Annotated in this window: 50 protein-coding genes (2 of these 50 running past the window's edge); 20 read left to right on the forward strand and 30 right to left on the reverse strand. The window is 68.3% G+C overall.

Annotated features, from left to right (window positions below; all coding sequences use genetic code 11):
• A protein-coding gene (locus OM960_RS14610; protein WP_263337198.1) for a GNAT family N-acetyltransferase crosses the window boundary here: on the forward strand, positions 1 to 633 show its 3' portion. 96 nt of this gene lie to the left of the window's left edge; only the last 633 of its 729 coding nucleotides appear in the window; the start codon falls outside the window, past its left edge; the stop codon is at positions 631 to 633.
• Positions 634 to 657: 24 nt separating this feature from the next.
• Here OM960_RS14610 and OM960_RS14615 read toward each other — a convergent pair whose 3' ends face one another.
• Positions 658 to 1,377 (reverse strand): response regulator, encoded by a 720-nt coding sequence (locus tag OM960_RS14615; protein ID WP_264772455.1) that lies wholly within the window; start codon positions 1,375 to 1,377, stop codon positions 658 to 660.
• Positions 1,378 to 1,527: 150 nt separating this feature from the next.
• Here OM960_RS14615 and mce point away from each other — a divergent pair, with 150 nt between their 5' ends.
• Positions 1,528 to 1,932, forward strand: coding sequence for a methylmalonyl-CoA epimerase (gene mce / locus OM960_RS14620; RefSeq protein WP_264772456.1), 405 nt, complete (start codon positions 1,528 to 1,530; stop codon positions 1,930 to 1,932).
• Positions 1,932 to 2,219 carry a DUF1467 family protein gene (locus OM960_RS14625; RefSeq protein ID WP_263337191.1) on the forward strand — a complete coding sequence of 96 codons (288 nt, stop codon included), beginning with the start codon at positions 1,932 to 1,934 and terminating at the stop codon, positions 2,217 to 2,219. Before mce ends, OM960_RS14625 begins: the two co-directional genes overlap by 1 nt.
• Positions 2,220 to 2,237: 18 nt before the next feature.
• On the opposite strand, the gene OM960_RS14630 is transcribed toward OM960_RS14625, so the two are convergent.
• Positions 2,238 to 3,785 (reverse strand): winged helix-turn-helix domain-containing tetratricopeptide repeat protein, encoded by a 1,548-nt coding sequence (locus tag OM960_RS14630; protein WP_264772457.1) that lies wholly within the window; start codon positions 3,783 to 3,785, stop codon positions 2,238 to 2,240.
• A gap of 215 nt (positions 3,786 to 4,000) precedes the next feature.
• Between OM960_RS14630 and OM960_RS14635 the strand changes: the two genes are divergently transcribed.
• Positions 4,001 to 4,345: a hypothetical protein gene (locus OM960_RS14635; protein WP_264772458.1), complete on the forward strand. Its 345-nt coding sequence runs from the start codon at positions 4,001 to 4,003 to the stop codon at positions 4,343 to 4,345.
• 55 nt (positions 4,346 to 4,400) lie between these two features.
• Here the strand turns inward: OM960_RS14635 and OM960_RS14640 are convergent, their stop codons facing one another.
• Complete coding sequence (locus tag OM960_RS14640; protein ID WP_264772459.1) at positions 4,401 to 6,281, reverse strand: monovalent cation:proton antiporter-2 (CPA2) family protein; 1,881 nt, start codon at positions 6,279 to 6,281, stop codon at positions 4,401 to 4,403.
• Positions 6,282 to 6,289: 8 nt separating this feature from the next.
• On the reverse strand, positions 6,290 to 6,745 hold the full coding sequence (locus OM960_RS14645; RefSeq protein ID WP_263337383.1) for an Lrp/AsnC family transcriptional regulator: 456 nt from the start codon (positions 6,743 to 6,745) through the stop codon (positions 6,290 to 6,292).
• Positions 6,746 to 6,881: 136 nt separating this feature from the next.
• Between OM960_RS14645 and hppD the strand changes: the two genes are divergently transcribed.
• Positions 6,882 to 7,976 (forward strand): 4-hydroxyphenylpyruvate dioxygenase, encoded by a 1,095-nt coding sequence (gene hppD / locus OM960_RS14650; protein WP_264772460.1) that lies wholly within the window; start codon positions 6,882 to 6,884, stop codon positions 7,974 to 7,976.
• A gap of 58 nt (positions 7,977 to 8,034) precedes the next feature.
• On the opposite strand, the gene OM960_RS14655 is transcribed toward hppD, so the two are convergent.
• The gene (locus tag OM960_RS14655) at positions 8,035 to 10,950 is read right to left on the reverse strand and encodes a hypothetical protein (protein ID WP_264772461.1); all 2,916 of its coding nucleotides are present in this window, start codon (positions 10,948 to 10,950) and stop codon (positions 8,035 to 8,037) included.
• Positions 10,951 to 11,109: 159 nt separating this feature from the next.
• Between OM960_RS14655 and OM960_RS14660 the strand changes: the two genes are divergently transcribed.
• On the forward strand, positions 11,110 to 11,805 hold the full coding sequence (locus OM960_RS14660) for an SIMPL domain-containing protein (RefSeq protein ID WP_264772462.1): 696 nt from the start codon (positions 11,110 to 11,112) through the stop codon (positions 11,803 to 11,805).
• A 47-nt stretch (positions 11,806 to 11,852) separates the two neighbouring features.
• Here OM960_RS14660 and OM960_RS14665 read toward each other — a convergent pair whose 3' ends face one another.
• The 13 genes from OM960_RS14665 to OM960_RS14725 form a co-directional block, all read right to left on the reverse strand.
• Positions 11,853 to 13,139 (reverse strand): O-acetylhomoserine aminocarboxypropyltransferase/cysteine synthase family protein, encoded by a 1,287-nt coding sequence (locus tag OM960_RS14665; RefSeq protein ID WP_290428669.1) that lies wholly within the window; start codon positions 13,137 to 13,139, stop codon positions 11,853 to 11,855.
• 99 nt (positions 13,140 to 13,238) lie between these two features.
• Positions 13,239 to 13,379 (reverse strand): hypothetical protein, encoded by a 141-nt coding sequence (locus OM960_RS14670; RefSeq protein ID WP_264772464.1) that lies wholly within the window; start codon positions 13,377 to 13,379, stop codon positions 13,239 to 13,241.
• Between the two features lie 122 nt (positions 13,380 to 13,501).
• Positions 13,502 to 13,642 carry a hypothetical protein gene (locus OM960_RS14675; protein ID WP_264772465.1) on the reverse strand — a complete coding sequence of 47 codons (141 nt, stop codon included), beginning with the start codon at positions 13,640 to 13,642 and terminating at the stop codon, positions 13,502 to 13,504.
• A 101-nt stretch (positions 13,643 to 13,743) separates the two neighbouring features.
• Complete coding sequence (locus OM960_RS14680) at positions 13,744 to 15,129, reverse strand: trypsin-like peptidase domain-containing protein (protein WP_264772466.1); 1,386 nt, start codon at positions 15,127 to 15,129, stop codon at positions 13,744 to 13,746.
• A gap of 5 nt (positions 15,130 to 15,134) precedes the next feature.
• Complete coding sequence (locus tag OM960_RS14685; RefSeq protein WP_264772467.1) at positions 15,135 to 15,404, reverse strand: hypothetical protein; 270 nt, start codon at positions 15,402 to 15,404, stop codon at positions 15,135 to 15,137.
• A gap of 26 nt (positions 15,405 to 15,430) precedes the next feature.
• Entirely contained in the window at positions 15,431 to 16,432 is a 1,002-nt protein-coding gene (locus OM960_RS14690) for a GT-B fold glycosyltransferase domain-containing protein (RefSeq protein ID WP_264772468.1), read from the reverse strand.
• Positions 16,433 to 16,521: 89 nt separating this feature from the next.
• Positions 16,522 to 18,534: a putative 2-aminoethylphosphonate ABC transporter permease subunit gene (locus OM960_RS14695; protein WP_264772469.1), complete on the reverse strand. Its 2,013-nt coding sequence runs from the start codon at positions 18,532 to 18,534 to the stop codon at positions 16,522 to 16,524.
• Between the two features lie 2 nt (positions 18,535 to 18,536).
• Positions 18,537 to 19,673, reverse strand: a complete 1,137-nt coding sequence (locus tag OM960_RS14700; RefSeq protein ID WP_263337153.1) for a putative 2-aminoethylphosphonate ABC transporter ATP-binding protein — start codon at positions 19,671 to 19,673, stop codon at positions 18,537 to 18,539.
• Positions 19,674 to 19,758: 85 nt separating this feature from the next.
• A complete protein-coding gene (locus OM960_RS14705) occupies positions 19,759 to 20,781 on the reverse strand; it encodes a putative 2-aminoethylphosphonate ABC transporter substrate-binding protein (RefSeq protein WP_264772470.1) in 1,023 nt (340 codons plus the stop codon).
• A gap of 312 nt (positions 20,782 to 21,093) precedes the next feature.
• Positions 21,094 to 22,443 (reverse strand): (R)-1-hydroxy-2-aminoethylphosphonate ammonia-lyase, encoded by a 1,350-nt coding sequence (pbfA, locus tag OM960_RS14710; RefSeq protein ID WP_263337149.1) that lies wholly within the window; start codon positions 22,441 to 22,443, stop codon positions 21,094 to 21,096.
• A gap of 61 nt (positions 22,444 to 22,504) precedes the next feature.
• Positions 22,505 to 23,950: a phosphonoacetaldehyde dehydrogenase gene (gene phnY, locus OM960_RS14715; RefSeq protein ID WP_264772471.1), complete on the reverse strand. Its 1,446-nt coding sequence runs from the start codon at positions 23,948 to 23,950 to the stop codon at positions 22,505 to 22,507.
• 17 nt (positions 23,951 to 23,967) lie between these two features.
• Positions 23,968 to 25,218 carry a phosphonoacetate hydrolase gene (gene phnA, locus OM960_RS14720; protein WP_264772472.1) on the reverse strand — a complete coding sequence of 417 codons (1,251 nt, stop codon included), beginning with the start codon at positions 25,216 to 25,218 and terminating at the stop codon, positions 23,968 to 23,970.
• A 32-nt stretch (positions 25,219 to 25,250) separates the two neighbouring features.
• Positions 25,251 to 26,438, reverse strand: a complete 1,188-nt coding sequence (locus OM960_RS14725; protein ID WP_264772473.1) for a 2-aminoethylphosphonate--pyruvate transaminase — start codon at positions 26,436 to 26,438, stop codon at positions 25,251 to 25,253.
• 213 nt (positions 26,439 to 26,651) lie between these two features.
• Here OM960_RS14725 and OM960_RS14730 point away from each other — a divergent pair, with 213 nt between their 5' ends.
• The 3 genes from OM960_RS14730 (at position 26,652) to msrA (ending at position 28,572) form a co-directional block, all read left to right on the forward strand.
• A complete protein-coding gene (locus OM960_RS14730; protein ID WP_263337135.1) occupies positions 26,652 to 27,524 on the forward strand; it encodes a LysR substrate-binding domain-containing protein in 873 nt (290 codons plus the stop codon).
• Between the two features lie 98 nt (positions 27,525 to 27,622).
• Complete coding sequence (gene msrB / locus OM960_RS14735; protein WP_263337133.1) at positions 27,623 to 28,069, forward strand: peptide-methionine (R)-S-oxide reductase MsrB; 447 nt, start codon at positions 27,623 to 27,625, stop codon at positions 28,067 to 28,069.
• Positions 28,066 to 28,572: a peptide-methionine (S)-S-oxide reductase MsrA gene (msrA, locus tag OM960_RS14740; RefSeq protein WP_264772474.1), complete on the forward strand. Its 507-nt coding sequence runs from the start codon at positions 28,066 to 28,068 to the stop codon at positions 28,570 to 28,572. The genes msrB and msrA overlap by 4 nt, the downstream gene beginning before the upstream one ends.
• 76 nt (positions 28,573 to 28,648) lie before the next feature.
• Here the strand turns inward: msrA and OM960_RS14745 are convergent, their stop codons facing one another.
• From OM960_RS14745 to xdhA, 7 genes are all read right to left on the reverse strand, one after another.
• Positions 28,649 to 29,734 (reverse strand): BMP family ABC transporter substrate-binding protein, encoded by a 1,086-nt coding sequence (locus OM960_RS14745; RefSeq protein ID WP_263337130.1) that lies wholly within the window; start codon positions 29,732 to 29,734, stop codon positions 28,649 to 28,651.
• A 47-nt stretch (positions 29,735 to 29,781) separates the two neighbouring features.
• Positions 29,782 to 30,714, reverse strand: a complete 933-nt coding sequence (locus tag OM960_RS14750; protein WP_264772475.1) for an ABC transporter permease — start codon at positions 30,712 to 30,714, stop codon at positions 29,782 to 29,784.
• Positions 30,714 to 31,790 (reverse strand): ABC transporter permease, encoded by a 1,077-nt coding sequence (locus tag OM960_RS14755; protein ID WP_263337126.1) that lies wholly within the window; start codon positions 31,788 to 31,790, stop codon positions 30,714 to 30,716. Before OM960_RS14755 ends, OM960_RS14750 begins: the two co-directional genes overlap by 1 nt.
• Positions 31,777 to 33,312, reverse strand: a complete 1,536-nt coding sequence (locus OM960_RS14760) for an ABC transporter ATP-binding protein (protein ID WP_264772476.1) — start codon at positions 33,310 to 33,312, stop codon at positions 31,777 to 31,779. Before OM960_RS14760 ends, OM960_RS14755 begins: the two co-directional genes overlap by 14 nt.
• Positions 33,313 to 33,374: 62 nt before the next feature.
• On the reverse strand, positions 33,375 to 34,325 hold the full coding sequence (gene xdhC / locus OM960_RS14765; protein WP_264772477.1) for a xanthine dehydrogenase accessory protein XdhC: 951 nt from the start codon (positions 34,323 to 34,325) through the stop codon (positions 33,375 to 33,377).
• Positions 34,322 to 36,730, reverse strand: coding sequence for a xanthine dehydrogenase molybdopterin binding subunit (gene xdhB / locus OM960_RS14770; RefSeq protein WP_264772478.1), 2,409 nt, complete (start codon positions 36,728 to 36,730; stop codon positions 34,322 to 34,324). Before xdhB ends, xdhC begins: the two co-directional genes overlap by 4 nt.
• The gene (gene xdhA, locus OM960_RS14775) at positions 36,727 to 38,091 is read right to left on the reverse strand and encodes a xanthine dehydrogenase small subunit (protein WP_264772479.1); all 1,365 of its coding nucleotides are present in this window, start codon (positions 38,089 to 38,091) and stop codon (positions 36,727 to 36,729) included. Before xdhA ends, xdhB begins: the two co-directional genes overlap by 4 nt.
• A gap of 273 nt (positions 38,092 to 38,364) precedes the next feature.
• Here xdhA and OM960_RS14780 point away from each other — a divergent pair, with 273 nt between their 5' ends.
• The 4 genes from OM960_RS14780 (at position 38,365) to OM960_RS14795 (ending at position 45,318) form a co-directional block, all read left to right on the forward strand.
• Positions 38,365 to 39,186, forward strand: a complete 822-nt coding sequence (locus tag OM960_RS14780; protein ID WP_263337116.1) for a DUF6544 family protein — start codon at positions 38,365 to 38,367, stop codon at positions 39,184 to 39,186.
• A gap of 56 nt (positions 39,187 to 39,242) precedes the next feature.
• A complete protein-coding gene (gene dnaE, locus OM960_RS14785) occupies positions 39,243 to 42,752 on the forward strand; it encodes a DNA polymerase III subunit alpha (protein ID WP_264772480.1) in 3,510 nt (1,169 codons plus the stop codon).
• A gap of 33 nt (positions 42,753 to 42,785) precedes the next feature.
• On the forward strand, positions 42,786 to 44,342 hold the full coding sequence (locus OM960_RS14790) for a phospholipase D family protein (protein ID WP_264772481.1): 1,557 nt from the start codon (positions 42,786 to 42,788) through the stop codon (positions 44,340 to 44,342).
• 214 nt (positions 44,343 to 44,556) lie between these two features.
• Entirely contained in the window at positions 44,557 to 45,318 is a 762-nt protein-coding gene (locus OM960_RS14795; RefSeq protein ID WP_264772482.1) for a sulfite exporter TauE/SafE family protein, read from the forward strand.
• Positions 45,319 to 45,355: 37 nt separating this feature from the next.
• Here the strand turns inward: OM960_RS14795 and OM960_RS14800 are convergent, their stop codons facing one another.
• The 4 genes from OM960_RS14800 to OM960_RS14815 all read right to left on the reverse strand — a co-directional run bounded on the left by OM960_RS14800 (position 45,356) and on the right by OM960_RS14815 (position 47,763).
• Positions 45,356 to 46,429, reverse strand: a complete 1,074-nt coding sequence (locus OM960_RS14800) for an AbrB family transcriptional regulator (protein ID WP_264772483.1) — start codon at positions 46,427 to 46,429, stop codon at positions 45,356 to 45,358.
• 87 nt (positions 46,430 to 46,516) lie between these two features.
• Positions 46,517 to 46,924, reverse strand: a complete 408-nt coding sequence (locus OM960_RS14805; RefSeq protein ID WP_264772484.1) for a DUF6636 domain-containing protein — start codon at positions 46,922 to 46,924, stop codon at positions 46,517 to 46,519.
• Positions 46,925 to 47,014: 90 nt separating this feature from the next.
• The gene (locus tag OM960_RS14810; protein ID WP_264772485.1) at positions 47,015 to 47,554 is read right to left on the reverse strand and encodes a GNAT family N-acetyltransferase; all 540 of its coding nucleotides are present in this window, start codon (positions 47,552 to 47,554) and stop codon (positions 47,015 to 47,017) included.
• Positions 47,555 to 47,556: 2 nt separating this feature from the next.
• Entirely contained in the window at positions 47,557 to 47,763 is a 207-nt protein-coding gene (locus OM960_RS14815; RefSeq protein WP_263337100.1) for a SlyX family protein, read from the reverse strand.
• Between the two features lie 149 nt (positions 47,764 to 47,912).
• Between OM960_RS14815 and hisS the strand changes: the two genes are divergently transcribed.
• From hisS to hisG, 3 genes are read left to right on the forward strand one after another with little or no spacing between them, the layout of a single operon-like run.
• Positions 47,913 to 49,403 carry a histidine--tRNA ligase gene (hisS, locus tag OM960_RS14820; RefSeq protein WP_264772486.1) on the forward strand — a complete coding sequence of 497 codons (1,491 nt, stop codon included), beginning with the start codon at positions 47,913 to 47,915 and terminating at the stop codon, positions 49,401 to 49,403.
• The gene (locus OM960_RS14825) at positions 49,404 to 50,498 is read left to right on the forward strand and encodes an ATP phosphoribosyltransferase regulatory subunit (RefSeq protein ID WP_264772487.1); all 1,095 of its coding nucleotides are present in this window, start codon (positions 49,404 to 49,406) and stop codon (positions 50,496 to 50,498) included.
• The gene (hisG, locus tag OM960_RS14830) at positions 50,492 to 51,196 is read left to right on the forward strand and encodes an ATP phosphoribosyltransferase (RefSeq protein WP_263337092.1); all 705 of its coding nucleotides are present in this window, start codon (positions 50,492 to 50,494) and stop codon (positions 51,194 to 51,196) included. The genes OM960_RS14825 and hisG overlap by 7 nt, the downstream gene beginning before the upstream one ends.
• A 58-nt stretch (positions 51,197 to 51,254) precedes the next feature.
• Here the strand turns inward: hisG and OM960_RS14835 are convergent, their stop codons facing one another.
• A complete protein-coding gene (locus OM960_RS14835) occupies positions 51,255 to 51,686 on the reverse strand; it encodes a DUF1489 family protein (protein ID WP_263337090.1) in 432 nt (143 codons plus the stop codon).
• Between the two features lie 113 nt (positions 51,687 to 51,799).
• Between OM960_RS14835 and OM960_RS14840 the strand changes: the two genes are divergently transcribed.
• The 4 genes from OM960_RS14840 to OM960_RS14855 all read left to right on the forward strand — a co-directional run.
• Complete coding sequence (locus OM960_RS14840) at positions 51,800 to 54,310, forward strand: adenosylcobalamin-dependent ribonucleoside-diphosphate reductase (protein WP_264772488.1); 2,511 nt, start codon at positions 51,800 to 51,802, stop codon at positions 54,308 to 54,310.
• 337 nt (positions 54,311 to 54,647) lie between these two features.
• A complete protein-coding gene (locus tag OM960_RS14845) occupies positions 54,648 to 55,742 on the forward strand; it encodes an AAA family ATPase (RefSeq protein WP_264772489.1) in 1,095 nt (364 codons plus the stop codon).
• Positions 55,743 to 55,770: 28 nt separating this feature from the next.
• Positions 55,771 to 56,559, forward strand: coding sequence for a metallophosphoesterase (locus tag OM960_RS14850; RefSeq protein WP_264772490.1), 789 nt, complete (start codon positions 55,771 to 55,773; stop codon positions 56,557 to 56,559).
• A gap of 332 nt (positions 56,560 to 56,891) precedes the next feature.
• Positions 56,892 to 56,939 carry the start of a hypothetical protein gene (locus OM960_RS14855; RefSeq protein ID WP_264772491.1) on the forward strand. The gene runs 351 nt beyond the window's last position, so the window shows 48 of its 399 coding nt (coding positions 1–48); the start codon lies at positions 56,892 to 56,894; the stop codon falls past the right edge of the window.

The following is a 56,939-nucleotide window of genomic DNA, read 5'->3' on the forward strand; positions in this document are numbered from 1 at the left end:
GAGCGGCTCGACCCGGATCGCCACGCGGCGGCGCTTTTCGCCGCGAATCGAGCGGACGACCGGATCTGGGACTTTCTGCCCTACGGTCCCTTCGCCGAGGAGGCGGCCTATCGCGACTGGGCCGCCGGGATGGCGGGGCGCGAGGATCCCTGCTTCTACACGCTTCTCGACCGTGAGACGGGACGCGCGGGCGGCGTCGCGAGCTATCTCAGGATCGACCCGGCGGCGGGATCGATCGAGGTCGGGCACATCAACCTCGCCCCCGTTTTGCAGGGCAGCCGGGCGGCGACCGAGGCGATGTACCTGATGATGGGCTGGGCCTTCGACGCCGGCTATCGCCGCTACGAATGGAAATGCGACGCGCTGAACCGGCCGTCGCGGCGGGCGGCGGAGCGGCTGGGGCTGAGCTTCGAGGGCGTGTTCCGGCAGGCCACCGTGGTCAAGGGCCGCAACCGCGACACCGCGTGGTTCGCGGCGATCGACAAGGACTGGCCGGCGCTGAGGGCGGCCTTCGAGCACTGGCTCCGGCCGGAGAATTTCGACGCCGACGGCCGCCAGCGCGAAAGCCTCTCGGCGCTGACCCGGCCGCTTCTGGTCGCGGACGATCCCGATCGCGCGGGCGCGGTGGGTTGAGCGCGGCCACCGCCGGCGCGGGGCTCAGAACCGGGCGCTTGCCGTGAGCCGGTCGCGGACGAGGGTGCTGACGCGGTTCACCGGGGCACGGCTCCGCAATCCGGTGAGCCCGTCGCGCGCCAGCGCCTCGGCCGCGGCCTGCAGGGGCGCGTCACGGGCCGAGCGCGCGAGGCCGGAAAGGAACTGTGCGACATAGTCGAGCGTGGCGGCGTCGCTGGCCCGGCCCAGAAGCTCGGCGGCCCGCGCGAGGTCGTCGCGCAAGGCGAGCGGATCGGGGGCGATGCGGTCCTCCGGCTCCCGCGACGCCCGGGCGATGCCGGCACTGGCAGGCAACGCTGCGAGGACCGTCCGCTGGAAGGCCGCGAGGCTCTCGACCGGCTTGGCGAGGAACCCGTCCGCCCCGGCAGCGCGGGCCGCGCCCTCGGCGCCGCATTCGCCGCTGGTGCCGAGCAGCGCCGGAACCCGCGGGCACATCGCCGCAATGTCGCGGATGAGTTCCAGTCCCGAGCCGTCCGGCAGCCCGAGATCGACGATCGCCACCGTCGGCCGGTAGGCCTGCAGGTGGCGCCGGGCCGAGCGCAGGCAGTCTGCGCGCCGGAGCCGGGCGCCGGACCGCTGGCACATGAGCCGCATCGCCTCGCAGGCAAAGCGGCTGTCTTCAACCAGAAGCACGGTCAGCCCCTGAAGCGGGCGCCCGGCCGGGGCTCCGCTCGCGGCGATGAAATCGGACAGGTCGTCGGCCATCTGCACTTTCCTTTCCGCGCGGGCGCGAATCCCCTCCGAGTAAGGCAGCGATTGCCTAACGGACGGTAAAGCCCGCACCGAAGCTGGTGCTTGCGTGCCGCGCCGCAGCGCCGCATAAAGCACGGGACGCTCATCCCTGGAGGACAGCCCATGATCGGACGCCTGAACCATGTCGCCATCGCCGTGCCCGACCTCGAGGCGGCATCGGCGCAGTACCGAGACACGCTCGGCGCCAGGGTCGGCGCACCGCAGGACGAGCCCGATCACGGCGTGACTGTGGTCTTCATCGAGCTGCCGAACACCAAGATCGAGCTGCTCTATCCCTTGGGCGAGAACTCCCCGATCGCCGGTTTCCTCGAGAAGAACCCCTCGGGCGGCATCCATCACATCTGCTACGAGGTCGAGGACATCCTCGCCGCCCGCGACCGGCTCAAGGCGCAGGGCGCGCGGGTGCTCGGCACGGGCGAGCCGAAGATCGGCGCCCATGGCAAGCCGGTGCTGTTCCTGCATCCGAAGGATTTCAACGGCTGCCTCGTCGAGCTGGAGCAGGTCTGATGAACCTCACCGGCGGCATCGTGCTGTTCGCCGTCATCTGGTTCATGGTGTTCTTCATCGCGCTCCAGATCCGGCCGAACAGCCAGGCCGATGCCGGCAGGGTCGTGCCCGGCACGCCGCCGGGCGCACCGGTTGAGGTGAACCTCAAGCGCAAGGCCCTCGTGACGACGCTGGTCGCCGCCGTGCTCTGGTCAGTGATCGCCTCGGTGATCCTGTCGGGGATGGTGACGCTGCGCGATCTCGACTGGTTCGGCCGCCTCGAGCCGAAGGAACAGCCCGCGGAGTAAGCGGGACCGCCCCGGCGCCTAGTCGCGCATGCCTGCAATGCGCATGTGCTCGAGCCAGCGGTCGAGACTACCCGGCGCGGTCCAGACATCCTGCCATTCGGCGCGCTGCTCGGCGATCGTCGGTTCGGCGGAATCGGCATAGAACACCCGGTAGGCGGCCTGCGCCTTCTCGTCCTCGCCGAGGCAGGCATGGATGCCCGCGAGCATCCGGTGCGCGCCCTTGAAGATCTTCCGCATCTTCCGCATGGCCGCGAGCGCGCCGTCGCAATCGCCCTTTTCCCAAAGCGCCCAGCCCATCTGCCAGTGGAACCAGTCCTTGTGGAACGGGTCGATGCCCTTCGCCCGCTCGATCCGCGCGATGGCCTCGTCGGTCCGACCCACATAGAGCAGCGCATCGGTGCTGCCGACGAGGACATCCGAGTCGCTGGGATTGAGCTCGATGGCCTTGTCGAAGCTGGCCATCGCCTCGTCGTGCCGCATGAGCTCGCTCAGGATCCGGGCGCGGGCGTAGTGGGTCTCGGCGTTGTCGGGGGCAAGGTCGATGGCCCGTTCCGCGTGGCGCAGGCCGCGCTCCAGCGCCGCGTGCCGGTCCGCGCCGTTCCAGCCGAAGACGGCGTCGTGCCGCTCCGCCCAGGCGAGGCCGATATGGCCGTAGGGCGCATCGGGATCGACCTCGACGGCTCGCGTCGCCAGCCGCCGAAGGGTCGCGTTCGACTCCGCCGAGAAGTCGCTGCGCACCGTCTGGATGCCCTGGAGCAGGTAGTGCAACGCGCTGACCCCGGCCGGGTCGCGGCCCGGAACCGGGCGTTCGATCCGTTGCCCGACGCGGTCGGCGAGGGTTCGGATGATCTCGTCCTGCACGGTGAAGAGGTCGCCGATCTCGCGGTTGTAGCTGTTCGACCAGATGTGACGGCCGTTCGCCGCGTCGATCAGCTGCGCGGTGACCTTCAGCCGGTCGCCGTCCTTCTGCTGGCTCCCCTCCAGCACATAGTCGACGCCGAGTTCGTTGGCGATCCGGCGGATGTCGGCGGGGGCTTCGCGGTACCGGAAGCTCGAGTTGCGCGCGATCACGCCGTAGGTGTGGCTGCGGGCGAGTTCGGTGATGATGCCCTCGGCGATGGCGTCGCTCAGGAAGCCCCTGTCCGCGCCCGCGCTGAAATCGTCGAAGGCCAGCACCGCGATGGTCGGCGCGTCCCCGGCGACGGCGACTTTCGTGCTCGCCCGCCCGGTGACCTGCCACGCGATCACCGCGAGAAGGACCAGGGTCATGACTGCGACCGCGCGCCACGGCGGCGCCGGCAAGACGCGCGGGATGCGCAGGTCGGCGGCCGCCGCTGCGGCCGGTTCGGCGATCAGCCGGTAGCCTTTCTTCGGCAGCGTCTGCACCAGCCGGTGGTCGGAATCATCTAGCGCGCGGCGGATGTCGGCGATGCATTGCACGAGGCTGTCATCGGTGACGAAGGTGTCGGGCCAGACGGCCGCGATCAGCGCCTCCTTCGAGATGACCTCGCCGGGCTGGCCGGCCAGAAACGCCAGCACCTCGGCGCTCTGGCTGCGCAGAGGCACCGGCGCGCCGTCAACATCCTGTAATTCCTTTAACTTCAGACCAAATCTGAAGCTTCCGATGCGAACGGTTTCGTGCGATTTCGCCGGAATTTCATCGCGCGTTCGGGACATTTCGTCGCTCTCCCTGCCTTTCTAGCTTAGCGCATCGGCCGCCGCGGGCCAATGAAGCGGTAGCGGGAGGCGACGCGCGCAAGACGATGAAAGCGGAGGGAAAGATGAGACTGACAGCAGCAACGACCATCCTGATCGTCACGTCCGCCGTCGCCGCAGCCGCGGAGTCGCGCATCGATGAGCTGTGCGGACCGAACCACGAGAACGAGATCGCAGGTGCAGGCGATGTCCGCGAGAATCCCGCCGGCTTCTATGTCGAGAGCCTTGGCGTGCAGCTCGACCACGGCGATCTCAGGATCGTGCGGGCGGTGGGGAGCGAGTATCACCTCTGCACCCGCCCGGCGGCGACACCGGACATGAACGCGGGCCGCGCGCGTCTGCTGATGGAGGAGCGCGAGGTGAAGTATCTGTTCGTCCCGGCCTTCGCGGGCGAAGCCACGCACGGGTGACCCGGTGCCAGCAAGGCGCGATGCCGTCGAAAGCCGGCGCGCGCCCTGCCTGCGCCTATTCGGCGGCGGTGTCGGTGCGGGTCTCGGTCTTTTCGCTGCGGGTCTGCGAATAGCGGGCGAGCAGCGCCGCCTCCAGTTCGCGGTTGAGCTGCTTGGCGCGGGCGATATAGGCCGCGTTCTTCTCGGTCGGCAGGTCCGGCTTCCAGAGGTCGGCGAGATCGCGCACCGCGGCGCGGTCGAGCTTGAAGAAGGTCTTCTCGAGCTCGCGCGCCTCGTAATCCGACAGGCCGGCGTTCTCCAGCACATAGCGTCCGACGCGGAGCGCGCCGTCGAAATACTCGCGCACGATGTCGTCGGCGCCGGCGCGGTAGAGCTCGAACACATGCTCGCGGTCGCGGGCGCGGGCGATGATGTGGATATCCTCGCGCAGGCGGCGGACATAGGCGACGAGCCGCGTCGCGGCGGCCCGGTCGTCGAGGCAGACGACCAGGACCCGTGCCTGTCCGATCCCGGCCGCGCGCAGAAGCTCGGGCCGGGTCGGGTCGCCGACATAGCCCTTGAAGCCAAACTGGCGCAGAAGCTGGATCACCTTGAGGTCATGGTCGAGCACCGTGGTGCGGAAGCCCGACATCGTCACCATCCGGTTCACCACCTGGCCGAAGCGGCCGACGCCGGCGATGATGATGGGTTGCTGTTCGTCGATCTCGTCGGCCTCATGCGCCGCGCCCTCGTCCTTCATCCGCTTCGCGATGACGTCGTGGAGGATGAAGAACAGCGGTGTAAGGAACATCGAGAGCGCGATCACCAGAAGCAGCGACTGCGCCAGCGAGTCAGGCAGGATGCGCTGCTTGACCGAGAAGGCGGTGAGCACGAAGCCGAATTCGCCGGCCTGGGCGAGGCCGAGCGTGAAGAGCCACTGGTTGCGGCTCTTGAGCTTGAAGAGCCGGCCGAGGACATAGAGCACCGCCCCCTTGGCGACCATCAGCGCGAGCGCGAGCCCGAGCAGCGTGACGGGCTGGCTGAAGAACAGGTCGAAGTCCATCCCGGCTCCGACGGTGATGAAGAAGAGGCCGAGCAGCAGGCCCTTGAACGGCGCGATGTCGGATTCGAGCTCGTGCTTGAACTCGGAGTTGGCGAGGACCACGCCCGCAAGGAAGGCGCCGAGCGCCGGCGAAAGGCCGACCAGCAGCATCAGCGTCGCGATCGAGACGACGATCATCAGCGCGAGCGCGGTATTGACCTCTCTCAGCCGGGCGCGGTGGACATAGGCGTAGAGCGGGCGGACGAGGTAATGCCCCGCAAGCACGGTGGCTGCGACCGCGCCGAGCGTGACGAGCGTCACGCCCCAGGGCGGCAGCTGCTGCAGGAAGTGCAGGGTGACGTGGGTCTCGGCCGCCTGCGCCTTGGCGAGCGCGCGGGCGCCGGGCAGCGCCAGGAGCGGCAGGAAGGCGAGGATCGGGATCACCGCGATGTCCTGCATCAGCAGGACCGAAAAGGCGCTGCGCCCCCCCGCCGTCGGCATCAGCTGCTTTTCCGACAGCGTCTGAAGCACTATCGCGGTCGAGGAAAGCGACAGGATCACCCCGAGCGTCAACGCGATCCGCCACGAATAGCCGAGCGCCAGCACCCCGAGCGTGACGACAAGCGCGGTGACCACGATCTGCAGCCCGCCAAGCCCGACGAGTCGGTCGCGCATCGCCCAGAGCGCCCGCGGCTCCAGTTCGAGCCCGATCAGGAACAGCATCATCACCACGCCGAACTCGGCGAAATGCTGGAGATCCTTGGTGTCGGTTCCGGTCATGTTCAGAACCGGCCCGATGATGATCCCCGCGACGAGATAGCCAAGCACCGACCCGAGGCCCAGCCGCGAGGCGATCGGCACCGCGAGCACAACGGCGATCAGGTAGATCGAGGCGTGAAACAGAAAGGCTTCCATCTAATCTTTCAGGTCGGCAAAGGGGCGTCGGGTTTGAACTGGTCCATCACGATCTGGCTTTGCACGCGTGCGACCACGGGGTGGGCGAGCAGAACCTGGTGGATCAGTCTGTTCAGGCTCGCGAGGTCTTCGCAATAGACCCTGAGAAGATAATCCGCTTCCCCGGTCAAGGTCCACGCACTTGTGATCTCGGGCTGTGTCGCGACGAGCCGCGAGAAGGCCGCCGTGGTCTCCGCGCCGTGCCGCACCATCTGGACCTGGACGAAGGCCTGCACCGAAAGGCCGACCTTCAACGGATCGAGACGCGCCGCGTAGCCCTGGATCAGCCCCTCGGCCTCGAGCCGCTGGCGGCGGCGTCCGGCCTGACTCGGCGACAGGTTCAAGGCCTCGCCCAGTTCCTGCGAGGTCAGGTGCGCGTCGCGTTGCAGCGCGGCAAGGAGCCGGGAATCGACCTCGTCGAGAATGATGCGGGATTCGTGCATGATTTTGGACTATCGCACGAAGTTCGCGCATTTACACGCGATAATGCGGCAAAACTCGCGCAAATTGCGCGTTTCCTGTGCGGTATTCTCAGGGTAACGCGCACAGGAGGCATGTCTCATGGGTCCCTTTCCCCATTCCGCCCCGAAATCGGTGATTTCGGACCAGAACCCCGCCGGCACCGACGGGTTTGAATTCGTCGAGTTCGCCCACCCCGAACCGGAGGAGCTGCGGCAGCTTTTCGCCCGCATGGGCTATGAGCTGGTGGCCCGGCACCGGGCGAAGGATATCGAGCTCTGGCAGCAGGGCGACATCACCTACATCCTGAACGCCGAGCCGGGCAGCTTCGCCGCGCGCTTCGTCGAGGAACACGGACCCTGCGCGCCCGCGATGGGCTGGCGCGTCGTCGATGCGCAGAACGCCTTCGACCACGCCGTGGCGAAAGGCGCCGAGCCCTACGAAGGCGACGACAAGACGATGGACGTGCCGGCGATCAAGGGCATCGGCGGCTCGCTCATCTACTTCATCGACAAGTACTACGAGACCTCGCCCTACAACGAGGAGTTCGACTGGCTGCAGAAGTCGAAGCCCGAAGGCGTCGGCTTTTACTATCTCGACCACCTCACCCACAACGTCCACCGCGGCAACATGGACAAGTGGTTCAAGTTCTACGGCGATCTCTTCAACTTCCGCGAGATCCGCTTCTTCGACATCCAGGGCAAGTTCACCGGGCTCTACTCGCGGGCGCTGACCTCGCCCTGCGGCCGCATCCGCATCCCGATCAACGAGGACCGGAGCGACAAGGGCCAGATCGTCGAATACCTGCGCCGCTACAAGGGCGAGGGCATCCAGCACATCGCGGTCGGCACCGAGGACATCTACGACGCGACCGACGCGATCCACGCGCGCGGCCTGCGCTTCATGCCGAAGCCGCCGATGTCCTACTACGAGATGAGCCGCGATCGCGTGACCGACCACGAGGAGCCGCTCGACCGGATGGAGAAGCACGGCATCCTGATCGACGGCGAGGGCGTGGTCGATGGCGGCGAGACGCGGATCTTGTTGCAGATCTTCTCGAAGACGGTGATCGGGCCGATCTTCTTCGAATTCATCCAGCGCAAGGGCGATGACGGCTTCGGCGAGGGCAACTTCAAGGCGCTCTTCGAATCGATCGAGGCCGACCAGATCGCGCGCGGGGTGTTGAAGGCCGGGTAAACCGGCAGTCCCGCAGGGGGGAGGGGGGGCGCGGCCGCGAGGTTCGCGCCCTTTTCCGTCAGCCGCCCTTGAGGATCTTCAGGACGTGGGTCTTGCCCTTCTTGACATAGGCCAGCTCGCTGTCGCCGATCGCCGCGACCTGGCCGCCGTCGAGCCGGTCACCGACCTTGACCTTGATGTAGCGCCCGTTCGGCATCCGGACCAGCGCGCGGCGACTGGCCGAGGAGCCGTAGACCCCGATCAGGTTCATGTCTTTCAGGTTGATGGCGTTCTTCACCGTGGCCTGACGGGCGACCGTCACCGATGTCGGCATGTTCGGCACCGCCTCGACCGGCTCGGGCTCGTCGATTTCCTCGGTGCTCGCGGTGGCGGCGGGTTCGGGCGCGGCCGGCGCAGGCGCGGCTACGGGTTCGGGGGCCGCAACCGGCTCGGGCGCGGGCGGCGGGGCGGTGGCGACGCTCTCGGCGACGGCGCTGGCGATCGCGGCATCGACCGCCTTGGCGAAGCCCGAGGGCTTTTCGGCCGGGCGTTGCGACGAGGCGACCGCGAGGCGGCTCGCGCTCGCCAGAGCCTTGGCTTCCGCCTGGGCCGCAGCCTCGGTCTCCGCCGCGCGAGCGATCACCGCCTCGGGAACGGCGCGCGGCTTGCGCGCGGCATGGGCCGGGTCGACGGGCGCGGGCAGCGGCGCGTCGATCGCGCCCGTTGCCGCCTCCGCTTCCGGAGCGGCGGCCGCGGCGTCGGCGTCGCGCGCGGCGAAGGCGGCGGCGACCGCTTCGGGCCGGGACGCCGGGGTTTGCGGCGGCTTGCCGGCGACGAGCGTGAAGCCGCCGGGCGTCACCACACCGTCCTCGGTGGGCCGGATCGAGCCGTCGGGCATGAGGTCGTACTCGGTCCCGAAGGGCGGCGGCAGCGGCTGCAATGCCGGGGCGGTGTCGGCGGTGGTGGTGTCGGGCGCGGCCAGCGGGGTCGCCGGCGCGACGTCCGGGCCGGGTGCTGCCTCGGCGATCGCCGGTGCGCCTGGCGCGTCGGCGGCAGGTTCCGGAACCGCTTTCGGTTCCGCCGTGCCGTCGGCTACGGGAGAGGGGGCCGCGATCCCGGCCGGCTCGGTGGTTTCCGCCGGGTCTTCGGTCGGGGCGGTCGCGGCAAGTTCCGGCGCCAGGTCCGCTTCGGCGGTTCCAGCGTCGATCGAAGGCGTCGGCGCGTCCGCCTCGGCCGGAACCTGCGGCGGGGGCACTTCCGCAAGGCCCGCGGTCTCCGTCGTGGTGGCGGGGGCGGGCGCGGCGCCCAGGGTCTCACCGCCGGAGCCGAACCACAGCGACCAGAGCGCGATCGCGGTGATCAGGATCAGCGCGGCGGCGGCGAGGATAATGCCGATCCGAAGCCGGGCTGTCGACGGTGCACGATCCCCGCTCCAGACACCGAAGGCGCGCTCTTCGTCCGCTGCGGCGCCGGGCGCGGGTTTCGCCGGACCCAGCGCCTTCCGGGCGCGGCGAGCGGCGGGCGCGGCCGTTGCGGCGGGGGCGCTGCCGCTCCGCGCTGCATGGTTTTGCGGAACCGCGAGCCCCGGCGCGGTCACGCCATGCCCGTCGGCCGCCGCTTCGGAGCGCCGCGCGATAAGGCGAGGATCGGGATCGGAGGCCTCGGCGAGATGGAACCGGATACGCGACAGCTGCGCAGCGGGGCCGGCCGGAGCGGCGTCGGCACCCTCGAGGTCGGGCAGGTCCTCGACGGCGATGAAGGGCGCCTCGGCGGCATCGGGCTCAGGGCCGAGCGACGCGGCGAAGTCGCCCGGCAGATCCTCCTCGGGTTTCGCGGCACGGTCCGCGGCGGCCTCCGGCAGATCGCCGTCGTCGGGAAGGGCGCCGGCGGTGATGTTCGGGGCGGCCACGGCGAGGGCCACTTCCTCCTCCTCGCCACCCGCGTCGTCGATGATTTCGGCGGCGAGAACGCCCGCGTCCTCCACCTCGTCCTGTGCGTCGGCGGCGGGCGCCTCCGCCTCGGTCTCGTCGTCGTCCGTCTCATCGGCGGCAAGGACGTCTTCGTCCTCCACCCCGTCCGACGTGTCGTCGGCGGGCGTCTCCGCCTCGGTCTCGTCGCGGTTCGCGTCCTCGGCCGCGAGGACGTCTTCGACCTCAACCTCGTCCGGCGCATCGTCGGCGGGCGCGTCAGGTTCGGTCCCGTCGTGGTCGGCGTCGGCGGCAAGGACGTCATCCGCCTCCACCGCGTCCGACGCGTCGTCGGCGGGCGCCTCCTCTTCCGTCTCGGCGCGATCCGCGTCACCAGCGGCATCGGCCGCGCCTTTCTCCGCGTCCGCTTCGGCGGGCGGCTCTCCGGCCTCCGCGTCATCGAGGACCTCGTCGCCCTCGGGCGCCGGCGCGTCGGACTTTCCGGCTTCGGCTTCTTGAGCGGGTTCCGCTGTGATCTCGGGAAGCGGGATGATCCGCACCGGCTTGCCGTCGCGCGCGGGCCGGTCGCCATCGGGCAGCAGCTCGGCGGCGGCGCGGGTCGTGCCGAAGAACGGCTCGCCCGCGAACTGGCCAGGTTCGGGGACCGTCACGAAGGAGACCGGGTTGAACCCGTGCGTCGCGGCAAAATCCTCGGCTTCGTCGAGCGTCAGCCGCGCCACCACGGCGACCTGAACTTCGGGGCCGTCGCCGGACCAGTCGAACACGAGTTCCGCGACCGGGTAGGGCGTTTGGCCCTCTAGCGCGGCGGCGATCCGCTCCCGGCAGTTCGCCGTATCGGAGCCCTGGGTCTCCACCTCGGTGTAGAGGATCTGGGAAGCCGGCAGGATGAGCTTGGTCGTGAACCCCTCCGGCGCCATCGCCTCGGCCTGCGCGCGCAGGTCCGCGAGCGTCCGCTCAAGATCGGGATCGTCGAACCCGGCACGGCCGAGTTCGGACCAGCCGTCCGGCACACGGCCGAGAAGGCTGACGCTGTCGTGACCGAGGTTGAGCGCGAAACGTGGAGTCATTACGGGGCAGGTAGCATGTTCGCGGTCTTCACCAAAGCCGCCAGTGGGTTGGTCCCCCTCCTAAAGCAGATTTTCGCGCATGGAAAGGCGAACCGCCAAGGATCGACTTGCGAGCGGCGTCAAAGCTCCGATGATCGAACGCACCACATGGAGGGTTTTATGCGTTTTCTCAGTGTTTTCGTCACCGTTCTCGCGCTGGCACTGCCGGCGGCGGCGGACGAGGTCACGCCGGCCACGATCTCGGTGACCGGCGAGGGTCGGGTCGAGGCGGCGCCGGACATGGCGACGGTCTCGCTCGGCGTCACCAGCGAGGCGGCGACGGCGGCCGAGGCGATGGCGGCCAATTCCGAAGCCGTCGCGGCGGTGATCGGCAAGCTGCGGGGGGCGGGAACCGAAGACCGCGACCTGCAGACCACCGGCCTCTCGCTCGGGCCGCGCTACGATTACGACGGTTCCGGCGGGGCGCCGAAGCTCGCGGGCTATGTCGCCTCGAACATGGTGACGGTGCGGGTCCGGGCGCTCGACACGCTCGGCGGCGTGCTCGACGCGGTGGTGTCGGAAGGCGCCAACACGCTCAACGGGCTGAGCTTCGGGTTGCAGGACGATCAGGCGGCGCTCGACGAGGCGCGGCGGCTTGCGGTGGCGGACGCGGCCCGCAAGGCGGCGCTTTATGCCGAGGCGGCCGGCGTGAAGCTCGGCCGGGTGGTGCGGATCGGCGAACAGGGCGGCCAGATGCCGCCGATGCCGATGGCGATGGGGGCCGAGGCCTTCGCGAAATCCGCCGACGTGCCGGTCGCGCCGGGCGAATTGAACCTGTCGAGCTCGGTTCTCGTCGTCTACGAGATCGACGACTGAAAATAACGGCCGGCGCCCGGGTGAGGGCGCCGGCCGCGAAGTCCTGATCAGGCCGTGGCCTTTGCCAGCGCCTGGTCGAGATCGGCGATGATGTCGTCGGCATCCTCGATCCCGATCGACACCCGGACCACGTTCGGCGCCGCGCCCGCCGCCTTCTGCTGCTCGGGCGAGAGCTGGCGGTGGGTGGTCGAGGCCGAGTGGATGATCAGCGAGCGCGTGTCGCCGAGGTTGGCGACATGGGAGAAGAGATCGAGCGAATTGACGAGCTTCACGCAGGCCTCGTAGCCGCCCTTCACCGCGAAGGTGAAGAGTGCCCCCGCGCCCCTCGGATAAAGCGTCTGGGCGCGCTCGTAATAGGGCGAGGAGGGCAGGCCGGCATAGGTGACGTAGTCGACGCGCGGGTCGTTCTCGAGCCACTCGGCGACCTTCTTCGCGTTGGCCACGTGGCGCTCCATCCGCAAGCTGAGCGTTTCGATGCCGAGAAGCGTGTAATGCGCGCCTTGCGGGTTCATCGTCATGCCGAGGTCGCGCAGGCCGATGGCGATCGAGTGGAAGGTGTAAGCGAGGGGCCCGAAGGTCTCGTGGAACTTCAGCCCGTGATAGGCGGGCTCGGGTTCGGAGAGCGAGGGGAACTTGCCCGATTTCGACCAGTCGAACTTGCCTGAATCGACGATCGCGCCGCCGGTGACGGTGCCGTTGCCGGTGAGGTACTTGGTGGTCGAGTGGACGACGAGCGTCGCGCCCATTTCGATCGGCCGGCAAAGCCAGGGCGTGGCCGAGGTGTTGTCGACGATCAAGGGCACCCCGACCTTGTCGGCGACTGCGGCGAGGGCAGGGATGTCGGTGACATAGCCGCCGGGATTGGCGATCGATTCACAGAAGATCGCGCGGGTCTTGTCGTCGACGGCGGCCTCGACCGCGGCAAGGTCGTCGGTGTCGACGAAAGTTGCCGACCAGCCGAACCGCTTGATGGTCTGGGAGAACTGGGTGACGGTGCCGCCGTAGAGCCGCGTCGAGACGACGATGTTGCAGCCCGGCCCCATCAGCGGGAAGAGCGCCATGATCTGCGCCGCGTGGCCCGACGAGCAGCAGACCGCGCCCTGGCCGCCCTCGAGCGTGGCGATGCGTTCGGCCAGCGCGGCGACGGTCGGGTTGGTCAGCCGCGAATAGATGTAGCCCACTTCCTGCAGGTTGAAGAGCGCGGCGGCGTGGTCGCTGTCGCGAAAGACATAGGCGGTGGTCTGGTAGATCGGCACCTGACGCGCGCCGGTGGCGGGGTCGGGGCGGGCGCCGGCATGGATCTGCAGCGTGTCGAAACCGTAGGACTTGGCCATCATCGTCTCCGTGACTTGGGTTCGGCGGCGACGTTAGGGCAAGGCCGCGCGGCGCACAACCGGCCCGTTGTCGGCCGGCGCCGCGCCGGGCGGGCGGCGTTAGCGGTCCGATCCGGCGCCATGCGCCTTGGCGATGCCGACGTGAGGAGCGGCGTAGCCGGCCGTCCCGCTGGTGACGGCGTTCGGCGTGCAGCCGGCAAGGAGTAGGGCCAGGATCGCGGTGGTCGTCAGCAATGACATGGGGTTCATAGTGTACCTCCGGTGGTAGTGGCGGCGTTTCCGGCAGGGCCGACGGGGAGTGAACTCGATTGCCGGAAACTCGGGAGCCGGGCAGCCGGACGCGAGCGCGCCCGGCCGCCGACCTAGCGGGGGCGGTCGTCCCGATGGCGATCGGAGCGGCCCTCGACTGCCGCGTTGCCGGCGCCGAAGGGCTGATGCGGCACGCACGCCGCCAGCAGGCTGGCCGTGAGTGTGGCAATGGCAAGGCTGGCGAGGATGCGCATCGGCTGCTCCCGGTCTCGGGGGGTCGTCCCTCGCCCTGATGATACGTCGCCGCCCCGATCACCGGGAAATCACATACCGGACAGGGCCGCGTGATCGCGCCTCAGCCGCCCGACAGGCGGACCATTGCGCGGCGGCCGCCGCGCAGGAACTCGATCTGCCAGAGCCGCGCCGGTTGGGCGGTCGCGGCGGCAAGATCCTCCGGCACCCGGATCGGCAGCCCGTTGACCGCGATCAGGATGTCGCCGGGCCGGAGCCGGGTACGCCGCGACGGCCCTGCGACTTCGGTCACCACCACGCCCTCGGCAGAGAGCGGCAGGCCCAGCCGCTCGATCAGTGCCGGGCCGAGCGCTGCGACCGCGAGCCCGTTCAGCGGCGAGCCCGAACCAAGCCGCAGGCTCTGCTCCGCGTCAGGGTCGGGCGCCGGCGACAGCACGATCTCGGTCTCCGCTTCGTCCCCGTCGCTCCAGTAGCGCAGGTCCGCCGTGCCGCCGGGGCCGAGTATCGCGAGCCGGTAGTCGAGTTCCTGCGGCCCGTCCACCGGATGCCCGGCGATCCCCGTCACCACGTCGCCGGCGTCGAGCCCGGCCTTCGCGAAGGGGCTCTCGGGGTGGATCTGCCGGATCACCACGCCGCCGGGCGCCGCGAGCCCCAGCGCCTCGGCCATGCCGGCATCAACGGGCTGGACCTCGATCCCCGACCAGGGCCGCGCGAAATCGGCCGCACCCGCCTCGGCCTGCGCGACATATTGCGCGACGAGGTTCGACGGGATCGCGAATCCGATCCCGTGTGAGCCGCCAGAACGGGTCAGGATCGAGGTGTTGATGCCGAGAAGCCGGCCCGCCGTGTCCACCAGCGCACCGCCGGAATTGCCGGGGTTGATCGCCGCGTCGGTCTGGATGAAGTAGCCCCTCCCGCGCCCCATATCGCCGCCCGCCCGCGCCAGCCCGGAGACGATCCCGCTCGTGACCGTCTGGCCGACGCCGAACGGGTTGCCGATCGCGAGCACGAGGTCGCCGACCTCGGCCAGGTCGGAATCGGCGAGGTCCAGCGCCGGCAGGTCTTCCGCCCCGTCGAGCCGGATCACTGCCAGGTCGGCGGCCTCGTCAGCGAGGATCACGCGGCCCGCGTATTCGCGCCGGTCGGCGAGCACGACGCGGATATCCTCGGCGCCGCCGACGACGTGGAAGTTCGACACCACGATCCCGTCCGCCCGGAGGATCACCCCCGAGCCGAGCGAGTTCTGCACCCTTGGCACGCTCGGGCCGAAATCGAAGAACTGTGAGAACAGCGGATCGTCCGCGAAGGGGCTGAGGCGCTGGGCAACGATGCGGCTGGCATAGATATTGACCACCGTCGGCGCGGCGGCCTTCACCACCGGCGCGAAGCTGAGCCCGATCTCGGCCCGGTCGGCGGGCACCTTTGCCTGGGCAAGAAGCGGCAGGGGCAGGGCGGCGGCCACGATGAGGCAGAAGGCGGCGATGCGCATTCGGGTTACGGTCCGGGTCGTTGCGTGCTTCCGCAAAGATCGGGCGCCGCCGCGGTCAGTTCAAGCGCCGCCCGTGCCGTTTTCCGCCTGCCCTGTTCTACCTGCAGCGTCGAGAGATACTCGATCAGCGACAAGATCCGGGTGCGCACATAGGCCTCGGTCTCCCAGGGTGAGAAGTTCGGATCCTGCGCCGCGTTGACCCGCAACCGGTAGCGGCTGCCCCAGATCGGCATCTCGCGCGTGCCAAGCGCGCCGGCGTCGGAGCCCTCGATCACGCCGTAGGTCGCCGCGACCCCCGGCTTCAGCGCATCCAGAGGCCGGCGCGCTTGATCGTGTTGCGGATCGCCTGTTCGCGCTTGGGCAGGTCGGTCCGGTCGAACATCTCCCGGATTGCGTGGCCCTTCCTCTGGTAGACGATCTTCTTCAGGGGCAGGTATTCCTTCAGAACCTTCTTGATCGGATTGGGCGCGATCGCGGTCTCGAGTATCTCCACCGCGCGGTCGCTCTCGCGCGCGTAAAGCAGCGGGAAGAGCCGGTAGTGGCAGGTCACCGCGCCGTCGAGCCCGGCAAGCTTCGGCCCCGGCCTGCCGCCGCCGAAGGAATGGATCACCAGCGGCAGCGCCACCTGGTCGAGCCAAGGGTCGAGCGACTGGCAGACCAGTTCCGCCGGCGCGTCGTCGCGGATCGCCAGCGCGTACTCAAGGAACCGCTCCCCGAACGCGCGCGGGCAGCGGTAAAAGAACCAGCCGGCGTTGAAGTAGAGGTAGCGCTCCCAGTATTCGTCGGGCTTCGAGCGGTCGAGCGAGCTTTCGTAGTCGAGCCCGAACTTGTCGTAGAGCGATTTCCAGGTCGCGCCGTAGCCCGGCCCGTAAAGCTCCAGCACCGGCCAGGTGCCCTCGCGCCGCATCGAGGCGGCGGGGCGGTCGAAGTCGAAGCCGACGCCGGAAAGCGGTCCGGTGAAGAGCGTGTCGGTGTCGAAGAAGACGAAGGGCTCGCCCTCGGGCAGGGCGGCGAGGCCCTCGATCTTGTTGCCGTAGGGATAGCGCTCGCCGAAATGGCGGCTCTCGAACGGGACGATTTCGGCGCCGAAGCCTTCGAGCAATGCGCGAAGCGGCGCGTCGATGCGGGGATCCCCGGTCCAGAGCGGGCCCGGCTGCGGCTCGCCGACGAAGAGCCGGCCGGGGAAGTCCGGATTGGCGGCGCGGAAGGTGGCGGCGAAGACCACCGCCTCGTAGCCGAGCCGCCCGGCCTGGCCGATGCAAAAGACGTTGAAGCCGCGCTCTCCCGCCGCGTTGCCCGACATGCCCGTTGCCCGTTTATTGGTTCCCTGTCCGCGCCCTTATAGGCGAGCCGCGCCGCCTGGGGAAGCGGCGCGACGCCAGTGGTCCCGCCTCAGCGCAGCCGCCAGGCCTGGGTGCGGTTGAGGATCCGGCGCGAGGCCAGCGCATGCAGGATCCGCGCCCCGGCATTGGTGTAGAAGATCATCATCCCCATCGCCGCCGCGGGCGCGATGTCGCCCGCGTCGTCCATGTTCAGGACCGCGATCGAGGCGAGCGCGGTATGGGTCGAATAGATGAACACCACCGCCGAGACCGTCGTCATCGCGTTGACGAAGAGGTAGATCGAGATATCGAGGATTGCCGGCAGGCAGACCGGCACCGTGACCCGCGCGAAGAGCTTGTAGAAGGGCTGGCGCAGCGACGAGGCGACCGGCTCGAACTCCGCGTCGATCTGCTTCAGCGCGGTCAGCGCGGTCAGGTGGCCGACGGTGTAGAAGTGGGTCACGGTCGAGATGACGAGGATTATCATCGTTCCGTAGATGAAGTGCAGCGGATTGGCCGGATTGTTGAAGAAGAAGATATAGGCCAGCCCGAGCACCATCCCCGGTACCGCCATCGGCAGCATCGCGAGGAACTGGAACAGGCCGCGCCCGGTTTTGAAGCCGTCGATCTTCTCGACCATGTAGGCGCCGGTGAAGATCACGACCGTACCGATCCCCGCCGTCATCAGCGCCAGCTTGATCGAGTTCCAGTAGGCCGCCCAGCCGCCGCCATCCATCCGGTCGAAGGCGTAGTTCTTGAGGCTGAGGCTGAGGTCGTAGGGCCAGAACCGGATCAGTGCCGCATACTGGCAGATCGCGATGATCCCGACGATGAACACCGCCATCGTGCCGCACCAGGCAAGGCACAGCGCCTCCAAGCGGCGGTCGGGCCGCGGCTGGTAGGGGACCGAGCGCGCCGAGAGGAGCGAAACCTGCTTCTTCTGCACCTGCCGGTCGACGAGGAAGGCCACCACCGCCGGAATCAGAAGGATCACCGAGACCACCGCGCCCATCTCGAAGTTCTGCTGGCCGATGACCTGCTTGTAGATGTCGATGGCGAGCACGTTGTACTGCCCGCCGATGACCTTCGGCAGGCCGAAGTCGGTGATCACCAGCGTGAAGGTCACGAAGGCCGCCGAGATCAGGCCGTAGCGCGCGCCGGGGATCGTCACCGTCCAGAAGGTGCGCCACTTGCTCGCGCGTAAGGATTCGGCCGCTTCGTACTGGCGCTGGTCGGCGATCGAGAGCGCGGTCGAAATGATGATCAGCGCATGCGGGAAGGTGAAGAAGACCGAACCGATGACAATGCCCAGGGGCCCGTAGATCGACTGCCCCATCAGGAGCGATTTCATCATCCCCTGGTTGCCGAAGAGATAGATGAGCGCGATCCCCGGCAACAGCGACGGCACGAGGATCGGCATCATCGCGATCATCCGGAATGCGCCCTTGAAGGGCATGCAACTGCGGTTGATCGCATAGGCGAACCCGAAGGCGAAGACGACGGTCAGCACCGTGCTCACGACCGCGATGTAGAGCGAGTTCTGGATCGAGGAGAACAGCGTCGGATTCGAGAAATACTCGACATAGTTCTGCGCCCCGACCGACTTGACCGGCCTGAGGTTGATCCGGCGGAAGGTGTTGCTGTCGTATTCCTGCCAGTCGGTGGTGTTCTTCAGGTCGAGGCCGACGAGCCAGGGCGCGTCATCCGTGGTGCCGCGCATCCGGTACTTGACCGGACTGCGGAAGCTGAAATCGGGAAAGAACGTTGTCGCCGTCAGCCGGCCATCGGAGCTGGAGCGCAGGTCATCGGCCGGGACCGAGCCCAGCTCCGCGTTCAGCGCCTCGGCGGTGACCGGCTCGCTCCAGACTGTGCCCGTCTCGTCGCTGACTTGGAACTCGTAGCGGGCGAGGTCGAAGCCGTAGGTGACGAAGCTCTTCGACAGCATCGCGTAGAGCGGAAGAGCCAGCGCCGCGACGAGGTAAAGCGCGATCACCCCCATGAAGATCCGCTTGATGATTCCATCGCGGTCGAGGCTCAAACGAACCCGGCGACCGGGCGGCAGTTCGGCGGTCATTTCGGTCATGCTCAGGCCCCCCGCGCGAACACGAGCACCCGCTCGGCGGGCAGTTCGACCGCCATCGCGGTACCCGGCTCCAGTTCCAGACGCCGCACCGCGTTCATCGAGAAGTTGGCCACGAGCGGCGTCTCGCCGAGCGCGTCGCTCCGCAGATGGGTGCGCCAGTAGGAGCCGAGGAACTCCATGTCCGTGATCGTCACCGGCAGCATGTTGGCCGCGCCGTTCCCGGCATCCTCGGCCCGGTGGGGCAGGATGTCCTCCGGCCGCACCGCCACGGTGACGGCGGCGCCGTCGGCAATGCGGGTCTCGCTGGTGGCGAGCACCACGTCGCCAAGCGTCACCGAGCCGCCCTGATAGGTCGAGGCGACCTTGTTGGTCTCGCCGATGAAGTCAGCGACGAAGAGCGAGGCCGGCTCCCGGTAGATCTCGGTCGGGGTGCCGACCTGCTCGATCCGGCCGCGGTTGATGACCACGATGCGGTCGGCCATCGACAGCGCCTCTTCCTGGTCATGCGTCACCATGATCGTGGTGACGCCGAGCTTGCGCTGCAATTCCTTGATCTGGTGGCGCAGATGCACCCGCACCTTGGCGTCGAGCGCCGAGAGCGGCTCGTCGAGCAGCAGAAGCCCCGGATCGATGGCGATGGCGCGGGCAAGCGCGACGCGCTGCTGCTGGCCGCCGGAGAGCTGCGCTGGGTATTTCGACGCCTGCTCGGGCAGGCCGACGAGATCCAGAAGTTCAGTGACGCGGGCGTCGATCTCGCGCTTGCTGCGGCCGGTATTCTCAAGCCCGAAGGCGATGTTGCGGCGCACCGTGAGGTTCGGGAAGAGCGCGTAGGACTGGAACACGATGCCGAAGTCGCGCTGCGACGGCGGCAGGCTGGAGATGTCCGATCCGCCCTGCCGGATCGTACCGCGGGTCTGCGGGTCGAGCCCCGCGATTGCGCGCAGCAGCGTGGTCTTGCCGCAGCCGGACGGGCCGAGGAAACACACGAACTCGCCCTTCGCGATGTCGAGCGTGACCTCCCGCAGCGCCACGAAGTCGCCGAAGCTTTTCCAGAGATCGGCGATCTCCAGGTAGGGCTGCGCCGATCCTTCGGCGACATGATCCCCGGCGGACGCCTGAAGGGCGCCGCGTCTCGTCATTGCAACCATCTTTTCCATCCGGACGGAACTTTCGGGGAGGGCGCCGCGATCAGACGCGGCGCCCGGAGAGAGTCGAAGCCGGGGCTCAGCCCTTCGGTTCGGACTTGGTGTCGTAGCGCTTGGTCCATTCCTCGAGGATGGCGCTGCGGTTGTTGGCCGCCCATTCGAAGTCGTTGTCGATCATCGCCTCGGTGATGCCCTCTGGGAAGAACTCGACCGGCTTGGCGATGCCGGGAATGGCGACGACCGCGTAGCCGACATTGTACATCTCCATCGCCTTCGGCGTGATCGACCAGTCGACCAGCGTCTGCGCCGCTTCGGCATTCGCGGTGCCGGCAACGATGGCGGTCGATTCCATGTCCCAGCCGATGCCCTCGCTCGGCACGATGATGTCGATCGGCGCGCCCTCGGCCTTGGACTTCGCGCCCCGGAACGCGAAGGAGACGCCGATTACGGTCTCACCCGCGGCGGCCATCTTGCAGGGCTTGGAGCCGGAATGGGTGTAGGCGCCGATATTCGCGTGCAGCGCGTCCATGTATTCCCAGCCCTTCTCCTCGCCGAACATCTGCAGCCAGCTCGACACGTCGAGGAAGCCGGTGCCCGACGAGGCGGGATTCGGCATCACGACATGGCCGGCATATTCGGGCTTGGTGAGATCGGCCCAGCTCGTCGGCGCGGTCAGGCCGAGCTTCTCGCCCTCGACCGTGTTGAAGCAGATCGCGGCCACCCAGGCATCCATGCCGACCCAGGAGGGCGGATTGTCGGCGTCCCGGAACCGCGGGTCGAGCGCGTCGAGCCCGGACGGGGCATAGGGCTCCAGCATGCCTTCGGTCTTCAGCACCAGAAGCGAGGTCGCGGCGAGGCCCCAGACCACGTCGGCCTGCGGATTGTTCTTTTCCGCCAGGAGCTTGGCGGTGATGACGCCGGTGGAATCGCGCACCCAGTTGATCTTGATGTCGGGATGGTCCTGGTTGAAGGTCTCGGCGTAGCGCGCGAGATCCTCGGCCTCGACGGCGGTGTAGACCGTCAGTTCGGTCTCGGCATAGGCGGCGCCCGACAGCATCGCCGCGGCGGCAAGGGCCGGAACCAGTGTTTTCGCTTTGATCATGATACTCCCCAGTTTTATCGCAGACGCGGTCTGCAGGTCTGCCGGTCACGCTGCGGTCGTCCCGCCCGTGCCGCAGTTGCGTTCAGTAAGGCTGCCGGGTAACGGCAGAATTGCTGTTCGGTAACAGCAGGATAACACGCATCCTCCTTCGAGCCATCATCCACAGGGAGTATGGGATCTGGCGGTCGATAGGAAAAATCTATTTATCTTATGACTTGATCACCAGGGCCGATGATGCGGGCGTCCGTGCGATAGGGCGCGAAAGGCGCGCGAAAGGCGCGCGCCCGGTCGCGAACCGACGGCTTGAGGCAGTTACCGCGCTTCCGCGCGAATGGCGTCCGCGACGATGTCGAGGGCGCGGTCGAGGTCGGCCTGCGCGATGGTCAGCGGCGGCGACAGCGTCAGCACGGACCCTGCGGAAATCTTGAAGCTGAGCCCCGCCTCCAGACAGCGGTAATAGATCCGCTCCGCCGCCTCTTTCGCGGGCGCCCGGCTCTCGCGGTCGGCGACGATCTCGACGCCGAACATCAAGCCGCGGCCGCGAATCTCGCCGACGCGGGGATCGTCGTCCACCGCCTCGCGCAGGCGCGCGAGCGCATGCGCCCCAAGCTCGGCAGCGCGCGCCACCAGCCCCTCGTCGCGGATCACCGCGAGCGTCTCGAGCGCCGCCCGCGCCGTCACCGGGTTCTTCTCGTGGGTGTAATGGCCGATGGCGAAGTCCCCGCAGACGTCGAGATCGGCCCGCGCCACCACGGCGGCGATGGGCAGGATGCCGCCGCCCAGGGCCTTGCCCAGCGTCACGATATCCGGGACCACCTCGTCATGCTCGAAGGCGAACATCCGGCCCGTCTTGCCGAGCCCGGTCGGGATCTCGTCCATGATCAGAAGCGCGCCCGCGCGGTTACAGGCCGCGCGCACCGCCTTCCAGAAACCCGGCGGCGGCACCACCGGCACCGCCCGCATCGGCTCCGCGATCACGGCCGCGACATCGCCCTCGCGCTCGAGCACGAACTCGACCATCCTCGCGCAGGCCAGCCCGCAAACCTCCGGCCCGGCATGGCCATAGGCGCAGCGGTAGCAGTTGAAGGGCGCCACATGCTCGGCCCCCGGCAGCAAGGGCCCGGCGATATGCGAGCGGAATGTCGCCTCGCCGCCGACGCTCGCGGCGCCGAAGCCCGCGCCGTGGAAGGCGTCCCAGAAGCTCACGGTCTTGAACCGCCCGGTCGCCGCCCGCGCGATCCGGAGCGCCACCTCGTTCGCATCCGATCCGCCGGTGGTGAAGAGCACCTTTCCCAGATCCCCCGGCGCCAGCGCGCCCAGGGTCTCGGCCAGTTCCACCGACACGTCATTGGTGAAACGGCGCGGCGAGAAGCTCAAGGCATCGAGTTGGTCCTTGATCGCCGCCACCACCCGGGGATGGCCATAGCCGATGTGATGGACCGAGTTGCCATGGAAATCCATGTAACGCCGCCCGGCGGTGTCCTCGATCCAGATCCCTTCCGCCTTGGCGATGGTCGAAAGGCACGGCGAGGACAGCGACTGGTGCAGGAAGGCGTTCGCATCGCGCGCCAGAAGCGCCCGCGTTGCCGCATCGGGATGCCGCGCCGCCCATGCGCGGCGCGCCTCCGACGTGTTGGACTCGCCCTCGGTATGGGTAATCACGCCATCCCTTTCTTCTTTTTCCAAATATCCCCGCCGGAGGCTCCCGCAGCCGCCGCCGGGATCACCGTGGCCAGGGCAGCGAATAGGTCTTCACATTGGTGAAGAACTTCATCGCCTCCGTCACGCCCTCCTTCACCCCGTTGCCAGAATCCTTGATGCCGCCGAAGGGCGAGGTCTCGATCCGGTAGCCGGGCTGTTCCCAGATGTTCACCGTGCCGACATTCAGCCCCTCGATATAGGCCTGCATGCGGCGGAAATCGTTGGTGCAGACGCCGGAGGAAAGGCCGAACTCGGTGCCGTTCGAGATCCGCATGACCTCGACGTCATTGTCCGGCACCCGGACGATCGGGATCACCGGGCCGAAGGTCTCCTCCATCACAAGCTCGCTGTCATGCGGCACATGATCGACCACGATCGGCGGCAGCAGCGCACCCTTTCGGCCGGGATCGTAGAGCACCTTCGCGCCCTGATCGGCGGCCATGTAGACGCGCTTCTCGAACAGTTCCGCCGCCTGCGCATGGATCACGCAGCCGAGTTCGGTCGCCGGGTCCATCGGGTCGCCGAAACGGATCTTCTTGGCCTTCTCCAGCACCATCGGCACGAAGCGGTCCGCCACCGACTCCTGCACGAGGATGCGTTTGATCGCCGTGCAGCGCTGGCCGGAATTGCCGGTGGCGCCTGCCACCGCGATCGTCGCGGCCTTCTCCAGATCGGCATCGTCGAGGTCATTGAGCACGATCAGCGGGTCGTTGCCGCCAAGCTCCAGCGCCTGCCGCTTGTAGACCGCCTTCGACGCGATCATCTTGCCGACCGGCACCCCGCCGGTGAAGGTGATGATGTCGATGTTGGGGTTGGTGATCATCTCGTCGCCGATGTCGGCCGGCAGGCCGGTCACCACCTGGAACATCTCCGGCGGCAGCCCGGCCTCGTAGAGAATGTCCGCGAGCGTGATCGCGGTCAGCGGCGTCAGTTCCGTCGGCTTCAGCACCATGCAGTTGTTGGTGGCGATCGAGGGCGCGATCTTGTGGCTGACCATGTTCAGCGGATGGTTGAAGGGCGTGATCGCCGAGATCGCCCGGACCGGCTCGCGCTTGGTGTAGATCTTGCGGTCCTTGCCGTTGTGGGTGAGGTCGCAGGAGAAGATTTGCCCGTCATCCTGCAAGGCCTGCGCCGCGGCGAAGGTATAGACGTCCTGCGCGCGCTTGGTCTCGTAGACCGCGTGCTGCCAGCAGATGCCGAGCTCCAGCACCAGCCACTTGGCGAGGTAATCGCGCCGCTCGCCGATGATCTCGCCGGTGCGCTTGAGGATCTGGCTGCGCTCGTAGCGGGTGAGCTTCGAACGGTAATTCGCCGCGATCTCGAAGGCCTTGCGGGCATGCTCGGCCGTTCCCGCCGGCACCGTGCCCACCACCTCGTCGGTATAGGGGTAGCGGACCTCGATCACCTTGTCGGTGAAGACGGTCTCGCCACCGATCCGCATGCCCTCGTGGCGGAGTTCAATCTCCATGTGCTGGTCCTTCATGGTCAGAGCGCCGCCGCGGTGGTGGCATAGAAGAAGGCGTCGAAGTTCCTGAGCTCCGGCGCGTCCGGCGAGTCGACCGTGCGGTTGACGATGAAGGGCACCTCCTGCTCGGTCAAGCCGCCGTGGGAGCGCAAGGGCTCCTTCAGCGCCGCGAGGTCGTGGCGATGCGCCGAGGTGCCGATAGTCATGTTCTCGCCCGAGATCATCACGATGTCGCCGATCCGGTCGGCGGGCAACTCGAACCGCTTCACCGCCTCCTCGCGGGTCACAACGAGAATGATCTCGTCCCGCGCGGCGAGCTTGGCCATGATCGCCTCCCGGTCGGCCCCCGCCGGCAGGTAGGCGGTTGCGAACGACCCCAGCGCGCCGTGATGGACGACGTAGGGATCGGTGATCGGCAGGATCACCCGCGCCGCGTCCTTGCCCAGCCACTCGTCCATCAGGTCCTGCACATAGATCACCGCCGGCGAGCCGTCTGCCTTGTGCTTGGGCTTCATGCCGTGATCGGCGGTGACGACCACCGCCGCCCCGAGCGCATCGAGTTCGGCGAGGTAGCGGTCGAACATCGCGTAGAATTCCTTGGCCCCCTGCTCGTCGGGGGCGAACTTGTGCTGGATGTAGTCGGTCGTCGAGAGATACATCACGTCCGGCTTCCACTCCTTCAGGAGCTTCACCCCGGCGGCGAAGACGAACTCCGAGAGATCCGCCGAATAGACTTCGGGCACCGGACGCCCGAGCCATTCGTTCGCCTTGTCGATCCCGTGCTCGGCCTTCGTCGTGGTGTCGGACTTCTCCGAGGAAAACGCGATCGCCCGGTCCTCGTCGAACTTGAGCCCCGCCCCCAGCAGCGCCCTGAGCTTGTCCTTCGCCGTGACGACAGCGACACGCGCACCGGCCTCGTAGAAGCGCGAGAACACCGTCGGCGCGCGCAGGAACCGCACGTCGTTCATCATCACCTCCTCGCCGGTCTCCGGGTCGTAGAGGTAGTTTCCGCAGATCCCGTGCACCGCCGGCGGCCGGCCCGTCGCGATGGAGAGGTTGTTGGGGTTGGTGAAAGACGGAATGACCGAATGCGCGAGCCGATCGGTGCCCTCCGCGCGCATCCGCTTCAGGGTCGGCATCAGCCCCTCGGCGATGGCGACGTCGAGGTATTCCGGCTCGCAGCCGTCGAGGCAGATCGCCACCGCCGGCACCTTCGGCCAGGGGTAGACGCGGTCATTGGCCGTCACGGGCTTGCGGGTGATCATGTTCATTTCCAGTCCTTCCGTCATATTTCGGTGCCGCCTCAGGCGGCGAGCTTGGCGCGTTCGGCGATCGCCGCCTCGGGCGGTGCGGCGGAAGCGACGCCCATCTCGGCGAGCGCCTCCATCGCGGCCTGAACCACGCGTCGCATCACGTGTTCGTCCATCCTTCCAATGCAGCCGATGCGGAAACTCTCCACCACCGTCAGCTTGCCGGGATAGATGATGAAGCCTTTCTGTTTCATCTTTTCGTAGAAGTCGGAAAAGACGAAGGCCGGATCGGCCGGGCAGAAGAAGGTGACGATGATCGGCGAGAGCCAGCGGTCCTTCAGAAGCGTCTCGAAGCCCAAGCCCCGCATCCCCTCGACCATCACGTCGCGGTTCCGCGTATAGCGCGCCCCGCGCCCCGCGACGCCGCCCTCCGCCGCATGGAGCCGCAAGGCCTCGAGAAAGGCCGCGACGACATGCGTGGGCGGCGTGAAGCGCCACTGGCCGGTCTTCTCCATGTAGGCCCATTGCGCATGGACATCGAGGCTGAGCGAGTGGCTGTTGCCCTTGGCCGCCTCCAGCTCCGACCGCCGCGCGATCACGAAGCCGAAGCCCGGCACGCCCTCGATGCACTTGTTGGCCGAGGAGACCATCGCCTCGTAGCGGATCTCGTTGACATCAAGGGGCAGCGCGCCGAAGGCCGACATCGAGTCGATCAAGAGCTTGCGGCCGCGCGAATAGACCGCCTCGGAAATCTCCGCGACCGGGTTGAGGATGCCGGACGATGTCTCGCAATGGATCGCCACGACATGGGTGATCGCCGGATCGTCGTCGAGCGCGGCCGCCACTTCGTCGCCCCGCGGCGGCATGTAGTCGCCCTTGTCGATCAGCGTGTATTCGCGGCCGAGATAGCGCATCGTCTCCGCCGCGCGGAGCCCGTAGGCGCCGTTCGCCAAGACCAGCGCCTTGCCGTCCCTCGGAACGAAAGTCCCGAGCATCGCCTCGACCGAGAACGAGCCCGAGCCCTGCATCGGCACGCAGACGAAAGCGCCCGTCGTATCCCCGGCGAGTGCCACGAGCTGGTCACAGACCGATTTCGTCATGGCGCGGAAATCGGCGTCCCACGACCCCCAGTCCCTTAGCATCGCCTCCTTCGTCGAGAACGCCGTCGTCAACGGCCCTGGCGTCAGAAGATAGGGCTCGCCCAGCCTCGGGGCGGGCAGCGGCTCGGGCGAATGCGGCATGGCAGGCTCCTTCGGCAACACTTGGGCTGTAGTGATGCTTTTTCCACGCGCTCGTCCATATGTAAAATCGCTATTTTAGATTGATGTATAAGGCTAACTTATTCTTTGCTCAGTCGGCCCCTGCGACCGCGAGACGCGTAAGCGTTGCAACCCATAAACCGGGTCGTTAGCATCCCCGCAAACATAATCCTTCCCGATAAGGCCGCGGTTCCCATGCGCTATGTCCAGCTTCGGGCCTTCCACTATGTGGCAATCTGCGGCGGCTTCTCGCGCGCGGCCGAGGAACTGTACCTCACGCAGCCCGCAATCTCCGACCAGGTGCGCAAGCTCGAGGAGGAATACGACGTCCTGCTCTTCAACCGGCACAAGAAGCAGGTCGTTATGACCTCGGCCGGCGAGCGCCTGCTCGAGATCACCCGGCGGCTCTTTGACCAGGAGCAGCAGGCGCTCGAGCTTTTGTCCGAGAGCCGCGCCCTGCGCTCGGGGACCCTGCAGATCGTCGCCGACAGCGCGCACCATCTCTTGCACATACTAGGCCCGTTCCGCGAACGCTATCCGGGCGTCAGGATCAACGTCCGCGCCGGCAACACCGAGACCGTCATCCAGAGCCTTTACAATTACGAGTCCGACATCGGCGTCATCGGAGAGATCCCGCGCAGCCGCGACTTTCAGCATCTGCAGCTGATCTCCACGCCGATCGTGGCCTTCGTCGCCACCCACCACCCGCTTGCGCGGGTTCCGTCGTTCAGCTTCGACGAGCTCGCGCGCCATCCGCTGGTGTTCCGCGAGCAGGGCTCGCGCACCCGCAAGAAGCTCGAGGAAGCCGCGACGGCGGCCGGTGTCGCGCTGGTGCCGGCGATCGAGGCCGAGGGCCGCGAGGCGGTGCGCGAGATCGTCGCCTCGGGCGCGGGCGTCGGCTTCGTCTCGGCGGCGGAGTTCGGCGAGGACGCGCGGCTGGTGCGGATCCCGCTGATAGGAGCGGAGGCGATCGGCATGGACGAGGCGCTGATCTGCCTGCGCGAGCGCAGCGGCGGCAAGCTCGTCCGGGCCTTCTTCGAGATCGCCCGCGGCGTGGCCCTACGCTGAGACAAGGCCGGGCGCACACACGATTTCGTCAAGGCATTGGCAATACCCCCCGCCGGATCCCACATTCGGCAGGACCGCAGCGACAGGAAAGGACCGCAATGGCCTACCGCAAGTCCCCCGAGGCGATCGCCCGCCTCACGCCGGAACAGTACCGCGTCACCCAGGAGAATGGCACCGAGCGCCCCTTCACCGGCGAATACAACAGCACGAAGGAACCGGGCATCTATGTCGACATCGTCTCGGGCGAACCGCTCTTCGCCTCGTCCGACAAGTTCGAATCCGGCTGCGGCTGGCCGAGCTTCACCAAGCCGATCGTGCCCGCGAACGTGACCGAGCTGCGCGACATGAGCCACGGCATGATCCGCACCGAGGTGCGCTCGGCCCACGGCGACAGCCATCTCGGCCATGTCTTTCCCGACGGGCCGCGCGACCGCGGCGGCTTGCGCTACTGCATCAATTCCGCGAGCCTGCGGTTCATTCCGCGCGCCGAGATGGAGGCGGCGGGCTACGGTGACTATCTCGACCAGGTGGAGGACGTGACATGACCGAACGCGCCATTCTCGCCGGCGGCTGCTTCTGGGGGATGCAGGACCTGGTCCGCAGGCTGCCCGGCGTCGTCGCGACCCGTGTGGGCTATACCGGCGGCGACGTGCCGAACGCGACCTACCGCGACCACGGCAGCCATGCCGAGGGGATCGAGATCCTCTTCGACCCCGACCGGATCAGCTACCGGCGGATTCTCGAGTTCTTCTTCCAGATCCACGACCCGACGACGAAGGACCGGCAGGGCAACGACCGCGGCGCGAGCTATCGCTCGGGCATTTACTACCTCTCCGAGGCGCAGCGCCAGGTCGCCGAGGACACGATCGCGGACGTCGATGCCTCCGGCCTCTGGCCGGGGCCGGTGGTCACCGAGGTCAGGCCCGCCGGCCCGTTCTGGGAGGCAGAGGCGGAGCATCAGGACTACCTGCAGCGGTTCCCGAGCGGCTATACCTGCCACTTCCCGCGCCCCGACTGGGTCCTGCCGAAGCGCGACGCCGCCGAGTGAGCCGCGGGGCCTGCCGGAATGAAAGAAGGCCCCGCCGTGGCGGGGCCTTCGCGCCTTCCGTGAGTCCGTGGCGCGGTTACTGCGGGATCTCGCCCTCGATCCCCTCGACGTAGAAGTTCATCCCCGACAGCGTCGCGTCGTCGGCGGCCTCGCCCTCGGCGAGCCATGCCGAGCCGTCCTGCTTGTTCAGGGGCCCGCTGAACGGGTGGTATTCGCCCGAACCGATCTTGTCGCGCAGCGCCATCGCCTCGTCCCTGACCTCGGCCGGCACCTCGTCGGAGATCTCGCCGATCACCACCTCGCCGTCGCCGATGCCCTTCCAGCTCGCCAGCGGCTCCCAGGTGCCGTCGATCACCGCCTGGGTGCGCTCGATGTAATAGGGCGCCCAGTTGTCGATGATCGACGAGATCCGCGGCTTCGGCGCATAGGCGGTCATGTCGGAGGCCTGGCCGAAGGCATAGACGCCGGCTTCCTGCGCCTTGGCCATCACGGCCGTGGAGTCGGTGTGCTGCATCAGCACGTCGACGCCCTCGGCGATGAGCGCCGAGGCCGCGTCGGCCTCCTTCGCCGGGTCGAACCAGGTATAGACCCAGACCACCTTCATCTGCGCGTCGGGGTTGACCTTCTTGGCGTGGATATAGGCCGAGTTGATGCCCTGGATCACTTCCGGGATCGGGAACGAGGCGATGTAGCCGATCTTGCCCGTCTTGCTCATCCGCCCCGCGATCGTGCCGATCACCGCGCGGCCCTCGTAGAAGCGGGCGTCATAGGTCGCGACGTTCGGCGCCTGCTTGTAGCCGGTCGCGTGCTCGAACTTGATGTCGGGGAATTTCTGCGCGACGTTCAGCGTCGCGTCCATGAAGCCGAAGGACGTGGTGAAGATCAGCTTGTGGCCGGAAAGCGCGAGCTGGGTGATCGCGCGCTCGGCATCGGCGCCTTCCGGCACGTTCTCGATGAAGGTCGTCTCCACCGCGTCGCCGAAATGCTCCTCGACCGCGAGCCGGCCCTGGTCGTGCTGGTAGGTCCAGCCGCCGTCGCCCGGCACGCCGACATAGATGAAGCCGACCTTGAGCGGATCCTGCGCGAGGGCGGCACCGGCGAGGCCGAGGCCGAGCGCCGTTCCCGCAATCGCCGACGTGGCAAGGAACTGTCTGCGTTTCATATCGTTACTCCCTGTGAATGGGCTTCATGGCCCGGTTTGGCTTCGCCTCAATGCGAGGCATGGAACACCCGGCCGAGTGCGGCGGGGGCGGCAAGCGTCGCCCTCCCGCGCGGGGCCGACATGATGACAAGCACGATGATCGTTATCAGATAGGGCGCCATCGACAAGACCTGCACCGGGATCGCGATGCCGGCCGCCTGAAGACGGAGCTGCAGCACCGTGACCCCGCCGAAGAGATAGGCGCCAAGCAGCACCCGCTCGGCCTTCCACGAGGCGAAGACGACGATGGCGAGCGCGATCCAGCCGGCGCCGGCGGTCATGCCCTCGGTCCATTGCGGGACCCGCACGAGGCTCAGATAGGCGCCGCCGAGCCCGGCGAGCGCGCCGCCGAACATCAGGGCCGCGATCCGCACCCGGATCACCCGGTAGCCGAGCGCATGGGCGGCGTCATGGCTTTCGCCCACCGCGCGCAGGATCAGCCCGGCACGGGTGTACTTCAGGAACGCCCAGGTGCCGCCGACGAGCAGGAGCGAGAGATAGACCACCCAGTCGTGGTTGAAGAGGATCGGCCCGAGCCCGGGAATGTCCGAAAGCGGCCCCATGTCGATCTTCGCCGTCGGCGGCGGCTTGATCCCCTGGTAGCCCTGGCCCATCAGCGCCGAGAGCCCGAGGCCGAAGAGCGTCAGCGCCAGACCCGTCGCCACCTGGTTGGACAGGAGGTACTGGGTCAGGAGCGCGAAGAGGAGCGCCATCACCGCGCCGCCCACGGCCGCCGCCATGAAGCCGACGAACGGGCTCTCCGTCGCCACCGCCGCGGCGAAGCCGGAGATCGCGCCGATGATCATCATCCCCTCGACCCCGAGATTGAGGACGCCGGATTTCTCGGCGACCATCTCGCCCGTCGCCGCAAGAAGGATCGGTGTTGCCGCGACCATCATCGAGGCGATGAGAAGAACGATGTCGATACCGCCGATAACCATCAGATCAGCCCCCCGATGCGGATGCGGAAATTTGTGAGAAGGTCCAGGGCCAGCAGGAAGAAGAGAAGCATCCCCTGGAAGGCCTGGATCGCTGCGAGCGGCAGGCTGAGCGAAAGCTGCGCCATTTCGCCACCGATATAGGTCAGCGCCATCAGAAGCCCCGCGAGCAGGATGCCGACCGGATGCAGCCGCCCGAGGAAGGCCACGATGATCGCGGTGAAGCCGTAGCCGACGTTGAAGCTGTCGGTGATCTGCCCGCCCGGACCGGCGACCTCGAAGATCCCCGCGAGCCCCGCGAGCGCGCCCGAGATGCCGAGACAGATCGCGACGAGCGTGTTGGGGTTGACGCCGGCGAACCGCGCCGCCCGTGGCGCCTGCCCCGCGACGGAGATCTGGAAGCCGAGAATGTGGCGGTTGAGAAGGATATAGGCGCCGATCACCGCGAGGAATGCCGTCACCACGCCCCAGTGCAGCCCGGTATTGGCGATCAGGTCGGCATTATGGGCCGAGGGGTACTGCTGCAGGTTGCGGCTCCCCGGGAAGCCGAAGCCCTCGGGGTTCTTCAAGGGTCCGAAGGCCAGGGTCGAGAGAATGTTCTCGGCCACATAGACCAGCATCAGCGAGACAAGGATCTCGTTCGTGCCGAAGCGGATCTTCAGAAGCGCCGGGATCATCGCCCAGATGAAGCCGCCGATCGCTCCGGCGATGATCATCGCCGGGAACAGCAGGAAGCTCTCCGCCGGATAGGCCGCGAGCGCCACGGACCCGCCACAGAGCGCGCCCATGATGTACTGGCCTTCCGCGCCGATGTTCCAGACCGCCGCCCGGAAGCCGAGGCTCAGGCCGATCGCGATGAGGATGAGCGGGCCGGCCTTCACCAGAAGCTGCGGCCGGAAATAGCTCGCATTGGCGCCGAACAGCGGCTCCCAGAAGATCGCCTTGATGGCGAGCACCGGGTCCTTGCCGAGCATGGCGAAGAGCATGCCGCCCGCGATCATCGTCAGGATGACGGCGAGGACCGGCGTGCCCCAGGACCAGAAGGTCGAGGGGGTCGGGCGTTTCTCAAGCCTGAACATGGTGCACCTCCGCTTCATGCATGCCATGCGCCCCGCCGAGCATCAGGCCAATCTCGTCGATGGTCAGTCCCTGCGTCGGGACCGGGGCCGACAGCCGGCCCTCGTTCAGCGCCGCGAAGCGGTCGGCGATCTCCATGATCTCGTCGATGTCCTGGCTGATCACCACGACCGCCGCGCCCTTGGCCGCACGGTTCAGGAGCGCCTGCCGGATGAAGGCCGCGGCCGCGGCATCGACGCCCCAGGTCGGCTGGTTGACGATGATCACCTCCGGCTCCTGCATGATCTCGCGCCCGAGCACGAACTTCTGCAGGTTACCGCCCGAGAGCGCGCGCGCCGCCGTGCCGATGCCGGGGGTCCGGACGTCGAAGGTCTTGACCACTTCCTCGGCGAAGCGCCGGGTGCCGGCCCAGTCGATGAAGCCGTTCTTCGTCAGCTGTTTGCGGACCGCGCCCGAAAGAAGCGCGTTCTCCATCAGGCTCAGGTCCGGCACTGCGGCATGGCCCAAGCGTTCCTCGGGCGCGGTGCAGAGCCCCGCCTTGCGGCGCTCGTTCGGCCCGAGGTCGCCGACGTCGAGCCCGTTGATCTGCACGCAGTCGCGCGGCGTCTTCACCTCGCCCGACAGGGCCAGCAGAAGCTCGTCCTGGCCGTTCCCGGCGACGCCGCCGATGCCCAGGACCTCGCCCTGCCGGACCTCGAAGCCGATCTCGCGCAGGCTGGTGCCGAAGGCGCTCGGCGCCGGGACCGAGAGGTTGCGCACCTGCAGCGCCACCGGGCCGGGGTTGATCGGCGCCCGCTGGGGCGCGTTCAACTCCGCGCCGACCATCATCTCGGCCATCTCGCGCGCGGTGCTGTCCCTCGGCGTGCAGGTGCCCACGACCTTGCCGCGCCGCAGGATCGTCGCCTCGTCGCAGAGGGCTTTGATCTCTTCCAGCTTGTGGCTGATGTAGAGGATCGAGGTCCCCTCCGCCGCGAGCTGCCTGAGCGTTCCGAAGAGGATATTGACCTCCTGCGGGGTGAGCACCGAAGTCGGCTCGTCCATGATCAGGAGCTTCGGATCCTGAAGGAGACAGCGGATGATCTCCACCCGCTGGCGCTCCCCGGCCGACAGGTCGCCCACCAGCCGCTCGGGGTCCAAGGGCAGGCCGTAGCCTTCCGAGACCTCGCGGATCCGCCCGGCGAGCTCGCCCATCGGCGGCGGGTTGTCCATGCCCAAGGCCACGTTCTCGGCGACGTTCAGCGCGTCGAAGAGGCTGAAATGCTGGAACACCATCGCGACGCCGAGGCCCCGCGCCTCGCGCGGTTCGGAGGGCGTGTATTCCTCGCGCCGGAAGGTCATCCTCCCCTCGTCGGGCTTCACCAGCCCGTAGATCATCTTCACCAGCGTCGACTTGCCCGCGCCGTTCTCGCCCAGAAGCGCGTGGACCTCGCCCTCGCCGATCTGGAACGAGACGTCATCATTGGCCTTCACGCCCGGATAGGACTTCGACAGTCCCTCGATCGTCAAAAGCACGTCCCTTGTCATCTCGCGTCTTCCCTCCCGGGGCGCCGTGCGCCCGGTTTCCTGTTCCTGAAGAGTCTTTCCGGTCATCCCGTCCGCTCCTCCCTCGTTCGGCCCTCGGCCCGGTCCCGGATCAGCTCGGCCGCAACCCCGACGGCGATCGCCTGCGGATGCTTGCCGAGTGCCGGATCGCCGATCGGACATCGGATCCGCCCGATCTGCTCCTCGCCGTGACCGAGCGCCTTCAGCCGGCTTCGGAACCTTGCCCATTTAGTCGCCGATCCGATCAGCCCGAGCCGCCGGAAGCCGTGGCCGAGCAGCCGGTGGCAGAGCTCGAGATCGATGGCGTGCGAAAAGGTCAGCACCAGGTGCTCCGCCACTGCCGGCGCCTCCGCCACCAGATCGGCGGGGTTCGCAGCCACCCGCTGCACCACGCCCTCCGGTACTTCCGGAAACCGCGCCGCATCGGTATCGACCCAGGTGAGCCGGAGGCCGGGCAGGGGCCCGAGCACCGCCACCAGCGCCCGCCCGACATGGCCCGCGCCCCAGATCCAGATCTCGCGCTCCGCCATTGCCACCGGCTCCACCATCCAGCCGTGGACGATCCGCGCCACCGGCCGGAACCCCTCGCCGCGCGCCCGGTTGAGGATGCGCCGCACCGCGAGCGGAGCGTCGCCGCCCGTGCCGGGCAGCGGCCGCGCGACCACGGTCACGTCGCCGACAGCCTCCAGCCGCGCGGCGTCCCAGAGCTCCGACAGGAGCGTGACCGCCCCGCCGCAGCACTGGTTCAGCCGAGGCCCGAGCGGCATCCGGTCGACCCGGTCGCCGGTTCCGGCCGCGAGCATCGCCCGCGCCCGCGCCGCCGCCTCGTATTCGAGCGCGCCGCCGCCGATCGTGCCCTCCTGACCGCCGGCCCAGACCAGCATCGCCGCGCCCGCCTCGCGCGGGGCCGAGCCCGCAATCTCGGCCACGACGACCCGGATCACCGCGCCATGCGCCGCGACCCTGCGCGCCAGCGCCTGGAGATCGACGCTCATGCCCCGGTCCCCCGCGCCCGCTTCACCGCCGCGAGCACCGCCTCCGCCGTCGCCGGCGCCTGCAGGTCGGGCCAGTTCGGCCCGCAGGCGGCGCAGGCATCGGCGAGGGCCGAGAAGACCGAGATCCCGTGCATGAAGGGCGGCTCGCCCACCGCCTTCGAGCGGTAGATCGTGTCCTCGCGGTTCTGCCCGTCCCAGAGATCGACGTTGAAGACCCGGGGCCGGTCGGAACAGGCCGGGATCTTGTAGGTCGAGGGCGCATGCGTCATCAGCCGCCCCTTGTCGTTCCAGACCAGCTCCTCGGTCGTCAGCCAGCCCGCGCCCTGCACATAGCCGCCCTCGATCTGGCCCTTGTCGATCGCCGGATTGAGGCTCGTGCCGCAGTCATGGAGGATATCGGCCCTGAGGATCCGGTTCTCGCCGGTGAGCGTGTCGATCACCACCTCCGAGACGGCGGCGCCATAGGCGAAGTAGTAGAACGGCCGGCCGCGCCCCGCCTTCCGGTCCCAGGTGATCTTCGGGGTGGCGTAGAAGCCCGTGGATGAGAGGCTCACCCGCCCCATGTAGCAGCGCGCAGCGGCCTCCGCGAAGCTCATCTCGTCGCCGCCGACGATGACCTTGCCGTCCGCGAACCGCACCTTGGCGGGCACCGTCTGATGCTCGCGGGCAAGGTAGTCCGCCATCCGCTCCCGGATCGTGTCGCAGGCCGCCTTCACCGCCATGCCGTTGAGGTCCGACCCCGAGGAAGCCGCCGTGGCCGAGGTGTTCGGCACCTTCGCGGTATCGGTCGCGGTGATCGCGATCGTCGCCACATCGACCCCGAAGGCAGATGCCGCCACCTGGCTCACCTTGCGGAAGAGCCCCTGGCCCATCTCGGTCCCGCCGTGGTTGAGATGGATCGACCCGTCCGAATAGACGTGCACCAGCGCGCCCGCCTGGTTGAGATGGGTGAGCGTGAACGAGATCCCGAACTTCACCGGTGTCAGCGCGATGCCCTTCTTCAGGATCGGGTTCGCCGCGTTCCACGCATCGACCGCGGCCTTGCGGCTGGCAAACCCGCTCGTCTCCTCAAGTTTCGCCACCAGCCCGTTGAGGATGAAGTCCTCGACCGGCATGTGGTAGGGCGTGGTCTGGAACCCCTCCGCCGCCGGTATCTTCGCGTCGGTACGGATCATCGTTTCGGAGCCGCGCGAAACCAGATCGACATCCGGATCATCCGGGAAGCTCTCATGGCCCGTCTCCGGCGCGGGGGCGACGCGGTCGGTCGCCTCGGCGTAGAAGTTCGCCTTGCGGACCGCGAGCGGGTCGCGCCCGAGCGCATGGGCGATGTGATCCATCACCCGCTCGATCCCGAGCATGCCCTGCGGGCCCCCGAAGCCGCGATAGGCGGTCGCCGACTGGGTGTTGGTCTTCAGCCGGTGGCTCTCGATCCGCACGTGGTCGAGGTTGTAGGCATTGTCCGAATGCAGCATCGCCCGGTCCGCGACCGGCAGGCTCAGGTCCTGCGCCCAGCCGCAGCGCGCGAGCTGCAGGAACTCGATCCCGAGGATCCGGCCCTCCTCGTCGACGCCCGCGCGGTAGGCGATGCGGAAGTCGTGGCGCTTGCCGGTGATCACCATGTCGTCGTCGCGGTCATAGCGCATCTTCGCCGGCCGCCCGAGGAGATGCGCGACGAGCGCGCAGGAGACCGCGAGCGCGTTGCCCTGACTCTCCTTGCCGCCGAAGCCGCCGCCCATGCGGCGGATCTCGACCCGGACAGCGTTCATCGGCAGGCCGATCGCCTCGGCGACCTTGTGCTGGATCTCGGTCGGGTGCTGGGTCGAGGACTGGACGATCACGCCGCCCTCTGCCGGCAGCGCCAGCGCCGCCTGGCCTTCGAGGTAGAAATGCTCCTGCCCGCCCATCTCGAAGCGGCCCTCGATCACCCGCGGCGCCCCGGTGATGGCCTTCGCGGCATCGCCCTTGGTCCAGATCACCGGCCCGCCCTCGAAGCGGCTCCCCGCTGCCATCGCGTCATCGACCGTCAGGAGCGCGGGCAATTCCTTGTACTCGATCTTCCCCTTCCGCGCCGCCTTGCGGGCCGCCAGATGGCTTTCCGCGATGACGAGGAAGATGGGCTGGCCGACATAATGCACCGTCCCGGTGGCAAGAAGCGGCTCGTCATGGATCGAGGGCGAGACGTCGTTGGCAAAGGGCAGGTCGTCGGCGGTCCAGACCGCGATCACGCCGGGCGCCGCGCGGGCCTCCGAGAGATCCATCGAAACGATCTCGCCATGCGCGACGGTCGAGATCCCGAAGGCCAGATGCGCCGCGTTCGCGGGCAGCGGCACGTCGTCGATGTAGCGGGCCGTGCCGCTGACATGCAGCCGGCCGGAATCGTGGGTGACGGGCTTCGCAACGCTCATGGGGTCACCTCCAGAACCGAAACGGGCGCGCCGGCGCGCTCGTGGAAATAGCGCAGGGCCATGTTCTGCGCCGCCTCCAGCCGGTAACCGGCCGAGGCGCGCATGTCGGTGAGCGGTGTGAAATCCTGCGCGAAGGCGGGCAGCGCCGCCTCGACCGTGGCAAGGGTCCAGTCCTTGCCCACCAGTGCTGCCTCGACCGCCGCGGCACGCTTCGGGATCCCCGCCATGCCGCCGAAAGCGATCCGCGCGGCCGTGACACGGCCTTCCGCCACGGTGACGTTGAAGCAGCCGCAGACCGCGGAGATATCCTGGTCGAACCGTTTCGACAGCTTGTAGCAGGCGAGGTCCGGCACCGTCTCGGGGATCGTCACCGCCTCGACGAACTCGCCCTTGGCACGGTCCTGCTTGCCATAGTCGAGGAAGAAATCCTCCAGCGCGATCTCGCGCCGCGCCGCGCCCTTCCTCAGATGCAGCGTCGCCCCCATCGCGATCAGCGCCGGCGGCGCGTCGCCGATGGGCGAGCCGTTGGCGATATTGCCGCCGATCGTCGCGGCGCCGCGCACCTGTTCGGAGGCGAAGCGGCGCAGCAGCTCGGCGAAGGCCGGGTGCGGCGCCTCCATCGCGAGCCGCAGGCCCGCGATCGTGACCCCCGCGCCGACGCGCCAGCCGCCCGCGACCGTCTCGATCCGCTGCAGGTCGGCGCAGGCATGGAGGAAGGCCACCTCCGGCAGTTCGCGCAGCTGCTTCGTCACCCAGAGCCCGACATCGGTCGCCCCGGCGACGAGCATCGCGTCGGGATGGGCCGCGTACCATTCGGCCAGCTCATCCGCCGATCCCGGCGCATAGGGCGCTGCGCCGTCGGACCGGGCGGGCTTGTCGTCGACCCATTTCGGCACCGGCGCCGTCGCGGCGGCCTCGGCGGCGCGGATGATCGGCGCGTAGCCGGTGCAGCGGCAGAGATTGCCCGCAAGCTGGTCGTCATGGTCGGTGGCCCCGTTCTTCTGTGCCACCGCCATCGAGACCACGAAGCCCGGCGTGCAGAAGCCGCACTGGCTGCCGTGATGCTCGACCATCGCCTCCTGCACGGGATGCATCTCGCCCTTCGGCCCGGTCAGACCTTCGACCGTGCGGACGGCTTTCCCGTGAAGCTGCGGCAGGAAGAGGATGCAGGCATTGAGCGCCCGGCACCCTTGGTCGTCGGTGACCATCACGGTGCAGGCGCCGCAGTCGCCCTCGTTGCAGCCTTCCTTGGTGCCGGTGAGTCCCTGCCTGTCGCGCAACCAGTCCAGAAGCGTCCGGGTCGGACGCTCGCCGGCTACGGTGACAGGCGTTCCGTTCAACAGAAACGCGATGTCGGTCATCGAATGAACCCGCCGCCTTCTCCTCTCCCGGGCTAGTTGCGCCTCCGCCCGATGCGGCGTAAAGCGGATATGCGCGCCCCGTCTCCCGCTTTCCATGAAGCGCCGAACCCGGCCACAAGGCAAGCAATACTTAACGGGAAAACCGTTAAGCAGTTTCTCGGAATCCCGCATAATCAGCGAAACTCGCGGCCCCTCCCCGCGTCACGCTGGCCTTGTCGGGACCGCTGGGCCATAGTGCCGCCCGGGTGACGTCGCCATGTCGGGGCGGGTGGGATGCAGACGGCTTTCTATCTGGTATTGCTCGCGGTTATCGGGCTTCTCGCGCTGCAGGTCGCGGCCGCCAAGCGGTGTCGCGGCCGCGTTCTCCAGCTCGCCGCCCGGCTTCGCGACACGCCGCCCACCCGCGACATCGACATCGCCCTGCCGCCGCTCGTCGCCGATTTCGCCCGCCGCGCCGGCGCCGATCCGGGCCGGCCGATGCGCGCGGCGAGCTTCAACCAGACCGCCGAGCTCCGGCTGAAGCCGGGCGGCCGCTTCCACCGGATCGAGGCCTGGCAGGTCGTCTCGCTCGGCCGCGCCGGCTTCGTCTGGGACGCGCGCCAGCCGCTCGGCCCCCTGACGAGGCTCCGCGTCCTCGACGCCTTCGTCGGCGGCGAGGGTCTCCTCGAGGCGCGGCTCCTCGGCACCATCCCCGTCGCCCGCGCCTCCGGCGCCGAGATCGACCTCGGCGAGGCCTACCGCTACCTCGCCGAACTGCCCTGGATGCCGGACGCGATCCTCGGCAATCCCGACCTCACCTGGCGGGTGACCGGCCCCGACACGGCCGAGGTCCGGATGACGACCCGCGACGGCATCGCGCGGGTCACCTTCGGCTTCGACGCGCAGGGCGACATCGTCGCGATGGAGGCGAGGGACCGCCCGGCCCGCGATCCCGACGGCACGACCCGCCGCTACGACTGGCGCGGACGCTTCTCCGACTACCGGGAGATCGGCGGGCGCCGCCTGCCCGGCTTCGGCGAGGTCGGCTATGTCTACCCCTCCGGCTACGAGGCCTATTTCCGCGGCCGGATCAGCGACTACCGCCTCGCGCCGTGATCCATTCGCGCCGGTACGCCCTTCCGGGGCCCGCGCCCTTCGGCTAGGGTCCGGCCATGACCAAGGCGCCGCGATTCATTCACCTCCGCACCCATACCGAATACTCGCTCCTCGAAGGCGCGGTGCCGGTGAAGAAGCTCGTCGGGCATTGCGACAAGATGGGCATGCCCGCCATCGCCGTGACCGACACGAACAACATGTTCGCGGCGCTGGAATTTTCCGTGATCGCCAAGGGGGCCGGGGTGCAGCCCATCGTCGGCTGCCAGCTCTCCCTCGACCACGATCCCGCCCAGCCGGGCGAAAAGCCCCGCCCGCCCGCGGCGCTCGTTCTGCTCGCCCAGAACGAGGCGGGCTACATGAACCTGATGAAGCTCAACTCCTGCCTTTACCTCCGCGAGGACGGCGCCCTGCCGCATGTCACGGCGGAGGAACTGGAGACCCATTCGGAGGGGCTCATCTGCCTCACCGGCGGCCCCGACGGCCCCGTTGGCCGGTTCCTGCAAGCAGGGCAGGGGCCGAAGGCCGAGGCGCTGATGAAGCGCCTCGCCGCGGCCTTCCCGGACCGGCTCTATGTCGAACTGCAGCGCCATCCCGGCGAGGGCGGCCAGTATACCGAGGCCGAGCGGCTGACCGAGCGCGGCCATGTCGAGATGGCCTATGCGATGGGCCTGCCCTTGGTCGCCACAAACGACGTCTACTTCCCGAAACCGGCCATGTACGAGGCGCATGACGCGCTGATCTGCATCGCCGAGGGCGCCTATGTCGACCAGCAGGAGCAGCGCCGGCGGCTGACGCCGCAGCACTACCTGAAATCGCCCGAGGAGATGGCGGCGCTCTTCGCCGACCTGCCCGAGGCCTTGGAGAACACCGTCGAGATCGCGCGCCGCTGCGCCTTCGCCGCCTTCAAGCGCAAGCCGATCCTGCCGCGCTTCGCCGATGACGAGGTGCAGGAACTGCGGCGCCAGGCGAACGAGGGGCTCAAGGCGCGGCTCGCCGTCATCCCCCACGCGGTCAGCCTTGAGGATTACCAGAAGCGCCTCGATTTCGAGCTCGGCATCATCGAGCAGATGGGCTTCCCCGGCTACTTCCTCATCGTCGCCGACTTCATCAAATGGGCCAAGGACCACGACATCCCCGTCGGTCCCGGCCGGGGCTCCGGTGCCGGTTCGCTCGTGGCTTATGCGCTGACGATCACCGACCTCGATCCCCTGCGCTACTCGCTCCTCTTCGAACGCTTCCTCAACCCCGAGCGGGTCTCGATGCCGGACTTCGACATCGACTTCTGCATGGACCGCCGCGAGGAGGTGATCCGCTACGTCCAGGAACGCTACGGCCGCGACAAGGTCGGCCAGATCATCACCTTCGGCGCGCTCCTGTCGAAAGCCGCCGTCCGTGACGTCGGCCGCGTGTTGCAGATGCCCTATGGCCAGGTCGACCGGCTCTCGAAACTGATCCCCGTCGAGGGCGTGAAACCCGTCTCGATCGAGAAGGCGCTCGCCGACGAGCCGCGCCTGCGCGAGGCCGCCCGCGCCGAGGAGGTGGTGCAGCGGCTGCTCGACTACGGCCAGCAGATCGAGGGGCTCCTCAGGAACGCCTCCACACACGCCGCCGGCGTCGTCATCGGCGACCGGCCGCTCGACGAGCTGGTGCCGCTCTACCGCGACCCGCGCTCGGACATGCCCGCGACCCAGTTCAACATGAAATGGGTGGAGCAGGCCGGCCTCGTGAAGTTCGACTTCCTCGGGCTGAAGACGCTGACCGTCATCCAGAACGCCGTTGACCTCATCCGCGCGGGCGGCCGCCACCTGCATCAGGCCGCCGACGGCCGCACGCTCTACACCCCGCCCGAGGGGGCCGAGGACCAGATCAACGCGATCCCGCTCGACGACGAGCCCACCTACAAGCTCTACGCCGCCGCCAAGACCGTCGCCGTGTTCCAGGTGGAAAGCTCAGGCATGATGGACGCGCTGCGGCGCATGAAGCCGACCTGCATCGAGGACATCGTCGCCCTCGTGGCACTCTACCGGCCCGGCCCGATGGAGAATATCCCGACCTATTGCGAGGTCAAGAACGGGGTGAAGGATCTGGAATCGATCCACCCCACCATCGACCACATCCTGAAAGAGACGCAAGGCATCATCGTCTATCAGGAACAGGTGATGGAGATCGCCCAGGTCATGGCCGGCTACACGCTCGGCGGCGCCGACCTTCTCCGCCGCGCGATGGGCAAGAAGATCGCCGAGGAGATGGCCAAGGAGCGGCCGAAGTTCATCGAGGGCTCCACCGCCAACGGGGTGGACAAGAAGAAGGCGGGCGAGGTCTTCGACCTTCTGGAGAAGTTCGCGAACTACGGCTTCAACAAGTCCCACGCCGCCGCCTATGCCGTCGTCAGCTACCAGACGGCGTGGCTCAAGGCCAACCACCCGGTCGAGTTCATGGCAGGCGTCATGAACTGCGATATCCACCTCACCGACAAGCTCTCGATCTACGCCGAGGAGGTGCGGCGCGGGCTCGAGATCACCATCGTACCGCCTTGCGTGAACCGCTCCGAGGCGACCTTCTCGGTCACGAACGGCCAGATCGTCTACGCGCTGGGCGCGCTCAAGAACGTCGGCGTCGAGGCGATGCGGCTCATCGTCGAGGCGCGGGGCGGGAAACCCTTCGCCACGCTCTACGACTTCGCCCGCCGCGCCGATCTCAAGCGCATCGGCAAGCGCTCGCTGGAGATGCTGGCGCGGGCAGGGGCCTTCGACCAGCTCGATCCCAACCGCGCCCGCGTCTTCGCCGCGCTCGACGCGCTGTCGGCCTATTCGGCGGCGATCCACGAGGGCCGCGCCTCGGCTCAGGTCTCGCTCTTCGGCGAGGCGGGCGAGGACCTGCCCGAGCCGCGCCTGCCCTCCGGCGACGACTGGCTCCCGGCCGACCGGCTGGCGCAGGAGCACCAGGCGATCGGCTTCTATCTCTCCGGCCATCCCTTGGACGACTACGCCCCGGCGCTGAAGCGCAAGGGGATGCTGACGCTCGCCGAATTGCAGCAGAAGGCCGAACGCGACGGCGCGGCGGTGTCGCGCGTCGGCGTCCTCGTTTCCGGCCTTCAGGACCGCAAGTCCGCGCGTGGCACCCGCTTCTTCCGCATGAACATCTCCGACCCGACCGGGCAGGTCGCGGGCATGGCGCTGTTTCCCGAGGATTTCGACGCCTGCCGCAAGGTTTTCGACCAGACCAACCACGTCGTGATGTCGCTCGAGGCCCGCTTCAACGAGGGCCAGTTCGACCCCGTCGCCCGCTCCGTCGCGCCGATGGAGGGGGCGGTCGCCGATGCCGGCGGCGCCGGGCTGAAGATCCATATCGAGAGCGAGGCCGCCGTCGCCTCGGTCGCGGCCCTGCTCGCCCGCATGGTCGAGGAGGCGAAGATCCGCTCCCGCGGTCCGATCAGCTTCTGCATCGCCGACCGCGAGACCGGCGAGGAGGTCGAGGTCTCGGCCGGCCGCGACTTCCCGGTCAATCCCCAGATCAAGGGCGCGATCAAGGCGATGGGCGGCGTCGTCCTGGTCGAGGAGGTCTGACCGCAGCGGGCGGTCCCATCGAGAGGGCAAGCGATGATGAAACTGCTCCGCTGGACCGTGTTCCTGGTTCTTGTCGGCGCCGTCGCGATCATTCTGGCGCGGCTCGCGTTTCCGCTTGCGCCGCTCGATGGCCGCACGGAGTCCACGGCCCGCCCCGCGTCGCCCGCAACCGCGTTCGGCGCGGCCGTCCTGTCTGCCGCCGCACGCCATGCGGGTCTGAGCGGGGTCTATCCGCTGTCATCGGGGCTCGACGCCTATACCGCGCGCGCGCTCATGGCGCGGGCGGCGGCGGAGACGATCGACGCGCAGTACTACATCTGGGCCGACGACATGACCGGCCTCACGCTCCTGAAGGAGTTGCAGGATGCCGCCGACCGCGGCGTCCGGGTCCGTCTCCTCGTCGACGACAACGGCACGCCCGCGCTCGACCCCGAGCTTGCCGCCCTCGACGCCCATCCGAACGCCGAGGTGCGGATCTTCAACCCCTTCACCCTGCGCGCCCCCCGGCTCGCCTCCTACCTCTTCGACTTTCCCCGCCTGAACCGGCGGATGCACAACAAGTCCTTCACCGTCGACGGCGCTGCGACCATCATCGGCGGCCGCAACATCGGCGATGTCTATTTCGAGACCGGCACGGCGGGCATCTACTTCGATCTCGACGTGCTCGCCGTCGGCCCCGCGGCCGCCGAGGTCGCCGCCGATTTCGATCGCTACTGGAACAGCCGCTCGTCCTACCCCGCACTGTCGCTGATCGCCCCGGCACCGGGCAGCGAGGGCCGGCTCGCCGCGCGCGCCGCCGAGGCGGCGGCCTCCGAGCAGTTCGCGGGCTACCTGCGGGCGCTGACCGAAACGACCCTCGCGCGCGATCTCGCCGCAGGCACACTGGCGCTCGAATGGGTGCCCGTGCGGCTCTTTTCCGACGATCCGGCCAAGGGGCTCGGCCCGATGAACGGCGACGACCTCCTGATCTCCCGGCTCTGGCGCGACATGCCGCCGCCGCAAACCTCCTTCGATCTCGTCTCGGCCTATTTCATCCCGGGACGCGAGGGAACCGAGGCGCTGACCCGGTTCGCGGACAAGGGCATCAAGGTCCGGACGCTCACCAATTCGCTCGAGGCGACCGACGTGCCGGTGGTGCATTCCGGCTATGTCGAATACCGCGACCAGCTCATTGACGGCGGCGTCGAGACCTACGAGCTCCGCTCCGGGATCGAGGAGCGCCGCACCATCGACAAACTCGGCATGCTCGGCCAGTCGACCTCGTCCCTGCATGCCAAGAGCTTCGCCTACGACCGCCGCCACATCTTCATCGGCTCGTTCAACTTCGACCCGCGCTCGGCCCGGCTGAACACCGAAATGGGCTTCCTCATCGACAGCCCGCGCCTCGCCGGTTCGATGCAGGACAGCTTCGACACGACGGTTCCCCTCGCAGCCTACCGCGTCACCCGCGACGCTGGCGGCAAGCTCACCTGGCACGAGGCGCTCGCGGACGGGAAGGGGACGGACTACCGGCGCGAGCCGAACACCTCCTGGACGATCCGCGCCCTCGTCGCCGCCGTCGCCTGGCTGCCGATCGAATGGATGCTGTGATCCGTCGTCGGCTCCGCTCCCGGTCCTGCGCCGGGAGCGGGACAGCGTTTTGAGCAGTTCCTGACCGGGGCTGTTTTTCGGAACGATGCCGCGATCATTGTGGCGATTTTCGGAAAAGCGTTCCGAAGCGCCGCTCCGAATGGGGCTTGCGCGCGCCATTGGCCCGGATAGCTTCGCGCCCATGCCGCCTTCGGGTGTTCCGGAATCTCTCCAATTGGACAATTTCATCGCATTCGCCGTCGTCGGCTTCCTCGCGCAGCTCGTCGACGGGGCGCTCGGCATGGGCTTCGGCGTCATCTCCTCGGCCGTCCTTCTCGCCCAGGGCGTGCCGCCGCCGCTGGTCTCGGCCAGCGTCAATGCCGCCAAGCTGCCGACCTCGGGCACCTCGGCCACCTCGCACTGGCTGCACGGCAATATCGACTGGCGGGTGGTCCGCCCGGTCGTGGTGATGGGCGCGCTCGGCGGCTGCCTCGGCGCGCTTCTCCTGACATCGCTCAAGGGGGCGCTGCTGCTCTGGCTCACCAACCTCTACCTTCTCGCGATCGGCGCGCTCGTCCTGGTCCGCGCCTGGCGCGGCCGGGCGCCCGCGCTCGTCGCCGCCGGCCGGTTCCGCCTGATCGGCTTCGCGGGCGGCGCCATCGAGGGGATCGGCGGCAGCTGGGGCCCGGTCGTCACGACCGGCCTGCTCGGTTCCGGCGTGCCGCCCCGGCATGCCGTGGGATCGTCGAACCTCTCGGAATTCGTGGTGAGTTTCGTGGTCTTCGCGGTCCTGACGCTGGGCTTTCATGCCGGCCACTGGGGCGCGGACATGGAGTGGCGCTCGCTCATCGGCTCGGTCGCCGGCCTCGTCGCGGGCGGCGTTCCGGCGGCGATCTTCGGCGGAAGGCTCGCCGCGCGGGTGCCGCACCGGCCGCTGACCGTTGCAGTCGGGCTCCTGGCGATCGGCATCGCCGCCTACCGCTTCGCGACGATGTGAGGCCCGCCGCCGCGCCTCGGCCTCGCCGGTCTAGGCGTTACTCCATGCGGCCCCCGAAGGCCCGGACAAAGCTCACCGCGAGGATGATCCGCACGAGGTGATGCGCGGTGACGTAGAGGATCGACATCTTCAGGCTGAGCGCGATCAGCCCCATCTCGATCAGCCCGCCCGGCGCGAAGGCGAGGAACACCGCGCGCACCGGCTCGCCCGTCAAGGGCGCCAGCGCGAGGGCGAAGCCGACCGCGGTCCCGATGGTGATGACCGCGTTCATCAGCGCGAGCCTGAGCGCCACGAGGATCCGCCCCTTCGGCATCCCCGCGAAGCGCACCCCGAGCGAGGTGCCGACCACGACCTGCGCCGCGGCCAGGAGCCAGCCGGGCGGCACGCCCTCGGTCCAGCCCGCCATGTGGGCGGCCGCCGACAGGAGGATCGGCCCCAGCACATGGCCCGCCGGCAGCCGGAGCTTGAGCCCGATGAGAGCACCCGCCACCGCCGCCACCGCCAGCACCGCCACGTCCCGGACCCCGAGCGCCGATCCCGCCACCGCCGCACCGGCCGCCGAGCCGACCGCATGGCCCTCCATCCAGGAAAACGCGACCGGCACCAGCACGATGGTCAGGATCAGCCGCAGGAACTGCAGCATCGCCAGCATCTGCACGTCGGCCCCCGCCTCCTCGCCCATCTGCACCGTCTCGACGAGCCCGCCCGGCGCGGTGCCGTAGAAGGCGGTCCGCCGGTCGACCCGCCTGGTCGCGGTCAGTAGCCGGAAGCCGAGGAAATGCACCAGCGGGATGAAGAGGCAGAGCGCCAGCAGAGACGGGACCCACCGCGGCGCCTCGGCAAGGATCTCGGGCCGCGCCGCGCCGCCGATGGCGATGCCGATGACCGGGACGAAGACCATCCTGATCTTCTGCGGCGCCTGCGGCAGGTGGCCGAAGGGCTTCAGGCCGCCGACCGCCGCCGCGCCGACCGCGAGGAGCGAGCCGAGGAGCATCGGCAAGGGTAGGTGCAAGGCCTGCGCGCCGAAGCCGCCGGCAAGCCCGAGCGCATAGGTCAGTCCGACCGTCGGCCAGTGCGGAGCGCCGAGGAGGCGGTCGATCAGGTGGCGCATGGATATCCCGGCATCGCGGATCGCGGCCGCGACCCCTCCCGTCAACGTGTCAGCGCCGGCGCCCGAGGGCAAGCCCCGCGCCCGGCGCTAGAAGACCGTCTGCACAGCGCGCGACAGGAAAAAGCCGTGCCCGTCCCGGTTGCGGCACTCGAGCCCCTTTTGCGACGAATGGCAGACGAAGCCGCCGAACGTCCCGGTCACGCCATAGTCCGCCCTGTGGAAGCCGTCGCGACCGCGATAGAGCGGTTCGCACAGCATCTGCACCGGTCCCCGGTCGAGCATCAGGAAGCTGTGCCCCCAGTCCGAGGCGCAATCCGCCGGACGCGGCAGGGCGGGCGCGCCGTGCCGCTCGATGATCGTGCACTGGATGTCGGACATGCCGACCTCCATCCCCACCGTGCACTGGATGTTCTCCGACGGGGTCTCGAAGGTCCAGATGTCGGCATGGGCGGGCAGGGGGCCGAGAAGGAGGATCAGAACGGCAGGGCGCAACATGGTCGTTCCCCATTCGATATGGTCCGTGTGGACCCAGCCTGCCACCCGGATCGCGTGTTGTCATCAGAGAAGGCGGTCCCGGCGCGGGCCTCACCGCAGGTCGCGGACAAAGAGGTCGGCCGCGCCGTCCGACAGATCGGGATCGCGCCGGAACCCGGCCTTTTCGAGCACCCGTGCCGAGGCGGAGTTCGCCCGGTCGACGCCGCCGAGAAGAAGCAGCGGCCCGGCCGCACCCGCCGCGCCGATCAGCCCGGTGAGCAATTCGGTCGCGAGCCCCTTGCCCCAGTGCGCTTCGGCCAGAAGGTAGCCGATATGGATCTCTGGCACCCCGCCGTCCGCCCGGAACGCCGCAAGGATAAGAACCCCCGCGATGCGGCCCTCCGGCCGCGTGAGCGCAACGAAGAGATCGCTTTCCGCAACTCGGTCGTCGATCCATCCGGCGATCGGGTCCGGCCCCGGCCCAAGCTGCAGAGAGACCGGCAGATGCGCCAGCACGCGCGGCGTCAGGACTGCGCCCAGTTCCGCCTCGAGCGCGGCGCGTCGGCCGGCATCCGGGGCGAGCGAGCGCCACCTCCGGAGCGACAGCCGTGGCGTATCGAACTCCGGAACCGGCGCGGCGATGGCGGCCATGCTCACCAGTGCGGTGGCTTCTGGTCGGCGAGCGGGATCGCGCCCGAGGCTTCGGCCTCCGCCTCCGCCGCCCGCTCCATCAGGAGCCGCACGCGCCGGGTCAGCACCTCGATCTCGCGCGCCTGGGCCGCGATCACGTCCGAGAGGTCGTCGACCGCGCGTCTGAGATGCGCGATCTCCTCCTCCGCCCTTTCCAGCCGTTCGTTCATCGCTCCTCCCGTGCCGCCGCCGCTGGCCCGACGCCTGCCATACGTTTTGCCGTCGTGGCGCGGATGCCGGACTCCGTCCCCCGCAGCCGCTTGTTCCCGTCCCCCCCATCCGTTACACCCGCGCGCATCGAGATGTGAAGGGTCGGATCATGGCCAAGGACAAGGGACCGCGCAGACCGAGGGCCGAGACGCCCAAGGGTTTCCGCGATTATTTCGGCGCCGAGGTGACGGAGCGCAAGGTGATGCTCGACCGGATCGCCGCCGTCTATCACCGCTACGGCTTCGATCCCCTGGAGACCTCGGCCGTGGAAACCGTTGAGGCGCTTGGGAAATTCCTGCCCGACGTCGACCGCCCGAACGACGGCGTCTTCGCCTGGCAGGAGGAGGACAGCGACTGGCTGGCACTCCGCTACGATCTGACGGCACCCTTGGCGCGGGTCGCCGCGCAGTACCGCAACGACCTGCCGACGCCCTACCGGCGCTACGCGATGGGCCCGGTCTGGCGCAACGAGAAGCCGGGACCGGGGCGATTCCGCCAGTTCTATCAATGCGATGCGGATACGGTCGGGTCGGGCTCCGTCGCCGCAGACGCCGAGATCTGTGCCATGCTCTCCGACGCCCTCGAAGAGGTCGGCATCCCCCGCGGCGACTACGTCGTTCGGGTAAACAATCGTAAAGTTTTGAATGGTGTAATGGAGGTCGCGGGCGTCCTCGATCCTGCCGACCCGTCGAAATTCGAACACGAGCGCGGCATCGTCATGCGCGCCATCGACAAGATCGACCGGCTGGGCGAGGCGGGCGTGCGCGCCCTGATCGGCGCGGGCCGGATGGACGACAGCGGCGACTTCACCAAGGGGGCCGGGCTCTCGGAGGCGCAGGCCGATGTCGTCCTCGGCTTCATGTCCGCCCGCCGCGACACCGGGGCCGAGACCGTGGCGCGTCTCCGCGAGCTCGCCGGCGGCTCCGCCATCGGCACCGAAGGCGTCGACGAGCTTGAAAAGATTGCCGAACTTCTCGATGCCCAGGGCTACGGCCCCGACCGCATCGTGATCGACCCCGCAGTCGTCCGCGGCTTGGGTTACTACACCGGCCCGGTCTTCGAGGCGGAGCTCACCTTCGAGATCCTCGACGAGAAGGGCCGCCCGCGCCAGTTCGGCTCGGTCGCCGGCGGCGGCCGCTACGACGATCTCGTCAAGCGCTTCACCGGCCAGTCGGTGCCCGCGACCGGCGTCTCGATCGGCGTCGACCGCCTCCTCGCCGCGCTCCGCGCCAAGGGCCGGGTCGAGGCCGACACGCGCGGCCCCGTCGTCGTCACCGTCATGGACCGCGACCGCATGGCCGAGTACCAGAAGATGGCGACCGAGCTCCGCCAGGCCGGGATCCGCGCCGAGGTCTATCTCGGCAACCCGAAGAACTTCGGCAACCAGTTGAAATACGCCGACAAAAGGAACTCCCCGGTCGCCGTGATCCAGGGCGGGGACGAGGCCGCAAAAGGCGTCGTCCAGCTCAAGGACCTCTTCCTCGGCGCAAAGATCGCCGCCGAGGTCAGCCACGAGGAATGGAAGAGCCAGCCCGCCCAGACCGAAGTTCCGCGCGACACCCTCGTCACCGAGGTCCGCCGCCTTCTGGGGATCGCCTGAATGGCGCTGAAAGGGGCAGCCAGGGCCGAGGCCGACCGCCTCATGGCCGCTTTCCGCGCGGCGGGCGCGGTGCCGGTCGAGGCCGACATCCTGCAGCCCGCCGAGGTGCTTCTCGACCTTTACGGCGAGGACATCAGGGCGCGCGCCTATGTCACCGCCGACCCCTTGCGCGGCGAGATGATGCTGCGCCCGGACTTCACCGTGCCGGTGGTGCAGATGCACATGTCGGGCGGCGCCGAGCCCGCGCGCTACTGCTACATGGGCGAGGTCTTTCGCAAGCAGGAACACCTGACCGAGCGGAAATCCGAGTATTTCCAAGTAGGTTACGAGGTCTTCGACCGCGCGAACCCGGCGCTCGCCGATGCCGAGGTCTTCGCGCTTTTCGCGGACCTTCTCGCGCCCCTCCGCCTGCGCGCCGTCACCGGCGACATCGCGATCCTGATGGCGGCGGTGCAGGGCCTCAGGACGCTCGAGTCCCGCAAATCCGCACTCCTGCGCCACATCTGGCGGCCGCGCCGGTTCACCCAGCTCCTCGACCGCTTCGGCGGCCGCGCCCCGGTCCCCGAGACCCGCGCCCGCCTCCTCGCCGCCCTCGCCGCCGGCGAGACGCTGACGACCGCCCCGCGGATCGGCCTGCGCTCGGACGCCGAGATCGCCGCCCGCCTCGCGGCGCTCGAGGCCGACGCTCAGGCGGCCCCCATCGCCGCCGAGGAGGTCGCCCGCCTCGAGGACCTCCTGAACCTCTCTGCGAAAAGCCCGGCCGCGCTCGCGCATCTGCGCGACCTGGCCCGCGAGATGCCCGCCATCGCATCCGCCACCGACCGGATGGAGGCGCGGCTCGACGCGCTCGGCGCGAAGGGCGTCGATGTCGACACCCTCGATTTCGAAGCCTCGCACGGCCGCACCACGCTCGAATATTACGACGGCTTCGTCTTTTCCTTCCACGGCAGGGGGCCCGACCTGCCGCCGATCGCCTCGGGCGGGCGCTACGACGCGCTGACCCAGGTCCTCGGTCAGGGGCGCTCGATCCCCGCCGTCGGCGGCGTGATCCGCCCCGGCCTCGTCGCCGACCTGACGGAGGGCGCGTCATGCTGAAACTCGGCATCCCCTCCAAGGGCCGGCTCATGGAACAGTGCTTCGACTGGTTCGCGAGCCGCGGCATCACGCTGCGCCGCACCGGGTCTGACCGCGAATATGCCGGCGCCGTCGAGGGCGCCGACGGCCTCGCCCTCGTCCTCCTCTCGGCGGGCGAGATCCCGCGCGAGCTCGCGGCGGGCCGCATCCATCTCGGCGTCACCGGCTCCGACCTCGTGCGCGACAAGCTCGCCGACTGGGACCGCCAGGTCGCCGAGCTTGCGCCGATGGGCTTCGGCCATGCCGATCTCATCATCGCGGTGCCCGCCTCTTGGCCCGATGTCGACACGCTCGACGATCTCGACGCCGCCGCCGCCGCCTTCCGCCGCAGCCATGGCCACCGGCTCAGGATCGCCACCAAGTACCACCGCCTCGTGCGCGAGTTTCTCACCCGGAACGGCGTCGCCGATTACCAGCTCGTCGACAGCCAGGGCGCGACCGAGGGCACCGTCAAGAACCTCACCGCCGAGGCCATCGCCGACATCACCTCGACCGGCGAGACGCTCCGCGCCAACCACCTGAAGATCCTCGCCGACGGCCTCGTCCACCAGAGCCAGGCCACGCTCTACGCCGCCCGCGCCGCCGACTGGGAAAACGGCGCCGCCGAAACCCTCGCCGGCCTCGCCCCGCGCCTCGGCTTCGACCCAAAAGCTCTCTGATCTTCTTCTTTTCCCAAATATCCCGGGGGTCCGGGGGCAGCGCCCCCGGCGCCCGCCGTCAGCGCAACCCGATCTCGGCCAGCGCCAGCGCCATTTCCTCCGGCAGCGCCGTATCGGCCTCCCGCGCCTTCGGCAGGTCGCGCGGTGCGTCCTTTGGCTCGAGATAGCGCCAGCCCTGGAACGGCCGCCGCGGTGCCGCCTCGGTGCGCACCACCTCCGGGTCCATGACGATGCCGCAGCGCCGGATCCCGTCCGCCCCCTCGATCTCGTCGAGCCTGAGGATCCGCTGGCGGCAGAGGATCACCCCCTTCACCACCCAGTAGAGCGAACCGCCCGCCAGCACCTCGGCCTCGCGCTTCGGCCACATCCGCGTGACATGGCGCCGCTCGCCGGTCGGGTAGGGCGCGGGATGCGTGCGCTGCCAGTCGAGGAGATCCTCGACACTCTCCGCACCGACACAGAGCTTCAGAAGATGAAGAGACTCGGCCATGACACCCCCAAGACCTTGCCATTCTACCCGCGCCACCCCCGAGATCAAGTTGACCGGCCCGGCGCCCAAGCGTATCGTGATCGCCCCTTCCGATACCCGAGGACCGAGGCCCGATGACCCGTTTCGCTGCCCCCATCGCCGAACAGATCTGGGACATGAAGTACCGCTTCAAGGAGGCGGACGGCACCCCCGTCGACGGCACGGTCGAGGACAGCTGGCGCCGCATCGCCCGCGCCCTTGCCGCCGTAGAAAAGGATCCCGCCCGGTGGGAGGACCGCTTCTACACCGCGCTCGAGGATTTCAAGTACCTCCCCGCCGGCCGCATCACGGCGGGCGCCGGCACCGGGCGCACGGTCACGCTCTTCAACTGCTTCGTCATGGGCACGATCCCCGACGACATGGGTGGCATCTTCGACGCGCTGAAGGAAGCCGCGCTGACCATGCAGCAGGGTGGCGGCATCGGTTACGATTTCTCTACCATCCGGCCAAGGGGGGCCGAGGTGAAGGGCGTCGCGGCCGATGCCTCGGGGCCCCTCTCGTTCATGGATGTCTGGGACGCGATGTGCCGCACGATCATGTCGGCCGGCTCGCGGCGCGGCGCGATGATGGCGACGATGCGCTGCGACCACCCCGATATCGAGGCCTTCATCGCCGCCAAGCAGGACGCCGCGCGGCTCCGGATGTTCAACCTTTCCGTCCTCGTCACCGATCCGTTCATGGCGGCGGTCAAGGACGGCAAGCCCTGGGACCTCACCTTCGACGGCAAGGTCTACAAGACCGTCGAGGCGCTCGACCTCTGGAACCGGATCATGCGCGCGACCTACGACTACGCCGAGCCGGGCGTGATCTTCATCGACCGCATCAACGCCGCCAACAACCTCGGCTACGCCGAGACCATCGCCGCCACCAATCCCTGCGGCGAGCAGCCCCTGCCGCCCTACGGCGCCTGCCTCCTCGGCTCGATCAACCTCGCCCGCCTCGTGACAGACCCGTTCGGCAAGGGCGCGGCGCTCGACGAGGGCGCGCTGGATGATCTCGTCACGACCGCGGTGCGGATGATGGACAACACCGTCGACGCCTCGCGCTTCCCGCTGCCCCAGCAGAAGGCCGAGGCCGAGGCCAAGCGCCGCATCGGCCTCGGCGTCACCGGGCTCGCCGACGCGCTGCTCATGGTCGGCCTCCGCTACGGCTCGGAAAAAGCCGCCGTGCAGACCGAGGAATGGATGCACCGCATCGCCCGCGCCGCCTACCTCGCCTCGGTCGAACTCGCGAAGCAGAAGGGCGCCTTCCCGCTCTTCGACGCGGAAAAGTACCTCGCCTCGGGCAACATGATGCAGATGGACGCCGACGTGCGCGCCGCGGTCGCGGAACACGGCATCCGCAATGCGCTCCTGACCTCGATCGCCCCCACCGGCACGATCAGCCTCTATGCCGGCAATGTCTCGTCCGGGATCGAGCCGGTCTTCGCCTATGCCTACAAGCGCAAGGTCCTGCAGAAGGACGGCAGCCGCACCGAGGAGGAGGTCGTCGACTACGCCGTCCAGCTCTGGCGCGAACGCTTCGGCGACAGGCCGCTGCCGGAGCATTTCGTCAACGCCCAGACCCTGCCGCCGCTCGACCACGTCCGGATGCAGGCGGCGGCGCAGAAATGGGTGGATTCGTCGATCTCGAAGACCATCAACTGCCCCGAGGAGATCAGCTTCGAGGCCTTCAAGGACGTCTACATGGCGGCCTGGGACCAGGGCTGCAAGGGCTGCACCACCTACCGGCCCAATGAAGTTACCGGCAGCGTCTTGAGCACTTCCGAGGAGAAAAAGCCGGAGTTGCCAGTTTTCTCGGAGCCATTCGAACGTTTGAAATGGGCACGTTCAAAGAAGAACCTAACGCTTGCAAATATAGCGGAAAAGGTTGGCTACTCTGTGCCGCACTTGTCTCAGCTAGAGTCCGGCATCAAGAAACTTACCCCTTCCGGGGCGGAAAAGTTTGGGCAGCTGTACTCGTTGCCCAAGGGTTGGCTCCTCTTCGGTGAAGGGGGCGATGCTCCCGAAGTCCTCTCAAAAGACGGCGCCGAACCCCTCACGCCGCATGGCGACGTCGTCTATCTCTCCGAACCCTTGGACCGGCCGCAGGCGCTTGAAGGCGCGACCTACAAGCTGAAATGGCCCGACAGCGAGCACGCGATCTACATCACCATCAACGACATCGTGCAGGGCGGCCACCGGCGCCCCTTCGAGGTCTTCATCAACTCCAAGAACATGGAGCACTACGCCTGGACGGTGGCGCTGACGCGGATGATCTCCGCCGTCTTCCGCCGCGGCGGCGACGTCTCCTTCGTCGTCGAGGAACTGAAAGCCGTCTTCGACCCGCGCGGCGGCGCCTGGATGCAGGGCCGCTACATCCCCTCGATCCTCGCCGCGATCGGCGGCGTCATCGAACGCCACATGATTGCGATCGGCTTTCTCGAGGGCGAGGGCCTCGGCCTCAAGTCCGACCCCAAATCGCAGGTCGTCGCGGTCGGCGAAGCACCCCGCGGCCCGACCTGCCCCTCCTGCGGCCAGTTCGGCATGCAGATGATCGAGGGCTGCCTGACCTGCCCGAATTGCGGCCATTCCAAGTGCGGATGACCGGTCGCGCCGGGAGAGAACTGTTGTAGGACCCACGAATAAATGACCATTTCCGGGGTTTTTTGACCACTCCGGCACAGATCAAATGACCACCGGTCGCAGGGCGATCGGTGGTTTTTGTTTTATATCAATGTGTTGCTGTGGGTTCAGAGCTTTGCAGCTCTTTGATGGCGCCGCGCCGGGGATCCGCAAACCCCCGGCTTGACCGGATCATGCCGCCATGGCCTCTATCCCGCCACACCCGGGTTCTTCTCTCTGCGCCTTAGCCCTGACCGATGCGGTCTGGCGGGCGCCGTGGCGGCGCGTGCCGCCCCTCGTATCGGAAAGGACCATCCCCATGCCCCGCATCGCCTTCATCGCGGCCCGCTTCCCCGACAAGACGGAGTCGAAGGATGACATCGAGATCCGCCTGAGCCGCCATCTCCGGGCCCTCCGCAAGCGCAAGGCGGAAGACCAGGCTGACGATGCGATCAGCGACACGCCGGAAGAGGACCGAAGCTATGGCTGGCGGCAGCCGACGGATCTCGGCGACGACGACCGCCGCCGCATCCGGCGCCGGGCCACTGCGCTCGTCGCCCGGCGCGAGGCGGCCTCCGGGCTGGGCCATCTCAGGAAGGAGGAGCGCGAGCAGCTGTCCGTCCTGCGCGACGGGGTCCGCCTCGTCACCATCCCCAGTGAGCAGCGGGCCGACGAACTCGCGGCCGCGCTTCATGCCGAGATGCCCTGGATGGCCCCGGCGACCGAAGCGGTCTGGCATGCGATGCGCGCCTCGGTGCGCTCGGGCGCGCCCGGGTTCCGGCTGCGGCCGCTCCTGCTCGATGGCCCTCCCGGCATCGGCAAGAGCACCTGGGCGCAGCGCCTGGCATCGCTGATCGGCACCGCGACGACGCAGATCGACGCTGCAGCCGAGGCCGCCGGTTTCGCCGTCGCGGGCTGCCAGCGCGGCTGGTCCAGCGCTGGGCCGGGTCGTCCACTGGAACTGATCCTGCGCCAGCTCGTCGGCAATCCGATCATCGTGGTGGACGAGATCGAAAAGCCCGGCAGGGTCACGTCGGACAAGGGACGCGCCCATGACCTGACCGATGCGCTGCTGGGCCTCTTGGAGCCCATGACGGCGCGGGGCTGGACCTGCCCCTATTTCCGCGTGAGCTTCGACATGGGCTGGATCGGCTGGGTCATGACTTCCAACGACTGGCGACGGCTCTCGGCCCCCTTTCTCAGCCGCTGTCAGCTGGTCCGCCTCGGGCCCCTCACGAGCAGGGACCTGCTCGGTTTCGTCGAGAGGGAAGCCGAGCGCCGCGGCATCGATGGGGACTGCGTGGAGGCGATCGCCGGGGCTTTGTCGCGTGCGGATACTCAACCGGATCTGCGCAGCCTGAACCGGCTGCTCGACCGCATTTCCGAACTGCAGAACCGTCCGCCCATCCACTAGGATCCGGCCGATTTCCGATGAGACTCAGATGACGAAGACCTTGATCCTTGCCGACCTTCATCACGACTTCTGGCGCCAGGCCGGGCGCGATCCCCTGGAGCGTGCCGATTTCTCGGGGCTGGACCTGCTGATCATCGCCGGAGATCTCGCGAACAAGTCCCGCGTGCGCTGGAAGCTGGCGCTTGAGGCGATCGGGCGGCACATCCCGCTCGACCGCGTCCACATCTTTCCCGGCAACCACGACTACTACGACGGGCGCCTGGACCGGGACGACAAGCTTGCGGTGATCGCCAAGGAGGCCGGGGCGCATTTCGCACAGAAACAGGAGATCGTCCGCGGCGGCACCCGTTTCCTCTGCTGCACCCTGTGGACGGACATGCTTCTCGGTGGTGGCGATGCCGAACAGAACGCGCGAGAAGCCGAGGCGCGGATGAACGACTACCGCTACATCCGTATCGAGGCCGAAAGATACCGCCGCGCCAGGCCGAGGCACACCGTCGCCGTTCACCTCGACCATCGCGCCTGGCTCGAGAGCCGCCTGAGCGCTCCTTTCGACGGGCGGACCATCGTCGTCACCCATCACGCGCCCCATGCACTCGGCCTCGCCGACAACGCCGAGGTCGGTCAGGCCTACGCCTCCGATCTGACTGGCCTCATCGTGCAGTACGCGCCCGACCTCTGGCTCTTCGGCCATACCCACCACGGCACATCGTTCCGCTGTGGCACGACGCAGCTGCGCAACGTCTCGGTCGGATATCCCGATGCTCATGAGCGCGCGCCCGTGCTTGATCACCGATGGCCGGGACTTGTTGGTTAGAAGACAGGCGGGCGGGTTCCGTGTGGGACCCGACAGCCCGGAAAGGACGCGTGCGAACTCGCCGCTAGACATCTATTCGAGCCGGCAGCATCGAGGCGCGGAAAGCAATTCGAACAGGAAGCACGCGGATGATCGAGCGGGCGGAGGCGGTGCTCGACCGGCCGGTCCTGCAGTGAGGCGGCAGGCGTACTCTTTGTAAGCCCTTCGTGTCGATTGGACGGTTCCGGTATGTCGCCCGGTGAACTCATTGCTCTTTTTGGGGTGCGCAACACGCGTTCAATCATGCGGTTCTGCTGCGGGCAGTGTGGCGGGATAATCTTCTTGCGCGGTACATGCGGGTCGCGGTAGACGATGAGTTGATGACTGTCATCGCCCATATC

Origin of the sequence: Defluviimonas salinarum (assembly GCF_026013545.1) — a bacterium.
In the GTDB taxonomy this organism is placed as follows: domain Bacteria; phylum Pseudomonadota; class Alphaproteobacteria; order Rhodobacterales; family Rhodobacteraceae; genus Albidovulum; species Albidovulum salinarum.

Coding starts and splice junctions, on each gene's coding strand:
- OM960_RS14780 (WP_263337116.1), top strand. CDS start 38,365: ATGCAGACGGCTTTCTATCTGGTATTGCTCGCGGTTATCGGGCTTCTC.
- hppD (WP_264772460.1), top strand. CDS start 6,882: ATGGGTCCCTTTCCCCATTCCGCCCCGAAATCGGTGATTTCGGACCAG.
- OM960_RS14850 (WP_264772490.1), top strand. CDS start 55,771: ATGACGAAGACCTTGATCCTTGCCGACCTTCATCACGACTTCTGGCGC.
- OM960_RS14625 (WP_263337191.1), top strand. CDS start 1,932: ATGAACCTCACCGGCGGCATCGTGCTGTTCGCCGTCATCTGGTTCATG.
- OM960_RS14800 (WP_264772483.1), bottom strand. CDS start 46,429: ATGCGCCACCTGATCGACCGCCTCCTCGGCGCTCCGCACTGGCCGACG.
- xdhA (WP_264772479.1), bottom strand. CDS start 38,091: ATGACCGACATCGCGTTTCTGTTGAACGGAACGCCTGTCACCGTAGCC.
- OM960_RS14730 (WP_263337135.1), top strand. CDS start 26,652: ATGCGCTATGTCCAGCTTCGGGCCTTCCACTATGTGGCAATCTGCGGC.
- OM960_RS14745 (WP_263337130.1), bottom strand. CDS start 29,734: ATGAAACGCAGACAGTTCCTTGCCACGTCGGCGATTGCGGGAACGGCG.
- OM960_RS14815 (WP_263337100.1), bottom strand. CDS start 47,763: ATGAACGAACGGCTGGAAAGGGCGGAGGAGGAGATCGCGCATCTCAGA.
- OM960_RS14660 (WP_264772462.1), top strand. CDS start 11,110: ATGCGTTTTCTCAGTGTTTTCGTCACCGTTCTCGCGCTGGCACTGCCG.
- OM960_RS14835 (WP_263337090.1), bottom strand. CDS start 51,686: ATGGCCGAGTCTCTTCATCTTCTGAAGCTCTGTGTCGGTGCGGAGAGT.
- OM960_RS14750 (WP_264772475.1), bottom strand. CDS start 30,714: ATGGTTATCGGCGGTATCGACATCGTTCTTCTCATCGCCTCGATGATG.
- msrB (WP_263337133.1), top strand. CDS start 27,623: ATGGCCTACCGCAAGTCCCCCGAGGCGATCGCCCGCCTCACGCCGGAA.
- OM960_RS14675 (WP_264772465.1), bottom strand. CDS start 13,642: ATGCGCATCCTCGCCAGCCTTGCCATTGCCACACTCACGGCCAGCCTG.
- xdhB (WP_264772478.1), bottom strand. CDS start 36,730: ATGAGCGTTGCGAAGCCCGTCACCCACGATTCCGGCCGGCTGCATGTC.
- phnA (WP_264772472.1), bottom strand. CDS start 25,218: ATGAACATGATCACCCGCAAGCCCGTGACGGCCAATGACCGCGTCTAC.
- mce (WP_264772456.1), top strand. CDS start 1,528: ATGATCGGACGCCTGAACCATGTCGCCATCGCCGTGCCCGACCTCGAG.
- OM960_RS14700 (WP_263337153.1), bottom strand. CDS start 19,673: ATGACGAGACGCGGCGCCCTTCAGGCGTCCGCCGGGGATCATGTCGCC.
- OM960_RS14705 (WP_264772470.1), bottom strand. CDS start 20,781: ATGATCAAAGCGAAAACACTGGTTCCGGCCCTTGCCGCCGCGGCGATG.
- OM960_RS14690 (WP_264772468.1), bottom strand. CDS start 16,432: ATGTCGGGCAACGCGGCGGGAGAGCGCGGCTTCAACGTCTTTTGCATC.
- OM960_RS14635 (WP_264772458.1), top strand. CDS start 4,001: ATGAGACTGACAGCAGCAACGACCATCCTGATCGTCACGTCCGCCGTC.
- OM960_RS14825 (WP_264772487.1), top strand. CDS start 49,404: ATGGCGCTGAAAGGGGCAGCCAGGGCCGAGGCCGACCGCCTCATGGCC.
- dnaE (WP_264772480.1), top strand. CDS start 39,243: ATGACCAAGGCGCCGCGATTCATTCACCTCCGCACCCATACCGAATAC.
- OM960_RS14695 (WP_264772469.1), bottom strand. CDS start 18,534: ATGACCGAAATGACCGCCGAACTGCCGCCCGGTCGCCGGGTTCGTTTG.
- OM960_RS14810 (WP_264772485.1), bottom strand. CDS start 47,554: ATGGCCGCCATCGCCGCGCCGGTTCCGGAGTTCGATACGCCACGGCTG.
- OM960_RS14755 (WP_263337126.1), bottom strand. CDS start 31,790: ATGTTCAGGCTTGAGAAACGCCCGACCCCCTCGACCTTCTGGTCCTGG.
- OM960_RS14840 (WP_264772488.1), top strand. CDS start 51,800: ATGACCCGTTTCGCTGCCCCCATCGCCGAACAGATCTGGGACATGAAG.
- OM960_RS14615 (WP_264772455.1), bottom strand. CDS start 1,377: ATGGCCGACGACCTGTCCGATTTCATCGCCGCGAGCGGAGCCCCGGCC.
- OM960_RS14790 (WP_264772481.1), top strand. CDS start 42,786: ATGATGAAACTGCTCCGCTGGACCGTGTTCCTGGTTCTTGTCGGCGCC.
- hisG (WP_263337092.1), top strand. CDS start 50,492: ATGCTGAAACTCGGCATCCCCTCCAAGGGCCGGCTCATGGAACAGTGC.
- OM960_RS14725 (WP_264772473.1), bottom strand. CDS start 26,438: ATGCCGCATTCGCCCGAGCCGCTGCCCGCCCCGAGGCTGGGCGAGCCC.
- OM960_RS14680 (WP_264772466.1), bottom strand. CDS start 15,129: ATGCGCATCGCCGCCTTCTGCCTCATCGTGGCCGCCGCCCTGCCCCTG.
- OM960_RS14665 (WP_290428669.1), bottom strand. CDS start 13,139: ATGGCCAAGTCCTACGGTTTCGACACGCTGCAGATCCATGCCGGCGCC.
- OM960_RS14760 (WP_264772476.1), bottom strand. CDS start 33,312: ATGACAAGGGACGTGCTTTTGACGATCGAGGGACTGTCGAAGTCCTAT.
- phnY (WP_264772471.1), bottom strand. CDS start 23,950: ATGGAGATTGAACTCCGCCACGAGGGCATGCGGATCGGTGGCGAGACC.
- OM960_RS14655 (WP_264772461.1), bottom strand. CDS start 10,950: ATGACTCCACGTTTCGCGCTCAACCTCGGTCACGACAGCGTCAGCCTT.
- xdhC (WP_264772477.1), bottom strand. CDS start 34,325: ATGAGCGTCGATCTCCAGGCGCTGGCGCGCAGGGTCGCGGCGCATGGC.
- OM960_RS14805 (WP_264772484.1), bottom strand. CDS start 46,924: ATGTTGCGCCCTGCCGTTCTGATCCTCCTTCTCGGCCCCCTGCCCGCC.
- OM960_RS14845 (WP_264772489.1), top strand. CDS start 54,648: ATGCCCCGCATCGCCTTCATCGCGGCCCGCTTCCCCGACAAGACGGAG.
- msrA (WP_264772474.1), top strand. CDS start 28,066: ATGACCGAACGCGCCATTCTCGCCGGCGGCTGCTTCTGGGGGATGCAG.
- hisS (WP_264772486.1), top strand. CDS start 47,913: ATGGCCAAGGACAAGGGACCGCGCAGACCGAGGGCCGAGACGCCCAAG.
- OM960_RS14670 (WP_264772464.1), bottom strand. CDS start 13,379: ATGTCATTGCTGACGACCACCGCGATCCTGGCCCTACTCCTTGCCGGC.
- OM960_RS14640 (WP_264772459.1), bottom strand. CDS start 6,281: ATGGAAGCCTTTCTGTTTCACGCCTCGATCTACCTGATCGCCGTTGTG.